Source organism: Camelimonas fluminis (genome assembly GCF_014656355.1).
In the GTDB taxonomy this organism is placed as follows: domain Bacteria; phylum Pseudomonadota; class Alphaproteobacteria; order Rhizobiales; family Beijerinckiaceae; genus Camelimonas; species Camelimonas fluminis.
The window spans coordinates 244427-301207 of record NZ_BNCG01000002.1 but is presented as its reverse complement, the minus strand read 5'-3'; the positions used below and the strand labels follow the sequence as shown (position 1 = coordinate 301207).

50 protein-coding genes and 1 riboswitch (2 of these 51 only partly in view) are annotated in these 56781 nt (G+C 68.2%); of the genes, 19 read left to right on the top strand and 31 right to left on the bottom strand.

The features are described from left to right. Window positions 1-893: the 3' portion of an alpha/beta fold hydrolase gene (locus IE243_RS04760; protein ID WP_210319795.1), read on the top strand. 415 nt of this gene lie to the left of the window's left edge; only the last 893 of its 1308 coding nucleotides appear in the window; its start codon lies beyond the left edge, outside the window; its stop codon occupies window positions 891-893. A gap of 167 nt (window positions 894-1060) precedes the next feature. Here IE243_RS04760 and tolA read toward each other — a convergent pair whose 3' ends face one another. The 6 genes from tolA to IE243_RS04730 all read right to left on the bottom strand — a co-directional run bounded on the left by tolA (window position 1061) and on the right by IE243_RS04730 (window position 7412). Next, a complete protein-coding gene (gene tolA / locus IE243_RS04755) occupies window positions 1061-1969 on the bottom strand; it encodes a cell envelope integrity protein TolA (RefSeq protein ID WP_244642783.1) in 909 nt (302 codons plus the stop codon). Next, window positions 1969-2442, bottom strand: a complete 474-nt coding sequence (exbD, locus tag IE243_RS04750) for a TonB system transport protein ExbD (RefSeq protein WP_191318195.1) — start codon at window positions 2440-2442, stop codon at window positions 1969-1971. The genes tolA and exbD overlap by 1 nt, the downstream gene beginning before the upstream one ends. Window positions 2443-2446: 4 nt before the next feature. Further along, window positions 2447-3625, bottom strand: a complete 1179-nt coding sequence (gene exbB / locus IE243_RS04745) for a tonB-system energizer ExbB (protein ID WP_244642749.1) — start codon at window positions 3623-3625, stop codon at window positions 2447-2449. A gap of 599 nt (window positions 3626-4224) precedes the next feature. Continuing rightward, window positions 4225-5205 carry an aldo/keto reductase gene (locus IE243_RS04740; RefSeq protein WP_191318194.1) on the bottom strand — a complete coding sequence of 327 codons (981 nt, stop codon included), beginning with the start codon at window positions 5203-5205 and terminating at the stop codon, window positions 4225-4227. 183 nt (window positions 5206-5388) lie between these two features. Next, the gene (locus IE243_RS04735; protein ID WP_191318193.1) at window positions 5389-6492 is read right to left on the bottom strand and encodes an NAD-dependent epimerase/dehydratase family protein; all 1104 of its coding nucleotides are present in this window, start codon (window positions 6490-6492) and stop codon (window positions 5389-5391) included. A gap of 95 nt (window positions 6493-6587) precedes the next feature. Next, a complete protein-coding gene (locus tag IE243_RS04730) occupies window positions 6588-7412 on the bottom strand; it encodes a TetR/AcrR family transcriptional regulator (protein WP_191318192.1) in 825 nt (274 codons plus the stop codon). 427 nt (window positions 7413-7839) lie between these two features. Between IE243_RS04730 and IE243_RS04725 the strand changes: the two genes are divergently transcribed. From IE243_RS04725 to IE243_RS04710, 4 genes are all read left to right on the top strand, one after another. After that, a complete protein-coding gene (locus tag IE243_RS04725) occupies window positions 7840-9111 on the top strand; it encodes an ABC transporter substrate-binding protein (protein WP_191318191.1) in 1272 nt (423 codons plus the stop codon). 62 nt (window positions 9112-9173) lie between these two features. After that, window positions 9174-12464 (top strand): carboxyl transferase domain-containing protein, encoded by a 3291-nt coding sequence (locus IE243_RS04720; protein ID WP_191318190.1) that lies wholly within the window; start codon window positions 9174-9176, stop codon window positions 12462-12464. Window positions 12465-12586: 122 nt separating this feature from the next. After that, window positions 12587-14200: an AMP-binding protein gene (locus IE243_RS04715; protein ID WP_191318189.1), complete on the top strand. Its 1614-nt coding sequence runs from the start codon at window positions 12587-12589 to the stop codon at window positions 14198-14200. Between the two features lie 363 nt (window positions 14201-14563). Next, window positions 14564-15085, top strand: coding sequence for an Lrp/AsnC family transcriptional regulator (locus IE243_RS04710; protein ID WP_191318188.1), 522 nt, complete (start codon window positions 14564-14566; stop codon window positions 15083-15085). 60 nt (window positions 15086-15145) lie between these two features. Here the strand turns inward: IE243_RS04710 and IE243_RS04705 are convergent, their stop codons facing one another. Next, window positions 15146-16186 (bottom strand): AraC family transcriptional regulator, encoded by a 1041-nt coding sequence (locus IE243_RS04705; protein ID WP_191318187.1) that lies wholly within the window; start codon window positions 16184-16186, stop codon window positions 15146-15148. A 751-nt stretch (window positions 16187-16937) separates the two neighbouring features. Here IE243_RS04705 and IE243_RS04700 point away from each other — a divergent pair. The 4 genes from IE243_RS04700 (at window position 16938) to IE243_RS04685 (ending at window position 20622) form a co-directional block, all read left to right on the top strand. Continuing rightward, the gene (locus IE243_RS04700) at window positions 16938-17339 is read left to right on the top strand and encodes a nuclear transport factor 2 family protein (protein WP_191318186.1); all 402 of its coding nucleotides are present in this window, start codon (window positions 16938-16940) and stop codon (window positions 17337-17339) included. Window positions 17340-17549: 210 nt separating this feature from the next. Next, complete coding sequence (locus IE243_RS04695) at window positions 17550-18434, top strand: SDR family oxidoreductase (RefSeq protein ID WP_191318185.1); 885 nt, start codon at window positions 17550-17552, stop codon at window positions 18432-18434. Between the two features lie 274 nt (window positions 18435-18708). Beyond that, on the top strand, window positions 18709-19251 hold the full coding sequence (locus IE243_RS04690; RefSeq protein WP_191318184.1) for an aspartate 1-decarboxylase: 543 nt from the start codon (window positions 18709-18711) through the stop codon (window positions 19249-19251). A gap of 261 nt (window positions 19252-19512) precedes the next feature. Further along, window positions 19513-20622, top strand: coding sequence for a glycerophosphodiester phosphodiesterase (locus IE243_RS04685; RefSeq protein ID WP_191318183.1), 1110 nt, complete (start codon window positions 19513-19515; stop codon window positions 20620-20622). 148 nt (window positions 20623-20770) lie between these two features. On the opposite strand, the gene gltS is transcribed toward IE243_RS04685, so the two are convergent. Next, on the bottom strand, window positions 20771-21979 hold the full coding sequence (gene gltS, locus IE243_RS04680) for a sodium/glutamate symporter (RefSeq protein ID WP_191318182.1): 1209 nt from the start codon (window positions 21977-21979) through the stop codon (window positions 20771-20773). A gap of 303 nt (window positions 21980-22282) precedes the next feature. On the opposite strand from gltS, the gene IE243_RS04675 reads away from it, so the two are divergent. Continuing rightward, the gene (locus tag IE243_RS04675; protein WP_191318181.1) at window positions 22283-22744 is read left to right on the top strand and encodes a GNAT family N-acetyltransferase; all 462 of its coding nucleotides are present in this window, start codon (window positions 22283-22285) and stop codon (window positions 22742-22744) included. A gap of 91 nt (window positions 22745-22835) precedes the next feature. Here the strand turns inward: IE243_RS04675 and IE243_RS04670 are convergent, their stop codons facing one another. Further along, window positions 22836-23228 (bottom strand): VOC family protein, encoded by a 393-nt coding sequence (locus IE243_RS04670; protein WP_191318180.1) that lies wholly within the window; start codon window positions 23226-23228, stop codon window positions 22836-22838. Between the two features lie 93 nt (window positions 23229-23321). Here IE243_RS04670 and IE243_RS04665 point away from each other — a divergent pair, with 93 nt between their 5' ends. Beyond that, on the top strand, window positions 23322-23735 hold the full coding sequence (locus IE243_RS04665) for a PaaI family thioesterase (RefSeq protein ID WP_191318179.1): 414 nt from the start codon (window positions 23322-23324) through the stop codon (window positions 23733-23735). Window positions 23736-23858: 123 nt separating this feature from the next. Here the strand turns inward: IE243_RS04665 and IE243_RS04660 are convergent, their stop codons facing one another. Together IE243_RS04660 and IE243_RS04655 are read right to left on the bottom strand one after the other, a co-directional pair. Further along, the gene (locus tag IE243_RS04660) at window positions 23859-24593 is read right to left on the bottom strand and encodes a CerR family C-terminal domain-containing protein (protein ID WP_191318178.1); all 735 of its coding nucleotides are present in this window, start codon (window positions 24591-24593) and stop codon (window positions 23859-23861) included. Window positions 24594-24643: 50 nt separating this feature from the next. Continuing rightward, window positions 24644-25975 carry an oxygenase MpaB family protein gene (locus tag IE243_RS04655; RefSeq protein WP_191318177.1) on the bottom strand — a complete coding sequence of 444 codons (1332 nt, stop codon included), beginning with the start codon at window positions 25973-25975 and terminating at the stop codon, window positions 24644-24646. Between the two features lie 225 nt (window positions 25976-26200). Between IE243_RS04655 and IE243_RS04650 the strand changes: the two genes are divergently transcribed. Then, window positions 26201-27670 (top strand): cobyric acid synthase, encoded by a 1470-nt coding sequence (locus IE243_RS04650; protein WP_191318176.1) that lies wholly within the window; start codon window positions 26201-26203, stop codon window positions 27668-27670. On the opposite strand, the gene cbiB is transcribed toward IE243_RS04650, so the two are convergent. Beyond that, complete coding sequence (gene cbiB, locus IE243_RS04645; RefSeq protein ID WP_191318175.1) at window positions 27654-28643, bottom strand: adenosylcobinamide-phosphate synthase CbiB; 990 nt, start codon at window positions 28641-28643, stop codon at window positions 27654-27656. The two genes, IE243_RS04650 and cbiB, sit on opposite strands and share 17 nt — an antisense overlap. Window positions 28644-28702: 59 nt before the next feature. On the opposite strand from cbiB, the gene cobD reads away from it, so the two are divergent. Continuing rightward, a complete protein-coding gene (cobD, locus tag IE243_RS04640; RefSeq protein WP_191318174.1) occupies window positions 28703-29818 on the top strand; it encodes a threonine-phosphate decarboxylase CobD in 1116 nt (371 codons plus the stop codon). A gap of 7 nt (window positions 29819-29825) precedes the next feature. On the opposite strand, the gene IE243_RS04635 is transcribed toward cobD, so the two are convergent. From IE243_RS04635 to cbiE, 7 genes are all read right to left on the bottom strand, one after another. Further along, window positions 29826-30626, bottom strand: coding sequence for a (2Fe-2S) ferredoxin domain-containing protein (locus IE243_RS04635; RefSeq protein WP_191318173.1), 801 nt, complete (start codon window positions 30624-30626; stop codon window positions 29826-29828). Between the two features lie 144 nt (window positions 30627-30770). Then, window positions 30771-31535, bottom strand: coding sequence for a precorrin-6A synthase (deacetylating) (gene cobF, locus IE243_RS04630; RefSeq protein WP_191318172.1), 765 nt, complete (start codon window positions 31533-31535; stop codon window positions 30771-30773). A 7-nt stretch (window positions 31536-31542) separates the two neighbouring features. Then, the gene (locus tag IE243_RS04625; protein ID WP_191318171.1) at window positions 31543-32910 is read right to left on the bottom strand and encodes a cobyrinic acid a,c-diamide synthase CobB; all 1368 of its coding nucleotides are present in this window, start codon (window positions 32908-32910) and stop codon (window positions 31543-31545) included. Continuing rightward, the gene (gene cobA / locus IE243_RS04620; RefSeq protein ID WP_373301561.1) at window positions 32907-33779 is read right to left on the bottom strand and encodes a uroporphyrinogen-III C-methyltransferase; all 873 of its coding nucleotides are present in this window, start codon (window positions 33777-33779) and stop codon (window positions 32907-32909) included. The genes IE243_RS04625 and cobA overlap by 4 nt, the downstream gene beginning before the upstream one ends. Next, window positions 33776-34585 (bottom strand): precorrin-4 C(11)-methyltransferase, encoded by an 810-nt coding sequence (cobM, locus tag IE243_RS04615; protein ID WP_191318170.1) that lies wholly within the window; start codon window positions 34583-34585, stop codon window positions 33776-33778. The genes cobA and cobM overlap by 4 nt, the downstream gene beginning before the upstream one ends. Continuing rightward, on the bottom strand, window positions 34582-35097 hold the full coding sequence (locus IE243_RS04610; protein WP_191318169.1) for a cobalamin biosynthesis protein: 516 nt from the start codon (window positions 35095-35097) through the stop codon (window positions 34582-34584). The genes cobM and IE243_RS04610 overlap by 4 nt, the downstream gene beginning before the upstream one ends. Beyond that, entirely contained in the window at window positions 35094-36380 is a 1287-nt protein-coding gene (gene cbiE / locus IE243_RS04605; RefSeq protein WP_191318316.1) for a precorrin-6y C5,15-methyltransferase (decarboxylating) subunit CbiE, read from the bottom strand. Before cbiE ends, IE243_RS04610 begins: the two co-directional genes overlap by 4 nt. Window positions 36381-36468: 88 nt before the next feature. Between cbiE and IE243_RS04600 the strand changes: the two genes are divergently transcribed. Further along, entirely contained in the window at window positions 36469-37368 is a 900-nt protein-coding gene (locus IE243_RS04600) for a cobalt-precorrin-6A reductase (RefSeq protein ID WP_191318168.1), read from the top strand. On the opposite strand, the gene IE243_RS04595 is transcribed toward IE243_RS04600, so the two are convergent. From IE243_RS04595 to IE243_RS04565, 7 genes are read right to left on the bottom strand one after another with little or no spacing between them, the layout of a single operon-like run. Then, window positions 37278-38129 carry a precorrin-3B C(17)-methyltransferase gene (locus tag IE243_RS04595; protein ID WP_191318167.1) on the bottom strand — a complete coding sequence of 284 codons (852 nt, stop codon included), beginning with the start codon at window positions 38127-38129 and terminating at the stop codon, window positions 37278-37280. The genes IE243_RS04600 and IE243_RS04595 overlap by 91 nt on opposite strands. Next, the gene (locus IE243_RS04590) at window positions 38126-38863 is read right to left on the bottom strand and encodes a precorrin-2 C(20)-methyltransferase (protein WP_191318315.1); all 738 of its coding nucleotides are present in this window, start codon (window positions 38861-38863) and stop codon (window positions 38126-38128) included. Before IE243_RS04590 ends, IE243_RS04595 begins: the two co-directional genes overlap by 4 nt. A gap of 11 nt (window positions 38864-38874) precedes the next feature. Further along, window positions 38875-39504, bottom strand: coding sequence for a precorrin-8X methylmutase (locus IE243_RS04585; protein WP_191318166.1), 630 nt, complete (start codon window positions 39502-39504; stop codon window positions 38875-38877). After that, the gene (gene cobG, locus IE243_RS04580; RefSeq protein ID WP_191318165.1) at window positions 39501-40859 is read right to left on the bottom strand and encodes a precorrin-3B synthase; all 1359 of its coding nucleotides are present in this window, start codon (window positions 40857-40859) and stop codon (window positions 39501-39503) included. Before cobG ends, IE243_RS04585 begins: the two co-directional genes overlap by 4 nt. Continuing rightward, window positions 40856-44242 (bottom strand): cobaltochelatase subunit CobN, encoded by a 3387-nt coding sequence (gene cobN, locus IE243_RS04575; protein WP_191318164.1) that lies wholly within the window; start codon window positions 44240-44242, stop codon window positions 40856-40858. Before cobN ends, cobG begins: the two co-directional genes overlap by 4 nt. A gap of 10 nt (window positions 44243-44252) precedes the next feature. Then, complete coding sequence (cobW, locus tag IE243_RS04570; protein WP_191318163.1) at window positions 44253-45320, bottom strand: cobalamin biosynthesis protein CobW; 1068 nt, start codon at window positions 45318-45320, stop codon at window positions 44253-44255. Next, window positions 45317-45703: a DUF1636 family protein gene (locus IE243_RS04565; RefSeq protein ID WP_373301567.1), complete on the bottom strand. Its 387-nt coding sequence runs from the start codon at window positions 45701-45703 to the stop codon at window positions 45317-45319. The genes cobW and IE243_RS04565 overlap by 4 nt, the downstream gene beginning before the upstream one ends. A 148-nt stretch (window positions 45704-45851) precedes the next feature. Next, a riboswitch (cobalamin riboswitch) is annotated at window positions 45852-46088 on the bottom strand. A gap of 197 nt (window positions 46089-46285) precedes the next feature. Here IE243_RS04565 and cobO point away from each other — a divergent pair. The 5 genes from cobO to IE243_RS04540 all read left to right on the top strand — a co-directional run bounded on the left by cobO (window position 46286) and on the right by IE243_RS04540 (window position 52839). Next, the gene (gene cobO / locus IE243_RS04560) at window positions 46286-46912 is read left to right on the top strand and encodes a cob(I)yrinic acid a,c-diamide adenosyltransferase (RefSeq protein WP_280514574.1); all 627 of its coding nucleotides are present in this window, start codon (window positions 46286-46288) and stop codon (window positions 46910-46912) included. Between the two features lie 232 nt (window positions 46913-47144). Next, the gene (locus IE243_RS04555) at window positions 47145-48614 is read left to right on the top strand and encodes an amidohydrolase (RefSeq protein ID WP_210319794.1); all 1470 of its coding nucleotides are present in this window, start codon (window positions 47145-47147) and stop codon (window positions 48612-48614) included. Window positions 48615-49082: 468 nt separating this feature from the next. Beyond that, entirely contained in the window at window positions 49083-50303 is a 1221-nt protein-coding gene (locus tag IE243_RS04550; RefSeq protein WP_191318161.1) for an ABC transporter substrate-binding protein, read from the top strand. A gap of 192 nt (window positions 50304-50495) precedes the next feature. Further along, window positions 50496-51707, top strand: a complete 1212-nt coding sequence (locus tag IE243_RS04545; protein ID WP_191318160.1) for an acyl-CoA dehydrogenase family protein — start codon at window positions 50496-50498, stop codon at window positions 51705-51707. Window positions 51708-51717: 10 nt separating this feature from the next. Further along, on the top strand, window positions 51718-52839 hold the full coding sequence (locus IE243_RS04540) for an acyl-CoA dehydrogenase family protein (RefSeq protein ID WP_191318159.1): 1122 nt from the start codon (window positions 51718-51720) through the stop codon (window positions 52837-52839). Between the two features lie 232 nt (window positions 52840-53071). On the opposite strand, the gene IE243_RS04535 is transcribed toward IE243_RS04540, so the two are convergent. The 5 genes from IE243_RS04535 to urtC all read right to left on the bottom strand — a co-directional run. Continuing rightward, on the bottom strand, window positions 53072-53434 hold the full coding sequence (locus tag IE243_RS04535) for an FmdB family zinc ribbon protein (RefSeq protein WP_191318158.1): 363 nt from the start codon (window positions 53432-53434) through the stop codon (window positions 53072-53074). A gap of 139 nt (window positions 53435-53573) precedes the next feature. After that, window positions 53574-54806: a formamidase gene (fmdA, locus tag IE243_RS04530; protein WP_191318157.1), complete on the bottom strand. Its 1233-nt coding sequence runs from the start codon at window positions 54804-54806 to the stop codon at window positions 53574-53576. Window positions 54807-54845: 39 nt separating this feature from the next. After that, window positions 54846-55535, bottom strand: a complete 690-nt coding sequence (gene urtE / locus IE243_RS04525) for an urea ABC transporter ATP-binding subunit UrtE (RefSeq protein ID WP_191318156.1) — start codon at window positions 55533-55535, stop codon at window positions 54846-54848. 136 nt (window positions 55536-55671) lie between these two features. Beyond that, window positions 55672-56421, bottom strand: coding sequence for an urea ABC transporter ATP-binding protein UrtD (gene urtD, locus IE243_RS04520; protein WP_191318155.1), 750 nt, complete (start codon window positions 56419-56421; stop codon window positions 55672-55674). Window positions 56422-56443: 22 nt separating this feature from the next. Then, on the bottom strand, window positions 56444-56781 hold the 3' end of the coding sequence (urtC, locus tag IE243_RS04515) for an urea ABC transporter permease subunit UrtC (RefSeq protein WP_191318154.1). 919 nt of this gene lie beyond the right edge of the window; the window shows 338 of its 1257 coding nt (coding positions 920-1257); its start codon lies off the right edge, out of view — the gene reads right to left on this strand; the stop codon is at window positions 56444-56446.

The following is a 56781-nucleotide window of genomic DNA, read 5'->3' as shown; positions in this document are numbered from 1 at the left end:
CCGGGCGCGGTCCGCTTCCCGCCGCGGCGCAAGACGCTCCAGGTTCTGTTGCTCCAGGCTCCGCGACGCCAAATCCTGCCGCGCCGGGGACCGCCGGGGCGGCTCCCGCCGCTGTGAAAGCAGAGATCTCCCCTACGGTCATCCTGGTTCATTCAGAGTTGCTGGATGCCTCCGCGTGGCGCGGCGTGATTCCGCTGTTGCAGCGCGCGGGCGTCAACGCCCTGGCGGTGCAACTGCCGCTCAACTCCATGTGGGCCGACGTCGCGGTGGTGCAGCGGGCGCTGGCCATCGTCAAGGGGCCGGTGATTCTCGTCGGACACTCGTGGGGCGGCGTCATCATCACCGAGGCGGGCGTCGACCGGAAGGTGGCGGCGCTGGTCTATGTGGCCGCCATGGCGCCCGACGTGGGCCAGTCATTCATCGACCGCCTGCGCAACGCGCCGCGCGGTCCGGGGCTGGCGAAGCTGCTGACCGATTCATCCGGCTTTGTCCGGCTTGCCGACGACGCCTTCGCCACCGACTTCGGCCAGGATCTCGACGCGGCGCAAAACAGGCTGCTCGCCGCCACCCAGGCCCCGGTTTTCGGCAAGGTGTTCGAGGAGCGCGTGAACAACGCTGCCTGGAAAAATCTGCCGGTCTGGTATGTGGTGGCCAGCAACGACCGGCTGCTGGACCCGGGCGCGCAGCAAACCGAGGCCGGACGCATCAAGGCCCGCACGGTGTCAACGCCCGCCAGCCATGCGGTGGTGCTGTCGCAGCCGGATGTGGTGGCCAGGGCCATCCTCGACGCGGTGGCGGCGGTGAAAGCCGGCGCCTCGGCCGGCCATGACGGCGCAGCCCAGCAATTGCAGCCGCTCTCGCCGCCGGTGCAGCCCGAAACGCCGAAAAAATAACGCACTGACGGCGCGACGTTCGCGGAGGCCCGCAGTGCGCGCCTGTCTGGAGCCCGCCTGACGCGCGACGCGCCGGGAAGGTCCCATGCCCCCAAAAGAAAATGCCCGCGATGAGCGCGGGCATTTTCACTTTCAGATCTCCACGGCGACGCTGCGGACCTGCGTCGTCAGCGGCTGTAGCGGATTGGCACCGACAGGGAAATCGAGCCGCCAGCGATGTGCGCCGGCGGCGCCGGCACCGGGCTGGCGCGCCGCACGGTCGATACGGCCTCGGCGTCGAGGGCGCTGTCGCCGGACGAGCGGGCCAGACGGGCGCTGGTGACGCCGCCGCTCCGGTTGATCGAGAACGACACCACCGCCGTGCCATTGTTGGACGAGGCGCCGCCAGGGAAGCGCTTGTGCCGGTTGAGGTGAGCCATCAGCGCGCCGCGCCAGCTCGACATCGCCGCGCTGTTGGCGCCCGCCGACGCGGAGGCGGCGGAAGGCGAACGCGGCCCCGGGGCGCCGGAGGGCGCGGAGGTGCGCTGCGCCGTGGCGGTGCGTTCTGCTTCAAGCGCCTTTGCCCGCGCCGCGCGCTTTTTCTCGCGCTCCAGCTCGCGTTTGCGTTCCTTCTCCCGCTCCCTTTCTCGCGCCAGCTCGATGCGCTTCTGGCGCTCGCGCTCCAGTTTGCGCTCTTTCTCGCGTTCTTTCTGCGGATCGACCCTGGGGGCGGCCGGAAGCACGACTTCGGCCTTCTGGGGAACTTCCGGCGCCTGGATTTCCTGGGGCTGCGGCTCGGGTTCAGGCTCGGGAGGCGGGGGCGGCGGCTCGTTCTGCGCCACCTCGGATTCAACTGGCTTCTCGGCCTGTTGCGCTTCCGCGACTTCGGGGCCGGGGGCCGCCTCGTTCTGGGGCGCGTTGTTGGCCGAGACCGGCAGCGGCGCCAGCTCGATCATGATCGCGGCCGGCGGATCGCCCGCCGGTTCGGCGTGCTTCCAGTTCAGCGCCATCCAGGCCCCGCCGAAATGGGCGGCGAGCACCACGGCGCCGGCGGCGCCCCAGCGGGCGAACGCCCAGCCATGCCCGGCGCCTCCCATCACTGGCCAGCTCCTGGGCTGGCGGCCGGCGCGGCCGGGGCCGGCTGCCCGGCCTGGCCGGTGTCTTCCAGGCCAACGAGGGCGATCTTCAGGTAACCGGCGCTGCGCAGCAGGTTCATCACCTTCATCAGCTCGCCATAGGCCACGCCCTGATCGGCGCGCAGGAACACCCGCTGCTCGCGGTCGCCATGGGTGCGCGCGTCAAGCGCGCCCTGCAGGCCATCGCGGGCGACGCCGTCGTCGCCAAGCGCCAGGGTGAGATCGTTCTTCACGGACAGGAACAGCGGCTTGTCCGGACGCGGCTGCTGCTGGGCGTTGGAGACCGGCAGATCGACCGGCACGTCCACTGTCGACAGCGGCGCCGCCACCATGAAGATGATGAGCAGAACCAGGATGACGTCGATGAACGGCGTCACGTTGATTTCGGAGACTTCCGCGAGGTCGTCGCCGCTTTCCTTCAGACTGACGGCCATCTGATCACTCCGCGGCGCGACGCAGCTGGGCCACGTTGGCGCTCATGTCCCGACGGTCCAGATCACGCGACAGATGCTGCAGGGCCAGGGCCGAGGCGTCGGACAGCAGCGCCCGGTAGCCGGTGATCGAACGGGAGAACACGTTGTAGATGATAACCGCCGGGATGGCCGCGACCAGACCGATGGCGGTGGCCAGCAGCGCCTCGGCGATGCCTGGGGCGACGACCGCCAGATTGGTGGTCTTGGCCACCGAGATGCCGATGAACGAATTCATGATGCCCCACACGGTGCCGAACAGGCCGACGAAGGGGGCGGTGGAGCCGATGGTGGCGAGCAGGCCGGTGCCGCGCGCCATGTTGCGGCCGGCGCGCGCCTCGATGCGCGACAGGGCGATGGCGACGCGCTCCTTGACGCCCTCGGCGGGCAGGCCAGCGGAGCGCTCTTCTTCTGATTCCGCCGCAGCGACGATTTCGCTGACAGGGCCGCCGGAGCGGATGGCGTTGTCGGCCAGCGCTTCAACCAGGCTGTCGGCCGCGTGCAGGCGCCGCACGGCGCGCAAGGCCCGGCGGCGGGCCGCCAGCAGTTCCAGCGATTTCGCCAGCCAGATGGTCCAGGTGACCAGCGAGGCGAAGGCGAGGCCGATCATCACCGCCTTCACGACCATGTCGGCCTGCATGAACATGCCCCACGGCGACAGGTCATGCGGGATGACGGCGGCAGCCGCCGGCGTTGCGACGGGCGCCGGGGCAGCGCCGGAGGGCGCGGCCTGCCGGGCTGGCGCGGCGCCTGCCGGAGCAGCGCCTGGCTGGCTGGCCGGAGACGAAACCGGCGCCGGAAATGCGGGCAGGGGCGGATGGCCCGCCGGCAGCGTCGAGGTCGGCGCGGCGTGATCCGGAGCCGGCATGACCGGTTTCGGCTGCTGCTGGGCCGGCGCGCCGGAAGGGGCGCCCCCTGGCGAAGCGGGGGCCTGCTGCGCTTGCGCCTGAGGCTGCGCTTGCGCCTGGGGCGGAGTTTGCGCCTGGGGCGGGGTTTGGGCGAGAGCGGCGGGGGCCAGCGCCTGGGCGAGCATCAGCACGGCGAGGGGCGCGGCGTAACGCTGACGGGGGCCAGGTTTGGCGTGTTCAAAGGCCTCGACGGCGCGCACGTTGCGCGAACGGGCGAAATGCTTCGAAAACGCGGACAAGTGACCAACTCCCATATTGCAACGACCGCCGGGATGCCTGGCGGAAGGCTGGCGTCTGCGGCGGGAACATGGATTCCACCGTTGCCAGCGCGCCGGCGGCCGGCGCATCAGCCAGAAGGCCCCGCAAGCAGCCAGTCCATCATTCTGTCCGGCGCCGCTGGCGGGCTTTCCGGATCTGGACCAGCATTCCAGACAGCTGGAACCTGCTGCCCCGGACCGGCATCCTGAAACTTGCGCTTCAGTAACGCCGTAAAAATTTGAACGCAATCTCAATGATTTGGAGGGATTCTAAGAAGCGGACGCCGCGGGCGTCCCGCCGGACGCCGCCGCCAGGCTGCTCCAGGGCGTCTGATCGAAAATATTTACATGGCGACAATCGTTTATTCTGCGCCATCCCGGATGGCGCCGGCCGGAGCATCATGCAACGGGCGCAATGGGCGCCTGTTAATTGTCGCGTGAAAATGATGACGCCATTGGCCCGCAGCCCCCGGCGTCCTGGCCGCCGCACGCGCGCCCAAAGGGCCATGCGCCAATGCCCTCAAACCCGCGCGCGCCTTTCAGGCGACGCGCGCATCCAGCAGCCCCCGACGGGGCGCCGCTCAGCTGAACCCGGCGACCTGATGGGGAACGTAAGGCGCCTCAAGGGCCGCGATCTCGCCGTCGTCGAGCACAAGGTCAACGGCCGCGAACGCGTCGTCCAGATGTTGCGGCTTGCTGGCGCCGACGATCGGCGTCGTCACGCCGTCCTTTTGCAGCAGCCACGCCATGGCGACCTGGGCGCGCGACACGCCGCGCGTCGCGGCGATGCGGGCGACCTCCGCCACGATTTGCCGGTCGCTGTCCTCGCTGGAGCGATATAAAGTGCCGCCGAACACGTCGGTTTCCTGACGCTGGCTGGTTTCGTCCCAGTCACGGGTGAGGCGGCCGCGCGCCAGCGGGCTCCATGGCATCACGGCGACGCCCTGATCACGGCATAGGGGCAGCATCTCGCGCTCCTCCTCCCGCATCAGCAGGTTGAGGTGGTTTTGCATTGAGACGAATTCCGTCCATCCGTTGAGGCGGGAGGTGTAAAGCGCCTTGGAGAATTGCCAGGCGAACATGGAGGAGGCGCCGATGTAGAGGGCCTTGCCGGCTTTCACCACATCGTGCAGCGCCTCGAGCGTCTCCTCCACCGGCGTGTCATAGTCCCAGCGATGGATCTGGTAGAGGTCCACGTATTCCACGCCGAGGCGTTTCAGGCTGGCGTCGATTTCCTGCATGATCGCCTTGCGCGACAGCCCGGCGCCGTTCGGCCCGCGGCGCGTGCGCATGAAGACTTTGGTGGCGATGACGGTTTCCTCGCGACGCGTGAAATCCTTCAGCGCCCGGCCGACGATTTCTTCCGACGTGCCGTCGGAGTAGGCGTTCGCCGTATCGAAGAAATTGACGCCTTTCTCCACCGCCTGGCGGATGAGCGGCCGGCTGGCCTCTTCGTTCAGCGTCCAGGGGTGCGCGCCGCGCTCCGGAACGCCGTAGGTCATGCAGCCAAGGCAGATGCGGGAAACGTCGAGGCCGGTCCGGCCGAATTTCACATATTTCACGAGCTGTACCTTTCGCTGCGGGTATGTGCTGCTGTGGGCGCGGTCAACGCGACGGACGCCATCTCGCGCAAAGCGTCGCGCGAAGTGGCCGTGGAAGGCGTCTCACAAGACGTCGCACAAGGTCCCCGGCCTGGCGGCATGGGCAAAATCCGGGACGCGCCGGCCGCGGTCATGTCCCGAGGCTCAATGCGCGCCGGCATGGCCCGGCAACAGCCGCGCCTCCCGAAAAGCGGTGAACCATTTCCTGAACATGGCTTCCGTATCCATGACCATGGAGAAGCCCGCCTCGTGCCTGCGGATGTCGGAAATGATCGAGACTTTGGGGCCGCCGCTGGCGTTTCGCGCCAGCAGGTAATCCATATACTGGGCGGAGGCGCCGACAAAGGCCGGCAGCTCGGGCGCGGCAAGGCCGTGCCGGCGGCACAGGGCGGCCCATTCCGCGCCGCTTCGCGCCAGATCATCGGCCAGGGAGGCGGGGCGGCGTTCGCCAGGACGCATGCCAAGGGCGTCAGCGATCGTTGGCCAGACATTGGCCCACACGAAGACATCGCCATTGGTGATGTTGAAAATGCGGTCGCGCGCCGTTTCAGCCTCACCGCCCCAGGCGATTGCCTGCGCCAGCAGGTCCGCATCCACCGCCTGCAGCACATTGCCGGTCTCGCCGCCGGGAAAATACAGCGGCTCGCCTTTCTCATGCAGCAGCGCCGCCCAGGCGCCGATGGCGGTGATGGGGTTCATGGCGCTGCCGAACGACAGGCCGAAGATGATCTGCGGACGCCAGATCGTCCAGCTCCAGGCCTTGCCGCGTCGCGCCGCCTTGAGCCAGTTCTCCTGCTCCCAGTAGAAATTCGGGATATCATGCGCCTCGTCGCGATCTTCACGCGGCGGCAGCGCCATGCGGCGCGCGTGGGCGCCATAGGCCTTGGCGCCCTGCAACAGGGTGACGTGGCGCAAGCCGCCGGCATGGGCGAGCAGCGGCTCCATCAGATTGCTGAACATGCGGGCGTTGACGGCGATCTGTTCCGGGTCCCGCCAGCCGTCGATCAGCTCCGGCTTTTCGTAGAGCGCCGCATAGACCACATGGGTCACATCGCCCAGGCTTGCGGCCGCGTCCGCGCAGGCGCCCTGATTGTCGAGGTCAAGGCTGAGGAAGCGGACGCCTCCATCCTGAAGCGGGCGCCGTCGCGACAGCGCTGTGACGCGCACGCCCGCCATGCCCTGGAAATGGCGCAACGCCGCCTGGCCAACGAGGCCCGAGGCCCCCGCCACAAGCACATGCCTGTTCATTCTCCCGTCCTCCCACACCCGCCGTCTTGTGTGGCGGCGGGTTCCGAGCCCGGGCATCCTGCCGCCGAAACGGGCGCTGGTCGAGGACAAATCCCTCAGTCGCCGGGCGGCTGGGCCTTGTCGTCCGGCCGGGCCAGCAATCCCTCGAACAGCATGGAGACGATGGTGTCGCTGTATATGGCGACCTGATTGGGCATATGAGGATCTTCGCCATGCATCGCCATCGTCACCGCCCCGATGCTGAAGGTCATCGAGGCGGCGGAGGTGATGATGCTGGACGTCTGATGGGGCGGCAGACGCCGGATAAGCCCCTGGGCCATGGCGTCGGCGATCGCCGCGTCAAAGGCGGCGATGCCTGGCTGCACGAACTTCTCCATCAACCAGTCGAACCGCTGCGTCCGGCCCATGGCCTCATGGGTCACGATGCGGATGTAATGCGGCTCAGCGGCGTTGGCCTCGACAAGGCGGCGGATCAGCAGTTTCAGGCGCGCGACGGGGTCAAGCCCATCGGTTTCCATGCGCCTGACGGGGAAAAACCGTCCGCGACGGCGCATCAGCCGGTCGATCGATTCGCGCCACAACTGCTCCTTGGAGCCGAAGTGGTAGTGAACCATCGATTGCGACAGGCCCGCGGCCCGCGCGACCGCCGCTGTGCTCACCGGTTCGTAACCCCAGTCAGCGAACAGGTCGATGGCGACGTCGAGCAACTTCTCCCGCGATGAATCTTCCCCGTCGCCGCCTTTCCGCGGAGGGCGGCCCGGACGTCGGGCGCGCGGGGGGCGGGAAAGTTCGGGTGGGGAACTCGCGGGTCTGGTCGCGGCTTCCATGGCGCCATTGTCGCTGGCGCCGCTGTCTGGACCAGGGGCGGGGGGCGTGGCGGCGTCCGCCCGCCTGTCGATGGGGTCACGTCCCGCGGCCATGGCGATGCTCCCGTACTGATCCCCGGATGGAAGGCGGAGGCGCCGCCCACGCGGAAATGGCGCGCGCCCGCGGAGGCGGAGCGTCTGGGGCGCAGCGAGTTTGTCGTTTCATTGGCCGGAAGTATTCGCGTGATGGTTGCAGGGCTGTCGGCCCTGCATGGCATCTGCTTCCGGGAAGTTCAAACGCTCAAGCCGCGCAGGAATCGGAAAAAACCGCTGCCGTGATCCGGAATCCCCGCTCGGCGCGGGGCCCGCGCGTCAACCGGGCGACGGCCAGGCCCATGCCCGACGCAATTGATGCGTGCATGGCCAATGCCCACACAATTTAATATGCCAACGACTTGATGTAAATAAATTGGTTATGCTAACAATTACGAAAGGGCGGCCGCATGACGGCGCCAACGATATAACATGAAGGGAGGGCCGGATGACCGGTCAGGGCAAGGCGGCCGCGAGCGGCCTCACGATGCGGCGCGTGCTGATGGCCGCGGCGTGGAGCGCCATGACCGGCGCCATGTTTGCCGCTGGCGGCGCCCAGGCGGCCAGTGACGCGGTGACCATCGGCGTCCTCACCGACAAGAACTCCATCTACGCCGAATTTGGCGGCGAGGGTTCGGTGGTGGCGGCGAAGCTGGCCATCGAGGACCATGGCGGCAAGGCCCTGGGCAAGCCGGTGACGCTGGTTTCCGCCGACCATCAGAACAAGGCCGACGTCGGTCTCGCCGCCGTGCGCAAATGGTATGACGTCGATGGCGTCAACGCCGTGTTTGACGTGCTGAACTCCGGCATGGCGCTGCCGATCCAGCTGCTGGCGGCCGAGAAGGACCGGCTGGTGTTCGTCTCCGGCGCCAACAACCGCGATCTTAACGGCAAATCCTGCTCGCCTCACGGCTACACCTGGGGCTACGACAGTTACTCATTGTCCAAGGCGGTGGTTTCCGGCCTGATGAAGCAATATGGCGACAAGGCCAGAAAGTGGTTCTTCATCACCCTGGACTACGCCGCCGGCCACAATATCGAGATCGATTCCTCCGATGTGGTGAAGGCCAATGGCGGCGAAGTCGTCGGCTCCGCCCGCTATTCGCTGGGCACGAATGATTTCGCCTCGATCCTGCTCAAGGCCCAGGCGTCCGGCGCCGATGTCATCGGGCTCGCCACCGGCGGCCGCGATCTGCAGAATATCATCAAGCAGGCGCGCGAGTTCGGCCTGCAGCAGAAGATCGCCACCATCTTCATGACCACCACCGACATCCAGGGCCTGGGCCTGGAGATGGCGAAGGGTCTGCCGATGACGGTGGACTATTACTGGGATCGCGACGACGGCAGCCGGCATTTCGCCGAGAGGTTCCGCAAGATCCACGGCAAGGTCCCCACCAACACGCAGGCGTCGGTCTATTCGGCGGTGAACCACTATCTGAAGGCCGTCGACAAGGCGGGGACCACCGAGACCAAAAAGGTCATCCCCGTGCTCAACGAGATGCTGGTCAACGACGCTTTCACCAAAGACGGCAAAATCCGCGCCGACGGCCGCATGATGCGGGACATGTATTACGCGGTCATCAAGACGCCGCAGGAATCGAAGGCCGCGGACGATTTCGCCAAAATCGTCACCGTCATTCCGGCCGACCAGGCGTTCCGGCCAGCGTCGCAGAGCGAGTGCCCGGCCCTCCAGGCAAAACCCGCGTCGCAGACCAGATAAAGCCTCTCGCGCCCGCCATGCGCCCTGGCGGGCGGCCTCCAGAACCTGTGAAAGACCTGTCCTTGTTCCGCAAGCTCCTGATCGCCAATCGCGGCGAGATCGCCATCCGCATTGCCCGCGCCTGCGCCGAAGCCGGCGTGGTTTCCATGGCCGTCGCCCCCCTGGATGACGCCAGCGCGCTGCATATGGCGAAGGCGGATGCGGCGGCCACGCTGCCGGGCGAGGGCGCCGCCGCCTACCTCGACGGCGCCGCCATCGTTCGCGCGGCGTTGGAAAACGGCTGCGACGCGGTTCATCCCGGCTACGGTTTCCTCAGTGAGAACGCGGACTTTGCCCGCCAGTGCGCCGCCGCCGGCCTCACCTTCATCGGGCCGCGGCCAGAGGCGCTGGAGCTGTTCGGCGACAAGGCCCGCGCTGTCGCCCTGGCGCGCGAAGCCGGCGCGCCCGTGGCCCGCAACACCAACGGTCCAGCCAGTCTGGCGCAGGTCGAGGCCTTCATGGAAAGCCTGGGGCCGGATGCGGCCGGCGTCATGCTCAAGGCCGTCTCCGGCGGCGGCGGCCGGGGCATGCGGATCGTTCGCGACGTCGCCGGACTTGCTGAGGCGTATGACCGTTGCGCCTCCGAGGCGCGCGCCGCTTTTGGCGGCGCCGACATCTACGCCGAGGAGCTGATTGGCCGCGCCCGCCACATCGAGGTGCAGGTGATCGGCGATCGCACCGGCGCCGTCTCGCATCTGTGGGAGCGGGAATGCTCGGTGCAGCGCCGCCACCAGAAGCTGGTCGAGATCGCCCCCAGCCCGTGGCTGGAAAACGACCTGCGCCAGCGCCTGTGCGAGGAGGCCACGCGCATCGCCGCGGCGGCGCGCTATGACGCGGTCGGCACCGTCGAATTTCTGGTGGAGACCGACGCCCAGGGAGGCGCTTCTGGCCGCTACGTCTTCATCGAAATGAACCCCCGGCTTCAGGTGGAGCACACCGTCACCGAAGAGGTGACCGGCGTCGACCTGGTGCAGACCCAGCTTGCCCTGGCCGCCGGCCGCACGCTGGAGGAGCTGGGACTGACCACGCCGCCGCCGGTGCGCGGCCACGCCATCCAGCTGCGCGTCAACATGGAGACGCTGACCGAAGACGGCGGGGCACTGCCGTCCGGCGGCGTGCTCAGCGTGTTCGAGCCGCCAGCCGGCGCCGGCGTCCGCGTCGAGAGCTTTGGCTACCGGGGTTATGAAACCCATTCCGGCTTCGACGCCTTGCTGGCCAAGCTGGTGGTGCACGCGCCTTCCCGCGATTTCAGCCAGACCCTGGCGCGGGCGCGCCGGGCGCTGGGCGAGTTCGGCGTCGATGGCGTCGCCACCACGATTCCGGCGCTTCAGGCCATTCTGGCCCATCCTGAATTCATCGCCGGCCAGGCTGACACCGGCTTCATCGGCCGCGCCGCGCCGCAACTGGTGGCCGCCGCCAGCCATCAGAAGTCATGGCTCGCGCCGCGCGTCGATGCGGGCGACAGCGCCGTGACGGATGTCGCCGCCGGCGATCTGGAAGACGCGACAGCGCTGCGCGCGCCCATGCGCGGCCGCCTGGTTGCGGTGAAGGTGGCGGCGGGCGACAGCGTCGCCGCCGGGCAGGCCGTGGCCATCGTCGAAGCCATGAAGATGGAGCACGTTGTCACCGCCGTCACGGCGGGGCAGGTGACGCGCGTCGACGCAGCTCCCGGCGAAACCCTGCGCGCCGATGCGCCAATCCTCTGGATCATTGGCGCCGATGGGCCGGTGGTCGAAGTGGAGCAGGAGCCGGAGCACGACCCCGAGGCGCTGGCCCACCGCGACGTCATCGAACGCGCCCGCGCCGAGGCCATGGACGCGGCGCGGCCCGACGCCGTGGCCCGTCTGCGCCAGCGCGACCGGCTAACGGCGCGCGAGCGCATCGAGCTGCTGGCGGATCCGGACAGTTTTGTCGAGATCGGCGGGCTGGTCGCCCATGAGGGGCTGGAGGAAACCGCTCCGGCCGAAGGCGTGGTGGTCGGTTCGGCGCGCATCGACGGGCGGCCGGTGATGGTCGTTTCCCAGGACTTCAGCGTCTTTGGCGGCAGCGTCGGCCATCTCGGCATCGAGAAGATGGACCGGGCCATCGCCATTGCCCTGAAGAGCGGCGTGCCGCTGGCCATGCTGCTCGACGGCGGCGGCCACCGCATCCAGGATGGCCAGAACTCCCGCTATTATGCGGCCGGCGCCACGTCGTTCCACGACCTCACCCGGCTCAACGGCTGGGTTCCGGTGGTGGGGGCCATCCTCGGCGCCGGCTTCGCCGCCAACACCAATTACACCGGCCTCGCTGATTTCGTCGTCATGGTGCGGGGCAAGTCCGCCATGGGCCTCGCCGGGCCGGCGCTGGTGAAGGCCGGCACGGGCGAGGACATCGGCATCGAGGCGCTGGGCGGCGCCGACTCCCAGGTTGGGCGTTACGGCCTCGCAGATCTGGCCGTCGCCACGGAAGAGGAGGCGATCGCCGCCCTGCGCCGGCATCTCTCTTATATGCCCACCAACGCCCGGGCGCCGCTGCCGGTGGTTCCGTCCAGCCTCAGCGCCGCCGAGGAAACGGAGCGCGCCGCGCCGCTGGCGGCCATGGTGCCGGCCAACACCCGCAAGGCCTATGACGTGCGCCATGTCATCGGCCGCATCGCCGACGCCGGCAGCGTCACGGAGTTCAAGCCGGCGTTCGCACGCAATGTGGTGACGGCGCTGGCGCGCATGGACGGGCGCCCGGTTGGCTTCATCGCCAACCAGGCCCTGACGCTCGGCGGCATGCTGGATTCGCCGGCCTGCGAGAAGGCCGCCCGTTTCATCGCCATGTGCGACGCCTTCGGCCTGCCGCTGATCTATCTGATCGACGTGCCCGGCTTCGCCATCGGCTCCGACGCCGAGCGCACCCAGCTTGGCCGGCGCAGCGCCAAGCTGATCGCCGAGCTGGGGCTGGCGACGGTGCCGCGCATCTCCGTGGTGCTGCGCAAGGGCTATGGGCTTGGCTATGTGGCGATGGCTGGCGGTCGCAGCTTTGACGCAGATCTCGCCGTCGCCTGGCCGAGCGCCGAGATCTGCGCCATGTCGATCGAAGGCGCCGTTGACGTGGCCTTCCGCAAGGAATACGCGGCCGCCGCCGATCCACAGGCCCGTCGCCAGCAACTGATCGACGACATGCGCGCCCATGTGACGCCGCTCGAAGCCGCCCGTGGTTTCGGCGTTGACGACGTCATCGATCCGCGCACCACCCGCTTCCGCATTATCGAGACGCTGCAGCGCACGCCCGCCCGCCGGGACAATCATGCGCCGCCGCGTTTCCGCACCATTCCACCGGTCTAATCCCTCAGGCTGGCGGAACGCGCAGCGCGCCAGTCCCCTCACTGGCGCGCTGCGCACCAGAAACCAGAAGCCCAGACCAAAGAAGCAATCACACCAGGCTTGCCTGCTTCAGGGAGACGTTCATGCCCAACCACACCGACCATGGCGTGACGCCGCGCGAATCCTGTGTGCTGCGCTATTTGCTGGACGCCCGCGCTGCGGCGTTTCCCGACAGGACCTACGTGGTCTTCGAAGACGGCGCCGGCTGGACCTATGCGGAGTTCCGCCAGCGGGTGCGCGCCGCCGCCGGCGGGCTGGAAAAGCTCGGCGTGAAGCGCGGCGACCATGTCATGGTCTGGCTGCCGAACGGACCGGAAATCCTCACCGTCTGGTTCGCCGTCAACTATCTCGGCGCGGTTTATGTGCCCTTCAACACCGCCTATCGCGGCGGCGTTCTTGAGCATGTGCTGAAGCTCTCCGACGCCCACATCGGCGTTGTGCATGGCGATCTGCTGCACCGCCTCGGCGACGTGGACCTGGCCGACCTGAGCGACGTGGTGGTGATCCACGACCGCGACGTGGTGGTGGAAGGGCTGACGCTGCATCCTGCCCGCGTGCTGGAGCAGGGCGCGGGAGACGTCAGCGACCTGGCCCAGCCGATCGAGCCCTGGGACACGCACGCCATCATCTTCACCTCCGGCACCACCGGGCCGTCCAAGGGCGTGCTGCAATCCTACATGCAACTGATGAGCTTCGGCGAAGGCTTCCCGCTCGCCACGGCCGATGACCGGCACATGGTGACCCTGCCGCTGTTTCACGCCGGCGGCACCATCCCGGTCTATTTCATGCTCGGCAAGGGCGGCTCCATCACCCTGGTCGAATCGTTCTCCACGGACCGGTTCTGGGAAACGGTGCATCGCACGCAGACCACCACGGTCATCCTGCTCGGGGTCATGGGCGGCTTCCTGATGAAGCAGCCCGATCCGCCGGCCGGCTACGCCGACAGCCTGAAATGGGTGACGGCGGTGCCGCTCGACGCCGACGCCATCGCTTTCGGCAAGCGCTTCGACGTCGACATCATCACCGTGTTCAACATGACCGAGGTGTCGTGCCCGCTGGTGTCGGAGACCAATCCGGACCGCGTCGGCGCCTGCGGCCGGCCCCGCCCCGGCGTCGAATGCCGCATCGTCGACAGCCATGATTGCGAGGTGGCGCCCGGCGAGGTTGGCGAGCTGATCGTGCGCACCGACCGGCCCTGGGCGATGAACCATGGCTATTACAAGAACCCGGAGGCCACCGCCGCCGCCTGGCGCAACGGCTGGTTCCATACCGGAGATGGCTTCCGGCGCGATGCGGAGGGGTATTTCTATTTCGTCGATCGCATGAAGGACGCCATCCGCAGGCGCGGCGAGAACATCTCATCCTTCGAGGTGGAGGCGGAAGTCATCAGCCATCCGGCCGTGCGCGAGGCGGCGGCGGTGGCGGTGAAAAGCGAGATTTCCGAGGACGAGGTGCTTGTCGCCGTGTCGCTGGCCCCCGGCGCCTCCCTCGATCCGGCTGAACTGATCGACTTCCTCGTTCCGCGCATGGCGCATTTCATGATCCCGCGCTACGTCCGCATCCTGCCTGATTTGCCAAAGACCCCGACGGCAAAGGTGCAGAAGCATGTCATCCGCGACGAAGGCGTCGCCGCCGACGTGTGGGACCGGGAGGCGGCGGGGATCCGCATCCGGCGTGAACGGCTCGGCGGGGCCTGAGTTTTTCGGGCCACGGATGCGCAGGTCGCCGATGCATCAGCATCCTTGCGACCTGGCATGAGCCGCCTGCATTCCATTCCGCACCGTTTTCGCTCGCCCGGCCGCCAACGCGGTCGGGCGATTGGTTTTGGATGCCTTTCAAGCTGGCCCTCGCGGCGGCGGCGTGAAGCGATCCCGTGCAACGGCGGCTCGCCGCGCATAAAAAACGCATCCCTCGGAAATTGGTTGCCTTTACGTCATAATTTTCTGTATTATTATTTTAAATATCGAATTTTAATGTGAATTAAGCCGCGACGGCGCCAGCCAGCCTGAAAATTGTCGGGCGGACGTGAGAGCGGCAGGCGCGGGGACAGGACATCGGGCATGGTTGAAGCTGCCGTTACACGCGACATTCCGCGCCCGGCCCCGCGTGGGCCGGCGCCAAGGCTGGACGCTATCGACAGGCGCATTCTGCGTGCGCTGCAGCGTGATGCGTCGCTGACCATCGCCGAGATCGCCGATGAGGCTGGCCTGTCGCCGACGCCATGCTGGAAGCGCATCCAGCGCCTGGAGGCCGCGGGGATCATCCGCAAGCGCGTGGCGCTGCTCGATCACGAGATGCTGGGTTATGGCGTGACGGTGTTCGTCTCGATGCAGATCGGCGAGCATTCCGAGGCGGAGATCCGCCGGTTCGCCGAAGCCCTGCGGCAGATGCCGGAAGTCCTGGCGTTTTATCGCATGGCTGGCGACGTGGATTATCTGGCGGTCATCGTCGTGCGCGACATGGCCGAGTATGACGAGGTTTACCGCCGCATCATCGCCGCCGGCAATCTCAAGAATGTGGTGTCGCGCTTCGCCCTTGAACGGCTGAAGTCGGAAACGGCGATTCCGGTGATCCAGCCCTAGCGGTCCGTTTCCAGACCGGCCCCGTTCATCGGACTGTTGTCTGGAACTGCGGGAGATGGCTCAAGCTGTCGACGCCTGGCCAATGCTCTTGCGCCAGGCCCGGGGGCTCATGCCGCAGGTCCGGCGGAAGCTGTGGTTGAACGCCGAGGTTTCCGTATAGCCAAGGCGCCAGGCGATCTCCGCCACCGGAAGGCTGGTTTCGCGCAGTAACCGCCGCGCGCCATTAATGCGCTCCTGGGCCTGCAACTGGCGATAGCTGACGCCGGCCTCGGTCAGTCTCCGTTGCAGCGTGCGCGCGCTCATGCCGAGCCGGGTCGCCGCGTCGGGCAGGCTCAGGCCCGGCTCGCCCGACTGCAGCAATCTGGATATGCGCGCCGCCAGGTCGTTGTCCTCATTCGTCGCCAGGGCGCGCTGCAGCAACTGGTCGGCCTGGCGCAACGACAGTTCATGAGAGCGCCGGTCCGCCGCCGGCAGCTTCTGGTCGAGCAATTCCGCCGGCCATGTCCAGGTCGAGCCCGGTTCGCCCACGCTCACCACCATTGCGTCCGGCTTCCGCACCTGGGTGAAGATCCGGTCGCGCGCTGTCAGTTCGATACCGAGAAATGGAAAGCGCCCGCCCCAGATCATGTTGAGCAGGTCCGTGGTGGCGGGGGCGTCGCGCAACGCCGTGAATTCGCGCAAATGCGGCGGCGTCTGGTCCAGCCGCATCCGCAGCGTGCAGACGCCATTTTCAATCCGGAGATCGTAGAGCGCCAGCGAATGGTGCAGCCACGCCAGCCGCCCCGCCGTTTCCATGGCGGAGCGCAGCGTCCGCGACGTCATTACCGCCACTCCGAACAGGCCCAGCATCAGAAAGCGGGAGCGCAATCCCAATTCCAGCCACACGTGCCGGCGGCCATCGGTGAGTTCGACAAACTTCTCCTGAAACGCCAGTTCGGCGGCGCCATTGACCGTCGCCAGCGGATTGCTGGCCTGATCGGCCGTCACGCCAGCGGCGGCGAAAGCTGGGGCAGGGTCGATGTCGTTCTCGCGCAGCAACTCCGCCATCACCGCCATATTCTGGGGCGATACCGGAACCTTGCGGTAAAGTGACAGCAGCATCGCCCCGTTTTCTCCCGCGCGGTCAGCCTCTTTCCAGAGAAAATGCGCGCCGGTTGCTCCGGGAAAACCGCGCAAGATCAGTCTGGTAAGGCATTATCCGTTTCTGCGTCGCCGAATCCCGTCCTCTCGGGGCGATGGCGACAGATGTCGCCGCATGGTGTCGCAGCTGGCGCAAAAACACAAGTTTATGGCGTGTCTGCGCCTTGCGAATCCGGCCTCAAACTGGCGATCTGTCAGGCAGGACGCGCTGACGCTGACGTTGGGCGGCGGCTTCCGGTGGGCGCATAGACCGGAAGCCGGGGGAGGCCCAATTTTCTACGGTGGCGCGTCCAGCCGACCCTGGCCCAAATTAGCCATGGCCAGAGTCACGATTGCGGTCCGTGGGAGACTGGCCTGCGCCCCAGGGCGGCTGCCAGATCAGCTTTCGCCTGATGACTCTCGATGGACCGGGCGTCGCCCGCCAGATGGGCGCCGTTCGCGAGCGGAACCCGCTCCAGTATGATTTTGCGTGATGCGGACAGTACGTCACGCCAGGAGCATCGCATCATTCAGCCTGACTGACTGGATTTGTCCGGGCGTGTCGTCGCGCCCGGCCAGGTTCCGCGCGAAGACTCGCGCCCAGGTGGGCGGCCAGAGCAAAATCTGTTCAGCTGAACCGGGTTTTCGTTTTATCTATTTGAAGTAAAGCGTTTTCTTCACGCGATCCCACCTCAACGTCGCTGGAGAGCGTTCTGACGCCAGGGAGAGCAGCATGAACGGAGTGGATCAGGCGGAGATCGCTGCGGATTTCATCAACCGCTGGCGCGCATGGGCCGCGACCCACGACCCGGCCGGCGCGGCGGCGATGTTCGCCGACAACCCAACGCTGATGTCGCCGGCGTTCTACAGCCCGAAGCAGTCAAAGGACTACGCCGTGGCGGTTGTCTGCAACGCCTTGGCTGTCTTCGAGAATTTTCGTTACGTCAGCGAGTGGATCAACGGCGATGGCGTGATCCTCGGCTTCGAGGCCAATGTCGGGTCGCACCAGCTACGCGGCGTCGACAGGTTCCGCCTCGACGATCAGGGCCGCGTTACTGAACTTGAAGTGATGATCCGGCCGCTGAACGCCCTGGCCGAGGTCGCGGAGCGCATGAAGGCGCGGTTCGCCGCCTGAGCCTTTTCGGAAAATGCGGCGCCCCGCTTTTGTGAAGACAATGCGCGCGATCATGGAAACAGGGCGGGGCCTGAGGCCCCGTGCGGTTCGCCATGCCTGGCCATTGCGCCGCCTGGCGGCCGCAACAAAGAAACACCGTCGCCAAACCTGACTGTCGCGGAAGCCGGCGGCGGGGACGGGATGCAAACCAACGCTCAACTGGAGAGTCACATGTTCAGCAAGGATCTGCTCAGCGGCAAGCGCATTCTGGTTACTGGCGGCGGCACGGGCCTCGGCAAGGCCATGTCGGAAGGCTTCATGTCGCTCGGCGCGGACGTTGTCATCTGCGGCCGCCGCAAGGGCGTGCTCGATGATACGGCGAAGGAGCTGATGGACCGCTATCCGGGTCGCAAGGTCGACGCGTTCGGCGTCGATATCCGCGACTTCAACGCGGTCGACGCCATGGTGGAGGAGGTGTTCCAGAGCGGCGCGCCGCTCACCGGCCTGATCAACAACGCCGCCGGCAACTTCATCTCCCGCACCGAGGATCTGACGCCGGGCGGCTTCAACGCCATCGCCAACATCGTCATGCACGGCACGTTCTACGTCACGCACTCGGTCGGCAAGCGCTGGATCGAAAAGCAATTGCCGGGCTCGGTGATTTCCATCCTCGCCACCTGGGTGCGCAATGGCGGCCCGTATGTGGTGCCGTCGGCCATGAGCAAGGCCGCCGTCAACGTCATGACCATGTCGCTGGCCGCCGAATGGGGCCACTACGGCATCCGCCTCAACTCCATCGCCCCGGGCGAAATTCCGACCGAAGGCATGAACGCCCGCCTCAGCCCCGGCCAGAAGCCTGGCGAGCGCGCCGCGAAGGCCAATCCGATGGGCCGCCACGGCACATTTGCTGATCTGCAGAACCTTGCGTCGTTCCTGCAGTCGGACGGCTCCACCTGGATCAACGGCGAAACCATCGCTCTCGACGGCGCCCAGGGCCTGGCGACCGGCGGCAATTTTTACAGCGTCATGCGGGACTGGAGCGACGCTGACTGGCAGAAGGCCCGCGACCTGATCAAGGGGCAGAACGACAAGGACCGCTCACAGCGCACCAGCTGACCGGTATTGTTTCAGCATCCAGACGTCCGTCAGCGCGATTGGCGGGCGTCTGGATTTGATCTGACAGGACGGAGCCGCAATCTGCGTGCGTCGGAATGGCGCCATGCGTGGATAAAGCTGGCGCCTGAACGCGTTTTTACGTATATGCGGGCCTCTGCGCGCCCTGCGGCGGGCTCCGGCGTCGGGTGCGTTGGACGTCCCGCCAGTTCTGCCGGGCGCAAGACTGGCGATACAGGCCTCACGGTCCTGCCGTGAACGCTGCGGAAGGTTAGCTATGATCCAGGTTGTCAGGGCCAAGCTGCATGGAATTCGCGTGACCGGCGCGGATCTTGACTATCACGGCTCCATTACCCTCGATCCCGACCAGTGCACCCAGGCAGGCATCCGCCCGCTGGAGTACGTTGACATCTTCAACAAGGCCAACGGCGCGCGCTTTTACACCTATGTGATCTTCGGCGAGCCGGGCAAGGGTGAGTGCGTGCTGAACGGCGCCGCCGCCCGCAATTGCCAGAAGGGCGACCAGCTCATTATCTGCGCGTCGGCTTTCGTGCAGGAAACCGAGCTGTACTCCATGCGCCCGAAGGTGCTGACCTACGGCGCCGGCAACAAGGTTGAAGACATCATCCATTACGAGGTCTTCGAGGGGCCGGAGCGCCCGTTCGATTTCCGCATGGTCACCGAGCCGCAGGTCGATCCGGCCGAGCGTCGCGTCGGCGAGTTCAACGTGCGCGCCTTCACCGAGGACCTGCGCGCCCGTGGCCTCGACGACCACGCCATCGCCGACGTGCTGTCGCGCCACCTGAAGTCGGTCGCCTGACCGGCGACGGGCGGACTGGATGATTTGATGGCCGGGATTTCCCGGCCATTTGCTTTTGGCGACGACATTCGGCTGCCGGCGTCCGCGCGCCCTGAAGTTCCTCCAGGCGTCTGCCCGCCGGCGCCGCGTCATGTTACGGTCGTGGGGTCGCATCAGCATGATCGCCCCGTCGTTTCGTTCATGGGAGGTTGCGTGGCGCGCGTTCTGACTGCGGTTTTCCTGCTCCTGTGCCTGATTGCGCCGGCTGGCGCGGAGACGCCCATGGCGACAACGCCTGACGCCGGCAAGGCTGGCCTGGCCGGCCGGAAGCCTCTGGTCATCGCCCATCGCGGCGCCTCCGGCTATCTGCCTGACCACACCATCGCCGCATACCGGCGCGCCATCGACATGGGCGCCGATTTCATCGAGCCGGACGTGGTTTCGACGCGCGATGGCGTGCTCGTGGTGCGTCATGAGCCGATGCTGTCGCAGACGACCAATGTCGCCGACCTCCCTGAATTCGCCGCCCGGCGCCGCACCATGCTGCTCGACGGCGTCGCCGTCACCGACTGGTTCACCACCGATTTCACCCTGGCTGAGCTGAAAACCTTGCGCGCGCGCCAGCCCATGGCGTGGCGCGACCAGGGCCATAACGATCGCTACGGCGTCGCCACCCTGCAGGAAGTCATCGATCTCGCCAAAACCGAAAGCGCGAGGCTGGGACGGGGGATCGGCCGGGAGATTGGCATTGCGCCGGAAACCAAGCATCCCACCTGGCACGCGGCGCAGGGCCTGCCGCTGGAAGACAGGCTGGTCGCGACCCTTGACGCCGCCGGCTGGAAGGACCGCGCCGCGCCGGTGATCATCCAGAGCTTCGAGACCGGCAATCTGCGTTACCTGCGGCGCCGCACCGGCGTGCGCCTGTTGCAACTGGTGGATGGCGGCGGGCCTGACGCCGCCGGCGCCATGACCTTGGCGCCTGACAATATGCGCCCCTACGACTGGACCGTCACCGGGGACAGCCGCACGTGGGCGGACCTGCTGACGCCGGCTGGCCTGGCTGACGTGAAGACATGGGCCGACTATGTGGCGCCATGGAAGCTATGGCTGATCCCGACCCGCGCCGCGACGGTCGGGGACGGCGTCGCCCCGGACGCTGCGGGCGAGGGCGCGCGGCTCACCCTGCCGCCCACCGGCATTGTGCGGGACGCCCATGCGGTGGGGCTCGGCGTCGTCACATGGACCTTGCGTAGCGAGCCGCGTTTTCTGGCGGCCAGTTATGGCGGCGATCCGGCGAAGGAAGTCCAGGCGTTCATCGATCTGGGCGTCGACGGCCTGTTCAGCGACTTCCCCGATGTGGCGGTGACGGCGCGGGACGCCGCCCGGCGCTGAGCGCGCCGCCTGGACGCTTCCAGGCGGGGCGGACGTCGCCTTGTGCAAGAAGGACGCGCCAAACCCGGGGAAGGCGCATCAAACCCAGGAACGGGCAAGGGGATCGCGCAAAACTTCGTTCAGGATTGCCGGAATTTTGCGCCAGGCATCAGCCCAACACGGCGATAAAGCTCGAGATGACGGCGGCGTTCACCAGGTCGATGAAGAAGCCGGCGACAAGCGGGACGATGATGAACGCCCGGTGCGCCGCGCCATGCTGCTGCGCCACGGCGGTGATGTTCGCCACGGCCGTGGCGGTGGAGCCGAGGGTGATGCCGCCAAAACCGGCGCAGACGACGGCGGCCTCGTAGTCCGATCCCATGGCGCGGAACACCACGAACATCGTCCAGGCGATGGTGAGCAGGATCTGCAGCGTCAGCACCGTGAAAATGAAGACAAGCGCGCCAGACAGCTCCCACAATTGCAGGCCCATCAGCGCCATGGTCAGGAAAACCCCAAGGGCGATGTCCGAGACCAGCGCCATGCCCTGGCGCACGCCGGGCCACATCCGGGCGAGGTTGCGCTTCATGGTCAGGGGCGTGGCGTTGCGGACGATGATGCCGGCGAGCAGGCAGCCGACGAACGCCGGCAGCGTCACGCCGGTTTCCGCGATCAGGGCGTGCAGGCCCATGCCCAGCATGATCGTGAGGTTGATCACGAGCAGCGCCCAGACGACGCTGAAATAATCGAGCGGCGGGGTGGGCCCCCGGGATCGCGAGCCGATGTCGAGCTGGCGCGCCGCCGGGCCATGCAGGCCATGCCGTTTGATCAGCCACGTGGCCATGGGGCCGCCAATAACGCAGGCGGCGATCAGACCCACGGTGTTCGCCGCGATGCCCAGCTCCATGGCGTTGCTGACGCCGTGCTGATGCACGAAGACCGGCGACCAGGCCAGGGTGGTGCCGACGCCGCCGGTGAGCGATATGGACCCGACCATCAGGCCCGCCAGGGGATTGAAGCCGAAGGCCTCCGCCAGCACGACGCCCAGGCCGTTCTGCATCAGCATGAACAGGGTCGCCAGCGCCGTCAGGATCACCAGCGGTTTCCCGCCGCGCAGCAGGGTCCGCAGGTCGGAGCCGAGCCCGATGGAAGCGAAAAACACCAGCAGCAGAAAATCCCGCGCGCCAAGGGTGAAGGTGACCTTCCTGCCGCTGAAGACATAAATCAGCCCGACCACCGCCGCGCACAACACGCCGCCAACCACGGGCTCCGGGATGCTGTAACGCCGGAGCAGCGGCGCGTTCATGGTGATGACCTTGCCGCCAAGCAGCAGCGACATGGCGATGGTGAAGGACAGGAAAGCGTCGATCTGGAGCATCGGGACCCCGGGCGGATGGGAACGTCGCCAGCGCAACTGGGGGCGTCTTCTGGCGAAGCTGACGCCACGTTGCGCATTACGGAAGGGCATGATCCGCGTGCAAAACGCGTCAAACCAAAGAGATAAAGCAAAACGTCGGTCCTGTGTGAGCGGATTTTCCCCTGTATGCGGCCCGGGCCGGATGTCGTGACCGCCGTTGGCCGGCCCGCGCGCGGATCGGCCGGGTTGGCCGAGGCTTCTGGCGCGCCGGCAATCGGGGTATCCTGCTGGCCCCTGGCCAGTCCTCGCCCAAGGGAGGTTCTGATGATGTTCCGTTTGGGGGTCTTTGATGATGCGCGCGTGATAGAGGCGTTGCGCGCCCATTTCGAAGCGGCTTACGCCAACACCGCGCCCGGCAGCGCCCATGCGCTGGAAATCGCCGCGCTACAGACGCCGCAGGTCCGCTTCTGGTCCGCGTGGGACCAGGGCGCGCTGCTGGCGATTGGCGCGCTGAAGCGCTTCGCGCCGCGTCACGCGGAAGTGAAATCCATGTATGTGGTGGAGGCCATGCGGCGGCGGGGCGTGGGCGGCGAGATGCTGCGCCATCTCATCGCCGACGCCCGGACAGGCGGCGTCCACCAGCTCTGGCTGGAAACCGGCTCCTGGGACTATTTTCGCCCGGCGATCGGGATGTATCTGCGCCACGGTTTCGCGGAAACCGGGCCCTTCAACGACTACGTCGCCGATCCCAACTCCATGTTCATGGTGCTGGATCTGCGGGACTGACCCGAAGCCCCAGGCGACGCGCGGACGCGGCGTCCCCGCAACGCCGCCGCCTCGCGCTCCGGGCCTCCGGTCCGTTGCTTTGCTCCGCTGCTCAGGCGCTCTTCATCTGCAACAGCTGGATGAGATTGCCGCAGGTATCGTCGAGCACCGCCACCCGCGCGGGGCCCGCGTCGGCTGGCTTGCGGGCGAACCGGACGCCCAGCGCCAGCAAGCGGTCATATTCAGCGTCGACGTCGTCCACCTGGAATGACATGGCCGGAATGCCATCGGCCACGAGCGCCGCCTTCCAGGGCTTGGCGGCGGGATGAACGTCCGGCTCAAGGAGCAGTTCGACGCCATCAGGCGCTTCGCGGGAGACCACCGTCAGCCAGCGATGGTCGCCAACGGCGACGTCGTGCTTTGGCGTGAACCCGAGAACCCTGGTGTAAAAATCAAGCGCCCGCGCCTGGTCGTCCACGAGGACGCTGGTAACATGGATGCGCATCTGCCTTCCTTCCGGTCCGTGGCGGAGCAAATTATAAATGGAAACGCTGGTTTCGCGCAGTTGGACCGGAAACCGAAACCACCGGAGGACATGATGTCAGATGGTATCGCCATGATCGCCGCCCGGCATGAGGGCACATTGCCGTGGCATCTGGGCATGCGCTGGATGCGCGCGGAACGCGGCCTGGTGGAGGGCGGGTTCACCATCGGGCAGCGCCATCTTGCCGGCAATGGTTTCCTGCACGCCGCCACGGTCATCGCCCTGGTGGATTCGGCCTGCGGTTACGGATGCATGCTGTCGTTGCCAGAGGGCGCGGAAAGTTTCACCACCATCGAGTTGAAGTCCAATTTCCTCGGCACGGCCAGGGAGGGCGACGTCACCTGCGTGGCGACAATGGCTCACGGCGGCCGCACCACCCAGGTATGGGACGCCGTGGCGCGCAGCGAGGCCAGCGGCAAAACCCTGGCGCTGTTCCGTTGCACGCAAATGGTGTTGTGGCCGCGCTAGAGCTTTTCGGGAGCAGTGGCGCCCGCTTTTCGTGAAAAAGTGCGTCAAATGAAAGCGACGGAGCATTTTTGGCGAACGGGTTTTCGCCGGACACGCTCCAAACCGGAACCGGAGGACGTCCTCTCAGGAATCCGCCCCGCCGCTGACGCCGTCGGCGAGCCGGTCAGCGGCGGCGAACAGCGCCTCCAGTTCGTTGTCGCCGATTTTGTCCCAGCCCAGGGTGCGCAGGGAAACCACGCGCCCGGTGTAGAAGGCCACCAGGCTCGAAATCAGCAACAGAGCGTCGATGGTGTCGGCGTCGCGCACGGTCGTCGCGCCGCGCACCCCGGCAATCAGCCGGGCCAGCAGGCGCGCCCCGGGCTCCCACAGGCGCTCGTACAGGATCGTGAAGGCGGGCCCCTGTTCGCGAAGCTCCCGCGCCACGAATGTCGTCCAGGTCAGGGCGTCGTCGGAGCCGGCGAGCAGTTGCACCAGATGTCGCAGCAACTGCTTGAGGTGATCGCGGCAGGCGGCGCTGTCGGCGCGCGCCAGGGCTCCGGTGAGATCGACAGCCGATATGGTGGCCATCTGGCGCACGTACCGGTCGACGATCTCGGTGGCGCAGGCGAGATACACCCCCTCCTTGTTGCCGAAATAGTACGCCAGCGACGGCAGCGTGACGCCGGCGGCCTGGGCGATGCGCCGCGTCGTGGCGTTGGCGAAGCCATGCTCGCCGAACTCCGCGAGGGCGGCGGCGAGGATGGCGCGCCGGGTTCCCTCGCCCTTGGCGTAGCCGGAACGGGTCTCGCGCGCGCCCCGCGCGGGCGCGGCCGGCTTGATGGATGGAGTGGACGGTGATGCCATGGTCTTATTGAGCATGGCTCCGGCCAGGGCGCAAATGGCGGCGCGGACTGCCGCGCCGCAAGGCGTCAGGCCTGAACCGGCCGGTAGTTCTCGCCGTCGGAGGCGAAATCAGCGTGACCATAGCGGTGCAGCAGCCGCTCCAGCTTGCTGACGAGGCGACGGTTGGCGATGTCGCGCACGCCGGGCGCGCGCATGGCGAGGTCATAGAGCTTCATGCGCGGGACGATGAACAGCGCCGTGGCCAGCGCGATGAGCCGGTCGCGCCCGGTATAGGAAACGCCCATCGCTTCGGCTCTGGAGGCGTCGCCCTCGAGAAAATTGCGCACCAGATAGGCCTTGGAGAAGCTGCGCTCCATGCCGCGACGCATGCGCCCGGTCAGGGTGTTGTCCTTCGACAGTTCCGCCGACATGGCGCCGCGCACCAGGGAGCCGCAGGTTTTGTCGTCGAAGCCGGCCCGCAATGTCGCCTGACGGGTCAACAGCAGGTCGACGATCTGCTGCGGCGTCTCGCCCAGCAGATCCTCGGGCAGGCCAAGCAGGAAGCAGCGGTAACGGGCAAGCTCGATGCGGGCCCGCTCTTCCTGGGTGAAATGGTTGCGACCCTGGCCCAGCACCTTGAACGACAGCAGGAAGGAACTGATGAGGCCCGCCGGCATCTGGTCCACCTGGGGAATCGGAACCCCAAACACGCCCGCGTCCCAGACGCCGGGCCGGCGCATGACGTTGAACCGCACCATCGAGTGCATCAGCCGGACCATGGCGGCGGCCCGGAAGCCCTCGCCATGGCGTTCCAGCCCGCCAGGCAGGACGGTGAGCGTGAAGAAGGTCGCCGTCTCGAACGCCCGCTTGGCGGCGAGGGAATCAGTCAGCGTCCCGGTCAGCGCCATGGGCAGCGCCGAATATTTGTTCATGAAGGTGGCGAGCAGGGCGCCGCGGATCACATAAGGCGCCAGATTGGCCATGCCGTTGCGTTCAAGCCGCGCGCCTTCGTTGACCAGATCCATGTCGACCCAGGCGGGCGTCCGCTCCATGTCGCGGATGAAGGCCACCAGCTCTGGCGGGGCGTCGGGCACGGCGTCCAGCCCCTTGCGGCATGCGGTTTCGAGCTGGGAGATCATGCCGCGAAACCCGAGTTGCGGCATCAGCGCCGCATAGGCGTCCGCCACCACGTCGCCGGTCATTGTGTAGCCGGCGATCATCGCCACCCGCTGGCGATCGGCCAGCAGCGCGGCGCGCTTGTCGCGGAAGGCGCCGCGCACGGCGCTGTCGCCTGCAATCTCGTTTGTGAAGCGCTCGGGCAGGTTGTCGAAATCAATGCGACTGTAAATGGCGGGAATCTGCTCCGCCTGCCGGCGGGCGCGCGCCCAGACGTCCGGGCTGTCTGCGTCAAAAGCCATGCGGGCTTCCTCCTGGGTGTTTGTTTCATGAAAATGTATCAATTGATATAAATGTCAAGAATGTCGCATGGGCGTCTGGCGCGGGCGATCTTTATGCCGGCCAGCCATCCGTGTAGTCAGACGCCTGCAACCAGAGCATTTTCACGAAAAGCGCCGTCGATTTTTCCTGAAGGGACGCGCGCGAACAGCGTGCGAAATGCCCCCGTCAAAGCTATGGAGCGCCAGATGCCGGCCAGATCGCTGATGTTTCAGGGGACCGGCTCCGACGTCGGCAAATCGCTGATGGTCGCCGGGCTTGCCCGCGCCCTGGTCAACCGCGGCCTGCGGGTGGCTCCGTTCAAGCCGCAGAACATGTCGAACAACGCCGCCGTCACTGTTGATGGTGGTGAGATCGGCCGCGCCCAAGCCCTGCAGGCGCGCGCCGCCCGCCTGGCTCCCACGGTGCATATGAATCCGGTGCTGCTGAAGCCCCAGGGCGGCCACGGCAGTCAGATCGTCGTCCAGGGCCGGGTGGCGGGCGCGTCAGGCGCCGCCGACTACCAGCGCGTCAAGGCTGGCCTGATGCCCGCGGTGCTGGAGAGTTTCAATCTGCTGCGTCAGGACGCCGACATCGTGCTGGTGGAGGGCGCCGGCAGCGCCTCCGAGGTCAACCTGCGCAGTCATGACATCGCCAACATGGGCTTCGCCCGCGCCGCCGACGTTCCGGTGGTGCTGATTGGCGATATCGACCGGGGCGGGGTGATCGCCAGCATCGTCGGCACGCAGGCAGTGATCGATCCGGCGGACGCAGCGATGATCGCGGGCTTCATCATCAACCGGTTTCGCGGCGATCCGGCGCTGTTCGCCGATGGCATGGCGATCATTCAGGCCCGCACCGGCTGGCGCGCCATCGGCCTTGTTCCGCATCTGGAGGCGGCCGGCCGGCTGCCGGCGGAGGACGGGCTCGGCCTTGCCGGGAAAGGCGGGCGACCGGCCCAAACAGCTGGCGCGCCCATCCGCATCGCGGTGCTGGTGCTGCCGCACATCTCCAATTTCGATGATCTCGACCCGCTGGAGGCCGAGCCGCAGGTGGAGATGATCCAGGTTCGCCCAGGCGAGGCGCTGCCCGGCGACATTGACCTGGTCATCCTGCCAGGCTCGAAGGCGACGATCCCGGCCCTGGCCGCCCTGCGCGCGGCCGGCTTCGACATCGACATCGCCGCCCATGTGCGGCGCGGCGGCCATGTGCTGGGCATTTGCGGCGGCTACCAGATGCTTGGCCGGAGCGTCAGCGACCCGGCGGGGCTGGAGGGCGCGACCGGAACCGTTCCCGGCCTCGGGCTGCTCGACGTGGACACGGTGCTGGCCGGCGACAAGACCTTGCGCGAGACCTCCGGCCGGACCGCCGATGACGCCACCTTCCATGGCTACGAGATGCATGTGGGCGTGACCACCGGGCCAGGCCTCGCCCGGCCGTTCGCCCACTTCGCCGACGGGCGCGTTGATGGCGCTGTTTCCGCCAGCGGCCGGGTCAGCGGCTGCTATGTGCACGGCCTGTTCGCCGATGACGCCCAGCGTGACGCCTGGCTGCGCCGGCTCGGCGGCGATGGCGTCGATCATGCCTATGAAGCCGGCGTCGAGGCGGCGCTGGACGCGCTGGCGGCGCACCTGGAAGCGCATCTTGACATCGACTGGCTTGTCAAAACATCCAGATAAGCAGTTGTAAAATCACAAAAGAGCAGCCGAGCGCGGCGATCAGCATGGCGTCAGCCAGATGATACAGCCGCAGGGCGCGGCGGATATCGGCTGGCGTCGCCGTGCGCCGTCCGCCAGCGCCCATTTCGGCGTCATCGACCGTCTGGCCGCCATAGACCCGGGGACCGGCCAGGGCGAGGCCGAGCGCGCCGGCCATCGCCGCCTCGGGCCACCCGGCATTGGGCGAGCGGTGCTTGCCGGCGTCGCGCCGCACCGCCCGCCAGGCGGCGCCGGCGTCGGCGCCCGGCGCCATAGCGGCGGCCCCCACCAGCGCCAGCCCGGTGAGCCGCGAGGCCGGCAGATTGATGAGATCGTCGCAACGGGCGGCGGCCCAGCCGAAGGCCTCGTGCCGCGCCGTGCGGTGGCCGATCATGCTGTCGGCGGTGTTCACCGCCTTGTAGATGGCGCAGCCTGGCAGTCCCGCCGCCGCCAGCCAGAACGCCGGCGCGGTGACGCCGTCGGAAAAATTCTCGGCCAGGCTCTCGATCGCAGCGCGGCAGACGGCGGCCTCGTCCAGCGTATCCGGGTCGCGACCGACGATCATCGACACCGCGTGGCGGCCGGCGGCGAGGCCGTCCCGCTCCAGCGCGTCGGCCACGGCGACGACATGCCCGGCAAGGCTGCGCTGCGCCAGCAGGGAACTCGCCAGCACAGCGACGGCCAGCCCACCGGCGATCAGGCCAAACGCCGCCAGCAACGTCTGCTGGATGGCAAGGCCGACGCCGCCGCAGACGACGATGAGAACGAGCAGGGTCAGTACGCCGAGGGTCCGCCGGGCGGCTGTGGAATAGCCCGGCCGGTTCAGCTTTTCATCCAGACATGCGATGAGACGGCCAATCCAGCTCACCGGGTGGCCGATGGTCGTGTATACCCGGCCTGGATAGCCGACGGCGCGTTCGATCAGCATGGCGGCGAAGGCGAGCAGAATGGTCATGGCGGCTTCATGCAGTGCGGGTTTATGGGCAGTGCGGGTTTATGGGCAGTGCGGGTTTGATGGACGCGAAATCAGTAGCGGGCGGGCGGAGCGCGCCGGATCAGGGCGTGATCGTGCATGGCGGCTCCCTTGTGCAGGCGGCGGCGCTGTTCCCGGATGCGCCAACGCCGTGGATCGACCTGTCGACGGGGGTCAATCCCCATCCCTATACCCGCCGGCCAACGCCGTCGGCGCTGCTGACGCGGCTGCCGGAACCGGCCCGGCACGCCCGTCTGTGCGCCGTGGCGGCGGAAACCTGGGGCGTGTCGCCCGGCGCGGCGGTTGTCGCCGCCCCGGGAACCCAGATCCTGCTGGCGCAGATCATGATGCTGGCGCGGCCAACCGCGGCCAGACCAGTCCGGACAATGATCCTGGCGCCGACCTACGCCGGCCACGCCGACGCCGCAAGGGTCGCTGGTCATGCGGTTCATGAGGTCGCCTGTCATCAGGCCAGCGCGTCCGCCAGCCTGGAGGCGCTGGCGGACGCCGACGTCGCCGTTGTCGTCAATCCCAACAATCCGGACGGGCGGGTGACCGGCCGCGCGGCGCTGCTGCGATTGGCTGAAGCGATGGCCCGCAAGGGCGGTCTGCTGGTGGTGGATGAGGCCTTCATCGACGCCTGTCCGGCGGCGGAAAGCCTCGCTGGCGACGTGGGGCTGCATGGTCTGGAAAACGCCCTGGTGGTGCTGCGCTCCTTCGGCAAATTCTATGGCCTCGCCGGCGTGCGGCTTGGCTTCGCCATAACCGCTCCGGCCCAGGCCGCCCGGCTCAACGCCATTCTTGGCCCCTGGTCGGTGTCTGGCCCGGCCCTGGAATATGGCGTGACGGCCCTGCAGGACGACGCCTGGCGGAACGCCATGATCAGGCGGCTGGCGGCTGAGGCGACGCGGCTGGACCAGCGGCTGGCGGCGGCGGGCCTCGCCGTGACCGGCGACGTCAGCCTGTTCCGGCTCGTGCGCCATCCGCGCGCCCGCGACCTGTTCACGGCGCTGGGGCGGCGCGGCCTCTGGGTGCGCCGCTTTGAAATTGCCTCCGGCGTTGGCGCAGACGCCATCCGCATCGGCTTGCCGCCGGACAAAGCCGCGACCCACAGACTTGATCAGGCGCTTCAGGAGTTTTCATCAAGTATCGGATAAAATTATATTATATGTCGATCAATCCAAGGTCTTCCCGCTGCGTCTTCTGGCGGTGAATGACCGCCTCAGCCACGGGCCGGCCTTCCAGAAGATGCTCCCGCACAATGCGGTCGATCATTGCTTCGTCGAGATTGCCGTACCAGACGCCGTCCGGCTGGACGACTAACAGCGGCCCCTGGTTGCAGGGATAAAGGCAGCCGGCGCGCACGCACATGGCCCGCTGCGGACCGCTGTTGAGCGAGCGGATGCTCTTCATGATCGTGCGCATGTGCTGATACAGCGGCAGCGCCTTGCGATGGGCGCAACGGGCGCCCAGACAGAAGAATGCCTGACGCGCATGCTCCGGCACATCGGTCCAGCCGGGTTTGCCCATGCTCGGCTTCACGTCGGCGACGGGCCGGATCCGCTCCGGCTCCGCCGCCAGAGCCGCCGTCACCGCCGCCGTTACGTCAAGAAACTGCTCGACCGGCGGGCAGATCCGCAGGTCGAAGTCGGCGTTGGCGTGCTCAAGTCGCCAGGCGGCCAGCGCCCCGGGCAACCAGGCGGTCAACGACGGATCAGCTGGAAACGCGGCCGGAATCACCAGCGCCTGGCGCACGCCGCGTTGCAGCAGCTCTTCCAGGACGTCGGGAATCGACGGCCCGGTGAGATCCTCATAGGCCGGAATGAACGTGCGCCCGCCCGCCGCGTTCAGCCGCGCGGCGATCTGGGCGACGTTCTGCTGCCGGTCGAATGAAGCGCGGCCATACAGGATGACGACAGGGGCGTCCGCTGCCGAGGCGTTGGCCGGCTGTCCACTGTCTGGCATGGCTGTTCTCCGTATGCTGGTTCCACGCTGGACAAGGCGTCGCTCCTGGCCGCTCCGCTGTTCCGGGAATGGACGGGGCAAGCCTGGCGTGACGGTTTGGCGCCGGGGCCACGTTGATGGGCTGATGCGGCAGGCGTCAGGGCGTCAGACGTCGCCGCGCCGCCGCAGCATGTAGGTGTCCATGATCCAGCCGTGACGGGCGCGGGCTTCGGCGCGCGTGCGCACGATCCGTTCGCCCACCTCGGCCAGCGACCCACTGATGAGGATTTCGTCGGGCATGCCGAGATAGGCGCCCCACCAGATGTCGTATTGCGCCGCCGGCAGGGTGGTGAAGGCGCAGGCGCCATCCAGCATCACCACGATGGTCTCCGCGTCGGCGGGGACGCCCTGGCGCAACCGGCGGCCGGTGGTGAGCAGCACCGGGCCGCCGATGGTGTTGAGCGGCATACGGTGACTGGCCGCCAGCGTCTGGACGCTGGTGACGCCGGGGATCACCTCGATCGCCAGCGCCGCCTCCGGCAGGGCGCGCAGCCGCTCCAGAATGCGCAGGGTGCTGTCGTAGAGCGACGGGTCGCCCCAGACCAGCAGGCCCACTGTTCCGGTGGGCCCGCATTCCCTGTCCAGCAGGCTGGCGTAGGCGCCGGCAATGGCGTCGTGCCAGTCGTCGACGGTCTGATGGTAGGCGTCGTCCTGCTGCGCCCGCACCGGCAGGTCAAATTCGATCTGCCGCGTGTGCGGATTGGTCAGGAAGCGCCGGCAGATGTCGCGGCGGACCTCTGCCAGATCATCCTTCTGCCCCGGTTTGCGGGGGATCAGGATCAGATCCAGCCGGTTCAGCGCGGCGATGGCCTGCACGGTCATGTGGTCCGGGTTGCCGGCGCCGATGCCGATGACAATGATCTTGCGCATGGCAGTCTCAAACACTGTGGCGGGCGATGGCGTGGAAGTAGCAGCCGGTGACATGGCCGCGCCGCCCGCCGGAGGGGCCAAGATCGCGCCCCTGGGAGTCAGCCAGCTGCGCCAGCGGCGCGTCGTCGCCGGCGCTCACCAGGCGGGAATAGTGGAACTCGTGGCCGCGAATGACGTCGCCCGCCGCGCCGACGGGACTGTCGGCGAGCAGCCGCGCCTCGCGATAGCCCAGGTTCATCCGCCGCCTGGCGTAGCTGGTGACGTGGCCGAGCAGGCCGGCCATCGGGTGGGTGACGCCCCCGGCGTCCTCCAGCGCCGCGCCCAGCACCATGTAGCCGCCGCACTCGCCATGCACCGGTCGGGTTTCGGCGAAGCGGCGCAGCCCGTCCATGAAACGGCTCGCGGCGGCCAGCCGGCCGGCGTGCAGCTCTGGATAGCCGCCGGGCAGCCAGCAGACGTCGCTGGCGGCGTCTGGCGCCTCGTCGGCCAGCGGCGAGAACAGCGCGATGTCCGCGCCGGCGTCGCGCCAGCCCTGCAACACATGCGGGTAGATGAAGGAGAAGGCGGCGTCACGGGCGATGGCGATGCGTTGGCCAGGCGGCGGCAGCGAGGAGGCAGCCTGCGGCAGCCAGGAGGGGGGCGCTTCCCTATCTCCGGTGGCGATGGGCCCCGCCAGCGCCAGCACCGCGTCCAGATCGACGGAAGCCTCGATCACGTCGGCCATCTGGTCGATGAAGGCTTCCAGAGCGGTGTGCTCGCCCGCCTGCACCAGGCCCAGATGCCGTTCCGGCAGGCTGATCTCCGGGTTGCGACGGATGACGCCGACCACCGGCAGGCCCAGCCGCTCGATGGCCGGGCGAACCACGGCTTCGTGCCGCTCGCTGGCGACCTGGTTGAGCACGACGCCGCCGATGCGCACGGCGGGATCATGGGTGGCGAAACCATGGGCGATGGCGCCGGCGGTCTGCGACTGGCCGGAAATGTCCAGCACCAGCAGGGTCGGCAGGCCGTAGATGCGGGCCAGATCGGCCGCCGCGCCGCTGCGGCCGGGGGCAGCGTCGACGCCGTCGAATAGGCCCATGGCGCTTTCCACGATCACCAGATCGGCGCCGTCGCCCTGGCGGGCCAGCAGGTCGCGCAGCAGCACGGGCTCCATGGCCCAGCTGTCCAGATTGACGCCGGGGTGGCCGGTGGCGGCGCGATGGAATTCCGGATCGATATAATCCGGTCCCGATTTGGCGGCGCGCACGTTCAGGCCACGCCGTTTCAGGGCGCGCAACAGGCCGATGGCGACGCTGGTCTTGCCGGAGCCGGAGCGGGCTGCGCCGACGATGAGGCCGCGCGGCTGGCCAGGGGGACGCACACCCTGCCTCATGGGGCTGCTCCGGCGGGCGTCGCGCCATTTCGCCAGGCGACGATCTCGCCGATGACGATCAGCGCCGGCGATTTGATGTTGTCGCGCCGCGTCGCCTCGACGATGCCCGCCACGTCCGAAACCAGCACCTTCTCCTCAGGCGTCGAGGCGGCGTGGATCACCGCCGCCGGAGTACGCGCCGGCAGGCCGCCGGCCAGCAACTGGTCGCGGATCAGCGGCAGATTGCCCAGCCCCATATAGATGACAATGGGCTGGCCGGTCTTCGCCAGCGCCGCCCAGTCCGGGCCCTCGCCAGGAACCGGCGGCTCGGCCGCATGGCCTGTTGCCAGGGTGATCGCCTGGCTGACGCCGCGCAGCGTCGCCGGAATGCCGGCGCCGGCCAGAGCCGCCAGCCCGGAGGTGAGGCCAGGCAGGAACCGGAACGGCACGCCCGCGCCAGCCAGGGCCCGCGCTTCCTCGCCGCCGCGGCCGAATACGTTGGGATCGCCGCCCTTGAGCCGCAGCACCCGTTTGCCTTCGCCGGCAAGGCGGATGAGCAGGGCGTTGATGTCAGTCTGCGCCGCCGAGCGCACGCCGGCGCGCTTGCCGACGTAGTGCTTCTCGGCCTCCGGCGCCGCCAGCAGCAGGTCCGGGTTGACCAAAGCGTCGTAAACCACGGCGTCGGCCTTCGCCAGCGCCGCAATGACGCCCAGCGTCAGGCATTCCAGCGAGCCGGGGCCGGCGCCGGCCAGCCACACCTCGCCAGGAGCGAAGCCGCTGGCTTCGGCCATTGGCAACGGCGCATGAGCCAGGCGCATCAGGGCTTCCGCCGCCAGGGCGGGGAGGCTTTCGCCGGTTTGACCGGGCGACATGGGACGGTCAGCGCTCATGACGGCTCACCGCTTTCCACCTCGCGCCGCGCCAGCGGCTGGTTATGGGCGTCCCGGCCGCGAAAACGGCGCTGGTAATCCACGTCATACAGGGCGCTTTCCTGAAAACCGACGGCGGCGAGGCCGGGGCCGACGAACACCAGCGCGGTGCGCTCCGCCGGCGCCTCGGCCATCCGTCCGGCGATATCGGCCAGGGTTCCGCGAATGACGCGCTCATCCGGGCAGGTGGCCCGCACCACCACAGCGACCGGGCACGTCGGCCCGTACAGCGGCGTCAGTTCGGCGATGATCTGGTCGAGGGCGTGGATGGCCAGATGAATCGCCAGGGTGGCCCCGGTCTGGCCGAAGCCAGTCAGGGTTTCGCCCGCCGGCATCGGCGAGGCGCGGCCGGAAACCCGGGTCAGCACCAGCGACTGGGCGATGGCCGGAATGGTCAGCTCGCGCCCCAGGGCGGCGGCGGCCCCGGCAAAGGCCGGCACCCCCGGCGTCATCGTCCAGGCGATGCCCAGCCGGTCGAGCCGGCGCGTCTGCTCGGCCACGGCGCTCCAGATCGACAGATCGCCGGAATGCAGCCGGGCCACATCCTGGCCGTGCGCCGTGGCGGCGATGTATTCTTCCTCAATCTCATCCAGCGACAGTGGCGCCGTGTCGACCAGCCGCGCCTCCGGCGGGCAATATTGCAGCAGTTCCGCCGGCACGATGGAGCCGGCGTACAGGCAAACCTGGCAGCGCCCCAGCAGGTCGCGTCCGCGAACGGTGATGAGATCGGCGGCGCCAGGCCCGGCGCCAATGAAGTGGACGGTCATTGCTGATCCAGATGGTCAAATGTTTTTAGAATCAATGATGTGTTGCTGAACTGCACGCGCACTGCCGGTGCGCCCTGTGATTTCGCGTCATTCACGGCGATGGCGCAGGTGGCCGTGGGGCTGGCGCTGCGCGGGCCGAGCAGACGGGCGCCGTCTGGCCCGGCGACGGCGAGGGCCGCCGCCTCGCTGGCCGAGGGCAGGCCAGTGGCGGCCAGCGACGCGCCCGAGCGGGTGAGGCAGGCGCCGGCCATCGCCGCCAGCGCGGCCGGGTCGGCGACGACAAGCGGCAGTCCGAGCCGGGTCGCCGCCGCCTGGATGGCCGGATGGTCCGCCCTGGCCGGGATGCAGGCGAGGGCGCTGAGATCCGCTGCTTGCAGGCTGTCGCGCGTCAGCGCCTGACCGATCACAGCCAGAATATCGTCGACGCTGGCCGAGGCGCGGCAGCCCAGGCCCGCAATACAGACGCTGGCGATGCAGGCGACGTTATGCTCCGTGGGTTCACGCGCGCTCATGGCTTGCTCCAGCGCCATTGCACGATTGGCATGGCGACGCGCCAGCCGGTCAGGCCGCCAACCGGCGCGGCGCGAGCCACCGCCAGCGAGATCAGGTCGCCGCCATGGCGCTGGCGCATGGTCGTGAGCAGCGCCTGGGTTTCCAGCGTCACCGCATTGATCACCAGCCGACCACCGGGCTTCAGCGCGGCGCGGGCGGCGTCCACGACGGCTTCACGGGCGCCGCCGCCAATGAAAATGGCGTCCGGCTGCGGCAGACCAGCGAAAGCCTCCGGGGCCGCGCCGGCGCGCAGGTCGAGGCGGGGGACGCCGAGACGCGCCGCATTGGCGCGGGCGCGTTCGGCCCGCGCGGCGTCCTGCTCGATGGCGATGGCGCGCATGGCTGGCGACAGCCGCAGCCATTCGATGCCGATCGAACCGGAGCCGGCGCCGACGTCCCACAGCAGTTGCCCTGGCAGCGGCGCCAGGGCGGCCAAAGTGACGGCGCGCACCTCGCGCTTGGTGATCTGGCCGTCGTGATCGAAGAAACTGTCATCGAGCCCGGAGCCCAGCGGCGCGGGCTGTGCTTCCGACGTCTTTGGCGAGGCGTGCTGTTCAGCTGAAACGCCGTCCGCTGCGCCGGAACGTTCCGTCGCGCGCAACTCCAGCGCCAGCACGTTCAGCGGATCGAACAGCGCGTCGCCCATGGCCCCGGCTGTGGTCGCCGTGGCCCGCTCTCGGGAACCGCCCAGCGCTTCCAGCACCCACGCGCCGGAAGCTCCGAAGCCTGAATCATCCAGCATCCGCGCCAGCCGGGCCGGCGCCGCGCCGTCGCTGGTCAGAACCAGCAGCCGCATTCCTGGAAACAGATGGGCGCGCAGCGCGTCTTCGTCGCGGCCATGCAGCGAGAGCAGGGTCACGTCCTGCAGCGCCCAGCCAAGTCGCGCGGCGGCGAGGCTGAACGACGACGGCGCTGGCCACACCTTCATTTCGGCGATGGGCACGTGGCGGGCGAGGGTGACGCCAACGCCGTAATGCATGGGGTCGCCGGAGGCGAGCACGCACACCGGCGCGCCGCGTCGCGCCATCACGGCGGCGAGGCCCGCGTCGAATGGCGTCGGCCATGGGCAGGCTTCGCCGGTGATCGCCGCCGCCGCCAGCTCCAGATGGCGGTGGCCGCCGAACACCGCCTGGGCGTCGCTGATGGCCCGGCGGGCGCCGGCGCCGAGGCCATCCAGCCCATCCTCGCCAAGCCCGACCACATGCAGCCAGGGGCGGGGGGCGTGCTGACCTGACGCGTCCATGATGCTTGCGACGCTGACGATGCTTGCGCCGCTGATGGCGCCGGCGGCGCTTGCAACTTCTGCCCGCCCGTCGTTACTGGACGCCATCATGACCTCCAGCCAGCCCGACGCCCCGATGCATGTTCTGATATTGGGCGGCGCCGCCGACGCTCGCGCCCTGATGCGCGCCTTGCAGACACAGACGGATCTGCCGCTCAGCGTGACGCTGTCGCTCGCCGGCCGCACCCGCAACCCGCCGCCGCCGCTGGCCGGCCCCGTCGCCGTGAACCAGCGCGTCGGTGGTTTCGGCGGGGTCGGCGGGCTGGCGGCGTTCATCCGCGATCAGCGCGTCGCCTGTATCGTCAACGCCACCCATCCCTTCGCCGCGCGCATGGCGGCCAACGCCGTCGAGGCCGCAGCGTTGACCGGAACGCCGCTGTTGCGGCTGGTCCGCCCGGCCTGGGCCCCCGGGCCCGGCGATGACTGGCGCCATGTGGCCGACATCACAGCAGCCGTCGCGGCCCTTGGCGAAGTCCCGCGCCGGGTGTTCCTCACCATCGGCCGGCAGAACCTCGCCGCCTTCATGGCCGCGCCGCAACACGCCTATCTGGCCCGCACCATCGAGGCGGCCGACGCCGGCGTGCGCCTGCCCCATGTCGCCTGGCTGCAGGCGCGCGGTCCGTTCAGTCTGGACGACGAAAAGCAATTGCTCATCGACCATCGCATCGACCTGCTGGTGACCAAGAACAGTGGCGGCGACGACGCCGCAGCCAAGCTGGCGGCGGCGCGGGCGCTCGGCGTGCCGGTTGTCATGGTCGACCGTCCAGCGTCGCCCGGCGGCGGTCTCACGACGCCGTCCTCCGCTGAAGCTCTGGCATGGCTGCGGCAGATCTGGCTGGGGCGCATGGCCGGCCATGCTCATGACGGCGAGCCCTGCGGCAGCGAACCTTCTGACAGCGAACCTTGGGTGACATCCGGGCCTGCGCCCGTCGCAGAGCGCGGCGCATAGACCAGCGGCGCCCGGCCGTCGCGGGTGATCAACCGCGTTTCGGGCGAGCCGATGATGATGCAGGTGGCCATGTCGGCCATGTCGGACCGGGCCTCGGCCAGCGGGACGATCGCCACCCGCTCGTCGGGCCGGCCGGCGGCGCGGCCGAACACGACGGGCGTCCGCGCCGGCAGGATGTCGCGCAGGATGTCGAAAGCCTGGCCCAGTTGCCACGGGCGCGCCTTGCTCACCGGGTTGTACAGGGCGATGACCAGGCCGGCGCCGGCCACGGCGCGCAGCCGGGCCGCGATCAGCTCCCACGGCTTCAGATTGTCCGACAGGGAGATGGCGCAGAAATCATGGCCGAGCGGCGCGCCGACGCAGGCGGCCATCGCCAGCATGGCGGCGACGCCGGGCACGATGGCGATGTCCAACGCCCGCCATTCCGCCGGGCCGTGATCGATGGCCTCACAGATCGCAGCCGCCATGGCGAACACGCCAGCGTCGCCGCCGGAGACCACCGCCACCTCGCGGCCGTCCATGGCCAAGGCCAGCGCTGCTTTGGCGCGGGCCAGCTCCTCGCGATTGTCAGAGGCGTGGCGGCGCTGGTGCGGGCCGAGCGTCAACCGCTCCACATAAGGAAAATAGCCGAAGAAATCCGTCGCCCGCTCCACCGCGTTGCGCGCCTCAGGTGTCATCTGCTCCGGACTGCCCGGGCCGAGGCCGATGACGGTGAGGCGGCCGGTGAAAGCAACGCCGTTACGGGAAGCGTCGCCGCTCATGGCCGGGCGCTCCAGCCTGGCGTCAGCACCAGCGACAGATAGGGCGCGGCGTCGCCGGCAACCTCGCACAGCGGCAGGGTGCGGCCGGCGTCCATGGTGCCGCGCTCCACATAAATCGCGCCCTCCAGCCGCCCGGCCTGGGCCAGCGCGCGGCGGATGCGGCCGAGGTTGCGGCCAACCTTCATGATCACCGCCGCGTCGGCGTCGGCGAGGCGGCGCGCCAGCTCCGCTTCCTCCATGGTGCCAGGCAGCACCATCAGCACGTCCTCGCCCTGGGCCAGCGGCAGGCCCACCGCCGACCAGCAGCCAGACATGGCGGTAATGCCGGGAATGACCTCGGTGGGGTAGCGCGTCGCCAGCCGCACATGCAGGTGCATGTAGGAGCCGTAGAACAGCGGGTCGCCCTCGCTCAGCACGCAGACCGAACGGCCGGCGTCGAGGTGCGCCGCCACGGCCGCGGCGGATTCCTCGTAGAAACCGGTGATGGCGTCCCGGTAAGCGTCGCTGCGGTGCGGCAGCTCGGTGGTGACCGGATAGAGCAGCGGCAGCTCGATCACCTCCGGGCGCAGATGCGCCTGGGCGATGGCGCGGGCGTTGCTGGCGGCCCCGCGCTTGGCGAAATGCGCCACCACGTCGGCGGCGGCAAGGGCGCGCACCGCCTTCAGGGTCATCAGCTCCGGGTCGCCGGGGCCGGTGCCAACGCCGGTGAGGCGGCCGCTCGCCGTTCCGTTCATGGTTCCCGCTTTCATATTCCGATCCTCGCCAGAGCGTTGATGGCGGCGGCGGTCATGGCGCTGCCGCCCATGCGCCCGGCCACGGTGGCGAAGGCCAGATCGGCGCGCTGCGCCAGCGCCGCTTTCGATTCCACCGCGCCGACGAAGCCCACCGGCATGCCGATGACCGCCGCCGGGCGCGGCGCGCCGGCGTCGATCATGTCCAGCAGATAAAACAGCGCCGTCGGCGCATTGCCGATGGCGACCACCGCCCCCTCCAGCCGGTCGCGCCACAGCTCAAGCGCCGCCGCCGAGCGGGTGTTGCCAAGCTTTTGCGCCAGCTCAGGCGTGCGCGGATCGCGCAGGGTGCAGATCACCTCGTTCCTTGCCGGCAGGCGGGCGCGGGTGACGCCGTGCGCTACCATTTCCGCGTCGCACAGGATGGGCGCGCCGTTCTGCAGCGCGGCCCGGGCCGCCGTCTCGAAGCCGGGGGAGAAGATGAAATGCCGCGCCGCGTCGACCACGCCGCAGGCGTGGATCATCCGCACCGCGACGTCGGCCTCGCCGCCGCTGAAACGGGTGAGGTCCGCTTCGCGCCGGATAATGGCGAACGACTGTTCGTAGATGGCGGCGCCATCCTTGATATAGGTCTGGGTGGTCATGGCCGGTTTTTCAGAGCGTCGGGCGTCGGATCGGGTGCGTCGCCACGGGTGTGGCGCGCGCCCAGGATATGAAGCACCCGGGACAATTGTGAAAGATGTGCGGAGGCAGTTTCCAGGGTGAGAGCCCTGTCCCGCTCCGCGTGCGGATGACTGGCGAATACGCCTGTCACGACGGCTGCGCCCACGGGCATGTCGAGCGGCGTGACGTTGCGCGATGGCGCGCCGCACCGCTTGCCGCAGCCGGAGACGTGCAATTGCTGGCCAGGCGCTACGGCTGCGTCCAGCGTCGCCCTATGGTCGCGCGCCAGGTCCGCCGCCAGCGGGCGGGTGGCGACAGCGGCGGAGGCGCAAAGCGGCGCGCCGGCGCAGACTGAAATCCGCAACCGCAGATCGTCGGCCCGGCGGATGAAGCCGAGATCGTCGGCGATTTGCCGCAAACGCGTCTGCGCGGCTGCATCGAGGCCCATCAACAACAGGCCGCGCTCCGGCGCGAAGCGGACCGGCGCCTGCGGAAACGCCGCCGCGAGTTGCCTGAGGGCGACGCTGTCGGTGGCGCCGAACGGCGGCGTCAGGCCGATGGCGGGGCCATGAACTGTCGGAAAAATGCCGACCGGAATAATGGCGGGTTGCGCCGGAACCGGATCGACGGGAACCAGCCCGGCGCAAACCCCGTCGGCGATCTCCGCCGCCACGTCGCGCATGCGGGCGTCTGGCCCCAGCGCCGCGATCGCCGCCAGCATGTCCAGCGCCGCGCTGGCGATCGCCGTTTCATCGCCGCGGAACGCCCGACGCGTCCCGGTGGCCAGGCTCAGCATCATCGCCCAGCGCGACGCATCGACCGCCAGCAGACGGATATCGGCTTTCAGCGCCGAGAGGCCGAACTGGCCGCCGCTGTCCACGGTCACCGAGACTTTCGGACCGAGCAGCGGCGCGAGCGCCGAGCCGTTCACCGCGCCAGCAATCCGCGCCGCCAGCGGCCGTGGATCACAGCGCTCCAGCGGGTCGACGCCCGCCAGCGCGTTGACGTCCACGGCGAGGCCCTGGCGGGCCATGACGCCGCTGGCGGCTGCGTCCATCGCCAGCGCTTCGGCGCTCGCCGTCGTCAGGCCGCGAATCTGCACCGCGCCGCGCATGGTGATTTCGATCAGGCCGTTGCCATGACGCGCCGCGGCTTCCGCCAGCGCGGCCAGTTGCGCCATGCTGAGGTCGCCGTCGCGCGGCGTCAGCCGGGCCAGCAGGCCATCGCCGGTCTGCATCGGCGTCGCCAGGCTGGGGCAGGCGCCCCGTCGCCAGCCGCCGTTCTGGCAGCCGTCGTCTGGCCTGGCGTCTGTTGGCAGGCGTGAGCCGCCGGTCACGACGCCGCCTCCGTCATGGGCTGGGTTTCCGCCATCAGCGCCGCCAGATCGCCGTCGATGGAATTGCGACGCGGATGCCACAGGCCGCGCCGGCGCGCGTCAGCGAAACGGCGGGCGATCACCCGCACGGCGGCGGGGTTGTTGTGGCGCAGAAAATCCAGCACGGCCTCGTCGCCCAGATACGCGTCGTGCACCGCATCCAGCAGCGAGCCGGGCACGCAGCCGGTCGTCTCGGCGAACGCCACCAGCCGGTCGACGGTTTCGACCAGCTCCGAGGCGCCGCGTGGCCCGTGCCGCATCTGGCCGGCGATAAACGCCGGGTTCACGGCCCGGGCCCGCACCACGCGGGCGATGGCCGCCGCCAGCGAACGGGCGCGGGGGCTGGCCGGGTCGGTCGTGTCCAGCACCACGATGTCGGCGGGGCGAGCCTCGCCCGCATCGCGCGCCTGCAATGCCCGCGCCGCGGCGAAGCCGCCGATGAAGGCGACGTCGGCGGAGCCTTCCAGCAGGTCGCGGCCGGGATCGTCCTGGGGGTGCACGTGCACGTCAGCCGCCGCAACCCGCGCGGCGAAGGCGCCAGGAACAGCGACGCCGTCGCCGGCAAGGCCGCCATAGGCGTGCGACGCCGTTTCCAGATAGCGCTGGCCCAGCTCCGCGCGCGTCTCCCACTGGCTGCTGGCCAGCGCCTGCTCGACGCCGGCGCCATAGACGCCCGGCGCCGCGCCAAACACCCGCGCGGGCGCGCCGCCGGCCCGCACGCTGGCGGCCAGCGGGTTGTCTTCGTTGCTTTCCTCGCGCGTCGCCACCGCCGTCGTCGCGGCGTCGAGCAGGGCGATCTGGCCCGGGAACATGTCGCGGAACAGGCCGGAAATCCGCCATGACACGTCGACGCGCGGCCGGCCGAAACTGGCCGGCGGCAACACCTCGACGCCGGTGACTCGGCCGGTGGCGTGGTCCCAGTCCGGCCGGCAACCCATCAGCGCCAGCCCCATGGAGATTTCCTCGCCGCCGGTGCGCAGGCTGGCGCTGCCCCACAGGTCGATCACCAGGGCGCGCGGCCAGTCGCCGTGGCGCTGCAGATAGTCCAGCACCAGCTGTTCCGCCGCCGCCTTGCCCAGGCTGTAAGCCGTCGACGTCGGCATGGCGCGCGGGTCGACGGCGAACAGGTTGCGGCCGGTGGGCAACACGTCGGCGCGGCCGCGCGCCGGCGCTCCGGCCGGGCCGGGCGGGACGAAACGGCCGTCCAGCGCCGTGAGCAGCGCCGCGCTTTCTGCAAAAGCGCTGCCTGCGCGCTCCGGCGTCGCCCCATCGCTGGCGCGGCCGTAAACGTGCAGCCCGTTCTTGACCGGAAAATCCTTCAGGTCGCACAGCCAGGCGTCGATGCGCTGCAACGCTTCCACGGCGTCGCCGTCCACGTTGACTCCGGCTTCGCGCGCAAGGCCGCTGTCGCGGGCGGCGGCGACGATCTGCCCGGCCAGCAGGTCGCGGCGGCGCGGATCGAGGCTTTCGGCGCTGGCGTATTCGTCCACCAGCCGCTCAAGCTCCTGCATGGCCGGGGTGGTCCCGGCCGCGATCAGCGGCGGCGTCAGATGACCAAGGGTGAGGGCGCCGATGCGCCGCTTGGCTTGCGCCGCCTCGCCGGGATTGCTGACGATGAACGGATAGATCACCGGCAGCGAACCGAACACGATCTGAGGCCAGCAGGCGCCGGTGAGGGCGACGGTCTTGCCTGGCAGCCATTCCACCGCGCCATGGGCCCCCACATGCACCACGGCGTCCGCCTTGAGGGTGTGTTGCAGCCAGAAACCGAAGGCCAGCAGATTGTGGTGCGGCGGCAGGGCGCCGTCGTGATAGTCGGCGCGGCGGCTGTCGGCGTCGCCGCGATCAGGCGCCAGCGTCACCGTCGCCGCGCCGCACTGCACGGCGCGAAAGCCGAAATCTGGCGCATCCACGGCGGGCGGCGGGCCCCAGCGGTCGATGACCGCGGCGCGCGCGGCTTCCGGCAGGTCGCTGAAATGACCGAGGTAGTCGGCGGCGCTGAACGCTGGCTGCGGCCGCTCCAGCGCCAGCATCAGCGCGCGAGCGTCGGCGGGAATATCCGCGACCGCGTAACCGGCGCCGGCGAGGTCGGCCAGGATCGCGAGCGCGCTTTCCGGAGCGTCAAGGCCGACGGCGTAGCCGCTGCGGGCTTCGACGCCGGGGTAATCGGGAACCATCACCGCCACGCGCCGCGCCGCCGCTGGCATGCGTTGCAGGCGAATATGGGCGCAGATCCGGTCCGCTACGGCGGCGACCCGATCTGGCTCTGGAATGTTGCGCAGGGCTTCGCCGGCGCCATCGGACGCCGCGTCTCCGGGCGGGAGCGTGCCTTTAAAGGAAAGCACTCCCGCCAGCACCCGGCCATCCACCTCCGGCAGGGCCACGTGCATGGCGGTGTCGGCGGGCGTCAGCCCACGCTGGCCGTCGGCCCAGGCGCTGCGGCGGGTCGTCGCCACAATGGCCTGGAATACCGGAACGCCCAACTCCGCGAACAGGCTGGGGCCGTCGTCGGCGCCTGTGGCGGCGAAGGCGGTGGCGGTGACCAGCGCCGCCGGCCGCAATCGGGCGCAGGCGTCGCGCGCCGCCGCGCGTCCGGCGCTGTCGCGCAGGGAGGGCGCGAAAATCGGGGCCGGCTGCACGCCGCGCGCCTGCAACGCCGCCGCCAGCGCATCGATTGGCGCCGTGTCTTCCGCCAGCAGCATCGAGCGGTAGAACAATATGGCGACGCGCGGCTGCTCCAGGCCGGCTTCCGCGCAGAGGGCGTCGAGGGAGACGGCGCCGCGTCCGGGCAGATAACCGCCGGTCTGCGGCGTTACCCGCGCTTCGGCCACATCGATGGCGCGACCGGCGAGCCGCGCCATGTGGCGTGCGACGAGGCGCAGATTGTCGGGGCCGCCGGCGCGAAAGCAGTCCAGGATGGCGCGTCGCGTCGCGCTGTCGACGGTGGAAAGCTCCGCCAGCCGGTTGTCGTCGTCGCGATCCTCGCCCGGCAACAGCGCCAGGGCGACGCCGTGGCGACGCGCCGCCGCCGCGAGTTGCTCGCAGCCATAGCGCCACCAGTCGAGGCCGCCGAGAATCCGGGCGACCACGACCCGCGCCTTCGATCCCACCGCGTCGATCCACAGATCCACCGACATGGGATGGCGCAGATCGCGCAGGGGGACCAGCCGCAGGTCTGGCGTCAGTTCCGGCGTGGCGTCGCGCTCGGCCCGCCACGCGCGCTCCACCCCCGCCAGATCGCTGTCGCTGAACGACAGCACGGCCATCTCCGCCGGGCTCTGGCCCAGATCGACGGGAACCGCGAGGTCATCAAGTGATGACGATGTGCTGGCGAGGATGTGCATGCCGTGCGCTTTACGCCTTCAGGGCGGCCTCGACGGCGGTGCGGTCGAGGCCGTTCAGACCAATGACCACGAGGCGGGTGGCGGCGGCTTCGTCGGCCCGCCATGGCCGGTCGAAATAATGGCTGACGCGCGGGCCAGCCGCCTGCACCACCAGGCGCATCGGTTTGCCGGCGACGCGGGCAAAGCCCTTGATGCGCAGCACATTGTCAACGCCGGTCGCCGCCTGCACCCGCGCCGCCAGGTCTTCCGGCGACTGCGGATCGGCCAGATCGACGACGAAGCTGTCGAAATCGTCGTGCTCGTGGTCCAGTTCGTCGTCGTGATGGGTCTTGCGGCCTTCGATCTGGTCTTCCGCCGCATGGCCGAGGCCAATCAGCGCCACCGGGTCGACGTCGCCATTGGCGGCGGCGATGGTCTTCACGCCGGCCGCCACATGGGCGGCCACATGGGCGCGGGCCTTTTCAAGGCCGGCGGCGTCGATCAGGTCGGTGCGGGTCAGCACCACCAGGTCGGCGCAGGCGAGCTGGTCCTCGAATACTTCCTCCACCGGGTCGTCGTGGTCGAGCGATTCATCGGCGGCGCGCTGGGCGGCGAGCGCCTCCATGTCGTGCGCCACCTGGCCTTCCGCCAGCGCCGCCGCGTCGGCCACGGCGATCACCGCGTCGACGGTGACGCGGTTGCGGATTTCCGGCCAGTTGAACGCCTGCACCAGCGGCTTCGGCAGCGCCAGGCCAGACGTCTCGATCAGGATGTGATCGACCCCCTGGGGCAGGGCGAGGATGCGGTCGAGCGCCGGGGCGAAATCGTCGGCCACGGTGCAGCAGATGCAACCATTGGCCAGCTCGACGATGTTCTCGCCGGGGCACGAGGCGACGCCGCAGCTCTTCAGCAGTTCGCCGTCGATGCCCACGTCGCCGAATTCGTTGACGATCACCGCGAAGCGGCGGCCGTCCGCCTTCTCCAGCAGCGCGCGGATCAGCGTCGTCTTGCCGGCGCCGAGAAAGCCGGTGATGACGGTGCAGGGGACGCGCGTCTGGCCAGGACGGGCGGCGGAGGCGGCGCTCAGCGGAGCGTTCATGACATATCCTTTGCGGGAGAAGACAGCAGCGTCTGCATGTTGGGGATGCGGGCGATCATGCCGCGTTTCAGCGTTTCCGGTCGGGGGCGGAACGGCATCAGCCCGTCCACGGAGCCGGCCAGCAATTCGGCGCCGCGCAGCAGGTCGGGGCCGCTGTCGGGCTTCAGGTCGCCGAACACGTAGGTCCAGGCCGCGTCGCTGACGATGGCGGCGCTGAGGCCGCGCTTGCAATTGGAGAGGCAGGACACCCGGCGCACCGTAAAGCCCGAACCGCTGGCCGCCGCTTCCGCGCTGGCGCAAAGCGCCGCGCCGGGGCGCGGTTCGGCCGTGGGGTCCCCGGGCTGGCGGCAGGTTTCGCACACCACGATGACCACGCCATGCAGTGCGGCGACGGGTGGCGCGTCGACTGGCGGCGAACCGGAGGCGAGGTGGTCTTCGCTGGCGATGGAGCCTGGGGCCGCTGGCGAGGCCAGCGACGGAACGTGTTTGCTCACGCTGTTCTCCCTGCCCGGTAAACCCGCCGGACGACATGGTGAATCTGTGGCGAGGGCAGGTCTCCTGGCTCGCGGATCAAACGCCGGTCGCGTCGCCTTCCCAGGTTGCCCCAGTGGCCATGTGACGCCGGCTGTCCGCTTACAGTTGCGGGTACAGCAGCGGAATTGCGCGCAAAACCCGCATCGCCGGCCGGGCCGGCTTTGGGGGAGCGGCGCACCGCTTTCCCTTTTACTTCTTCCTGTGGGGAAGAAGACCATCGCTGCCGGCATCTAGTGTGGGCGGGCTTATTTTGTCAATGTGAGGGCTTTGGCCGGTGACGCGGTCCGGAGCGTTTTCCGACCATACGGAAACGTCTGGTCGATCAGAACGCGTTCAACACAGAAAGCTGGCGCGGTTTCCGGATCATGTTGACCGGAAACCGCCTGGATGGTCGCGCTCTGGCGCGGCAAGACCGGAACGGGAACACGCACGTGGAAAACGACGACGGGGCCAGGCCCGATAACGAGGCGCAGCGTCACAAGGACAAGATGGTTCGCCGCAAGGCGGTTCAGGACGCGGAGGTGGCCAGCAAGACCATTGAGAAGGGCCTGCTCATCGTCAACACCGGGCCAGGCAAGGGCAAATCCACCGCCGCCTTTGGCCTTGCCCTGCGCATGCTGGGGCATGGGCGCAAGGTGGGCGTGGTGCAGTTCATCAAGGGGGCGTGGAGCACCGGCGAGCAGACGGCGTTGCAGCGCTTCGGCGAGCTGGTGACCTGGCGCTCCATGGGCGAGGGCTTCACCTGGGAGACCCAGGATCGCGATCGCGACGTGGCGGCGGCGACCCGGGCCTGGGAGGCGGCCTGCGCCATGATGGACGATCCGGACAACAGCCTGGTCATCCTCGATGAGCTGAACATCGCCCTGCGCTACGACTACCTCGATCTGGCCGGCGTGGTCGCCCGCCTGCAGGCGCGGCGGCCCGACCTGCACGTGGTCGTCACCGGCCGCAACGCCAAACCGGAGCTGCTGGCCGCCGCCGATCTGGTGACGGAAATGGGCGCGGTGAAGCATCATTTCGCCGCCGGCGTGAAGGCGCAGCAGGGGGTGGAGTTCTGACTGGAGGGCGAATCCGGCCAAAGCCGCCGGACAGCCTAAAATTGCAGCGCCGCGCCCACGCCGTCGCTACCATGGGCGGATAACAGACGAAAAACGCCGGCGTGATGGCGATGAGCATTTTCCCGCACAGTGGACGCCGCCTTGGGGGAAATGCGGAAAATCAAAAAACTGGAGCAAATTCCGCGTCAGCGTGAGCGGATTTTGCGCCAGCCGGCTCAGGAGGGGGAAAGCCATGTCCAGAAACAGCATCATTCGCAGCGTGTTGTCAGCAGCCCTGTTCAGCGTCGCGCTGCCGCCGCTGGTCCAAGCGGCGCCCGCGCAGAATCCAGCGGCGCCCGCGCAGAATCCAGCGGCGCCCGCGCAACCCCAGGCTGCATCCGGGAAAACCCAGGCGTCAGCAGCGGATTTCAACAGTCGGGTGACGAAGCTGGTGGAGGACGATACGGCGCGCCTCACCGATATGTTCAAGGACATTCACCAGCATCCCGAACTGGGTTTCCAGGAGACGCGCACCGCCGCCATCGTGGCCAGGGAACTGAAGGCGCTGGGCTTTGAGGTGAAGGAGGGGATCGGCCAGACCGGCGTTGTCGGCATCCTGAAGAATGGCCCTGGTCCCATCGTCATGTACCGGGCCGACATGGACGCCAACGCGGTGAAGGAGGAAACCGGCCTGCCTTACGCCAGCAAGGTGACGGTGAAGCGCGGCGACGGCTCGGAGGCGCCGGCGGCGCACATGTGCGGCCACGACGCCCACGTCGCCTGGATGCTGGGCATGGCGAAGAACATGGTCGCCATGAAGGCGGACTGGAGCGGAACCCTGGTGCTGGTCGCCCAGCCGGCCGAGGAGCCGATCACCGGCGCCAAGGCGATGGTGGCGGACGGCATGTATGGCAAACATGGCGTGCCGAAGCCGGATTATTTCATCGGCCTGCACACCGCGCCGATCCCGGTCGGGGCCATCGCCAACGCGCCGGGGCCGCGCATGGCCGGCACGGACCAGCTCGACGTGGTGTTCAAGGGCGTCGGCGGCCACGGCTCGATGCCGCAGATGGCCCGCGATCCGGTGGTGATGGCCTCGATGGCGGTGCTGGGTTATCAGACCGTGGTCAGCCGCATGATCAATCCGCAGGAAATGGCGGTGATCACCGTCGGCTCCGTGCAGGCGGGCGCCGACAATAACGTCATTCCCGAAACCGCGCTGCTGAAGGCCAATCTGCGCTGGTACGATCCCGACGTGCGCGAGCAGTTGCTGAAGGGCATCAAGGCGGTGAACGCCGGCGTCGCCGCCACATACGCCGCGCCAGGCGCTGATCCGACCATCACCATGAAGGGTGGGGCGACGCCGCTGATCAATGACAAGAAACTCTCGGAGCGTCTCGCCGCCGCGCTCAGGCCGGCCATCGGCGAAAAAGCCGTGATCACCAACATGCCGCGCGCCAACGGCTCGGAAGACTTCCACCACCTGCTCGGTGAGTTCACCGACGTGCCGCTGAACTACACCTTCGTCGGCGTCGCCGACCCCGGCGTGTTCACCAGGGCGGTGAAGGAGGGCAAGAAGTTCCCCTACATGAACCATAATCCGAATTTCATCGTCGACCTGAAGGCGATCCCGTTCGGAACCCGCGTGGCGACGCTGTCGGCGCTTGAGTTGCTGGCAAAGCCGTCTGGCCAGAAAGCCGCCGCAGGCAGGCCAGCTGAATGATACGGGCGGCGGATCTGTGGGGCGGCGGCCGACCGCCGCCAGCCATTCTGGCCGGGCGCCGCGCATGACGCCGGCAACGGATAAATCACTGTAACTGTTTGGGAGATAATCCCTTAGTCGCGCCATGGACAAAGGCTGGCGGCGACGGGCGGCGGCGATTGGTTCTGAATGCAACGATTTATGCGTCCAGACCTCTTGCGGACGCCCGCAAACTGCGCTCCATATCCGCTGGCGCTGCCCGTGGGAGGCCAGCCGGACGTTTCTGACGACGGTGTGGAGGGAGGGCGACGCGCATCGCCAGGGATCGGGACGCAGACGCCCGGCCATGGCGCCATCTGGCGGAACCGTCGCCATTCAGGTTGCGACCGGGCCGCGGGCCTGGAAATCCGTTTCGCACGGATTTGTCCAGGCAGACCAGGCAGAATACGGGCGCCCAGCCGGCGCCATCAGTTGTTGAGAGGGGACACCATGGACAGACGGACATTCCTGCTTGCCGGCGCGGGCGCGCTTGGCGCTGGCTTCACGCTGCGCGGCGCGCCGGCGATCGCTGCTGGAGCCAAGAAATATGACAAGGGCGCCAGCGACACCGAGATCCGTCTCGGCCAGACCATCCCCTACAGCGGCGCCGGCTCGGTCTATGGCGCCGTGGGCCTCGCCCAGGCGGCCTATTTCAATGAGCTGAACGAGAAGGGCGGCGTTAACGGCCGCAAGATCAAGTTCATCTCGCTTGACGACGCCTACAGCCCGCCGAAGACCATGGAGGCGACCCGCCGCCTGGTGGAGCAGGAAGAAGTGCTCGGCCTGTTCGGCTCGCTTGGCACCGCGACCCAGGCGTCGGTGCAGAAATATCTGAACAGCAAGAAGATTCCGCAGCTGCTGCTGAACGCCGGCGCGCCGCGCTGGAATGACCCGAAGAACTTCCCGTGGACCACGCCGGGCCTGCCGCTCTACAATATCGAAGCGGCCATTCTGGCCAACTACACGGTGAAGGTGAAGCCGGGCGCCAAGGTCGCCGCCCTTTACCAGAACGACGAATTTGGCCGTGACTATTTCCGCCTGTTCAAGGAAGCGCTGGGCAATCGCGGAACCATCGTCGCCGAAGCTCACTACGATCTGACCGACCCGACGGTCGATTCGCAGATGCTGAAGCTGGCGCAATCGGGCGCTGACGTGTTCTACAACTGCGCCTCCGGCAAGTTCGCCTCGCTGGCCATCCGCAAGGCGCACGAGCTGAAGTGGAATGTGCTGCAGCTGCTGATCAGCACCTCCAACGCCACCTCAATCCTCAACGCCGCCGGCAAGGACGCCATCCAGGGCATTGTCTCGCCGCAATACGTCAAGGACATCGGCGGCAAGCGCTGGGCGCAGGATCCTGACGTTGTGGCTTACCAGGCGCTGCGGGCCAGGCGCCTGCCCAACATCACCCCGGACAACAACACCGCCTTCCTCGGCTACGGCGTGGCGGTGCTGATGCACAAGGTGCTGGAGCGTTGCGGCGACGAGCTGACCCACGAGAACCTGCTGCGTCAGGCCACCAACCTGAAGGGCATGACGACGCCGGCCCTGCTGCCGGGCATCACCTACGGCATCACGCCCGAGGATTACTCGCCCTTCAATGAGTTGATCATGGGCACCTACAAGGGCGACGAGTGGGACCTGGCCGACAAGCCCACGTCCGCCAGGGGCTGAGCGCTGGCGGGTCAACCCTGACTGAAACCACCTGGACGGGACAGTTTGTGTCCCGTCCGCGCGGGCGCGCCTGGGCGCGTTCAGCAATGTGGGCGCCAGACAATGCGTCCAGTCTGAAAGTTGGCGCGCCAGACATCCGGCGCCGGCGTTTTCGCCGGCGCCTTGCGACATCACAAGGGCAGGAAACTGCAAATGAATATCGAGTTCGGACCGGAGCTTGAGAGCTTCCGGCAGGAAGTCGCGGCGTTTCTCGACGTCGCGCCGACCCCGGCCATTCGCGAAGCCGGCAAAAAGACCACCAGCGTGTTCGCCCCCTTCGAGCAGGTGATGGCGTGGCATAAAATTCTGCACGCCAAGGGCTGGGCGGCGCCGGCGTGGCCGAAGCAATACGGCGGCACCGGCTGGAGCGTCGAGCAGCGCTACATCTTTGCTGAGGAATGCCGCAAGCGCGAGCTGCCGCCGCTGCTGCCGAACGGCTTGCAGATGGTCGGCCCGATGCTGATCGAGCTTGGCTCCGAGGAGCAGAAGCGCAAGCACCTGCCGGGCATCCTCGCTGGCGAGGACTACTGGACCCAGGGCTATTCCGAGCCCAACGCCGGCTCCGATCTGGCCTCGCTGCAGTGCTCCGCCGTTTCGGACGGCGACGACTACATCATCAATGGCTCCAAGATCTGGACCACCCTGGCGCACCATTCCAACCGCATGTTCATGCTGGTGCGCACCAGCAAGACCGGCAAGAAGCAGGAGGGCATCACCTTCCTTCTGCTTGAGCGCACCGACTATCCGGGCATGGAAATCCGCCCGATCATCGGCCTCGACGGCTTCCCGGAGCAGTGCGAAGTGTTCTTCGACAACGTGCGCGTGCCGAAATCCGGCCGCGTCGGCGCGGAGAACGACGGCTGGTCCGTGGCCAAGCACCTGCTGAAGCACGAGCGCGGTGGTTCGGCCGCCAGCCCGGCCATGCTGCACGCCATCGACCGCATCCGCCATACGGCGCAGCAGACGCCATCGCCGTTCGGCGGCGTGCTGGCCGACGATCCGGTGTTCCAGCGCGATCTCGGCGAGCTTGAAGCTGACGTGATGTCCTGCCGCCATTTCGAGCAGCTGGCCATCAGCGGTCACCCGATGGCCCGCGACGCGGCTTATCCGTCGGTGAACAAGACGATGAACTCGGAGCTGTCGCAGCGCATCTCGATCATGATGACCCGCGTCTCCGGCATCGAAACCGTCCCGCAGCAGCTTGAGGCGCTGGTGGTCGGCTCGAACGTGGCGCCGCTGGGCGACGACTTCGACCTGATCGCCATGCCGTATTATCTCAACACCCGCGCGACCTCGATCTACGCCGGCTCCAATGAAGTGCAGCGCGACCTGATCGCCCGCACGGTGCTGGCCGCCAATCGGTGAGGACTGGAACATGGATTTCAATTTCACCGAAGAGCAGGTGATGCTGCGCGACGGCGTCGCGCGCTATCTCGACCGCAACTATGACTTCGACGCCCGCCAGGGCCTGCTGCGCTCGGGCGCGGCTTGGTCGAAGGAAACGTGGAGCCAGTTTGCCGAACTCGGCGTTCTGGCCCTGCCGTTTCCGGAGGAGGTCGGCGGCCTCGGCGGCTCGGCCGCCACGCTGGTTCCGGTCGCTGAAACCTGCGGCGAGCATCTGACCGTCGAACCGCTGGCCTTCGCCCTGGCGCTCGCCGGCGGCGCCCTGGTTGCGGCTGGCGACAACGCGGGCGCCCGCGCCCGCCTGGCGGATCTCGCCAGCGGCGCCAGCATCGGCGCCTTCGCTTATGACGAGGGTCGCGGTCTCGCCGCTCCGGCTCAGATCGCCTTGGCGGCCACGGCGTCTGGAGACGGCGTGACGCTGAATGGCGAGAAGCGGCTGGTGTTTGGGGCGGCGCAGGCCGATTTCCTTGTCGTCGCCGCCCGCGTCGCCGGCAAGGCGGGTGACGCAACCGGGCTGGCGCTGTTGCTGGTCGACCCGAAGACCGATGGCGTGACCTTTACGCCGTTCCGCACCCAGGACGGCCGCAGCGCCGCTCACGTGCGGTTCGACAATGTGAAGGTGGCCGGCGCCGACGTCCTCGTGCGCGACGCCCATGACGTGATCGTCCGGCTGGTCGCCGACGCCATCCTGTTGCTGGCGGCGGAGGCCGTGGGCGCGATGAGCGCGATGATGCGCATCACCGGCGCCTACGCCACCACCCGCAAGCAGTTCGGCGTCGCCATTGGCACGTTCCAGGCTGTGGCCCACCGTCTGGCCGACATGAAAATCGCGCTCGCCAGGGCCCACGCCACGCTGACGTATTCGACGGCGCTGGCTGAAGCCGGCCGCCTGACGGCGCGCGATGTTTCTGTGCTGAAGGCCCAGGTCGGCAAGCTCGGCCGCGCCATCGCCGAGGCGGCGGTGCAGACTCACGGCGGCGTCGGCATGACCGACGAACTGTCGGTCGGCCATTATATGAAGCGCGTGCTGGCGTTCGAGTCGATGTTCGGCGCCGCCGACTATCACTTCCGCATGATCGGCAAGGCGGCGTGAGAGCGTTCGCCGCCTGACAGGCGGCAGCGCAGCTCCCGGCGCACCACGGCGACAGGCAGGGGCTGGGTCAGCGGACTCCCGCCCCTGTTTTTTCGACCCTTCCGCGAAAAGCGCCGGGCCCGCGTCTGGTTCAGGTCGATCCGGGTCGGGCTCTACAACTGGGCTGAGGCAGTCATGACGCCGGTCGCCCGCCTTGCCACAGACGAAGCCGCGGCTATTTTTGACGAAGGCTTCAGTGCGAGATCATCCACGGCCGCGCGGTTGGGAAGCTTTTGGAGCCATCCGGGCGATGCAGGGTCTTGCGCGGCGCGAGCGTCTTGCCGCTGCAGCAGGAGCAACCGGCGCCGTGCTTGCGGGCGCCCGCTCCGGTCGGTCCGTCCTTTGACAGGCGGCGCGGCGCGTGGGCGCTGCGTTCGTTGGTCTCGCAGGCGAAGCGGCGCTCGCCGCTCATGCCAGAGAGCATTGGCGTGCTGATGAAGGCGCGCGGGCTTTCAGCGCCGCAATCCGGGCAGGCGCTTGGGTCGGCGTAACGGGCCATGCTGGTGAAGGCCACGAACGGGCCGCAGGCGGCGCATTCATAATCATAGGACGGCATGGCGGTCTCCGGATGACAGGCTCTGGACGTCATGGCGTCCGGTCGGGTTGGTTTTCTGCGCGGCTCCGACGGCAGGCGCCGCGCCATTGTTCAGTGTGAGGGCGGAAGCACGACCTCCGCCCCCTGGCCAAGCCGGCGGTTACAGGTCTGGCGCCAGCGGCACGTCCACCGAGCCGTCCACCAGCTTCCGCGGGCCATCGGGGCCGGGCATCAGGTCGCCCTCGAAGATGTCGGTCGGCAGCCACAGGGTGGCGCAGGCGTTGGGCACATCGACCACGCCGGAGATGTGGCCCTGCACCGGCGCGGTTCCGAGAATGGCGTAGGCCTGGGCGCCCGAGTAACCGAACTTCTTCAGATATTCGATGGCGTTGAGGCAGGCCTGGCGATAGGCGACGTTGACGTCGAGGTAATATTGCGCGCCGGCGTCATCCACCGAGATGCCCTCGAAGATCAGGTAGTCATCATACTTCGGCGCGATCGGCGAGGGGCGGAAGATCGGGTTGCGGACGCCATACCTGCTCATGCCGTCCTTGATCAGCGACACCTTGATGTGCAGCCAGCCGGCCATCTCGATGGCGCCGCAGAAGGTGATTTCGCCGTCGCCCTGGGAGAAGTGCAGGTCGCCCATGGAGAGGCCGGCGCCGGGCACATAGACCGGGAAATAGATCTTCGAGCCGCGCGACAGGTCCTTGATGTCGCAATTGCCGCCATGTTCGCGCGGCGGCACGGTGCGGGCGCCTTCCGCCGCCGCCCGGTCGCGCGCTTCGCCCTTCAGCGCCCCCATGTGGGCGGTCGGGCCGCCATCCGGCAGATTGACGAGGCCGGGCACGCGATCAGGGTTGGTGTCGAACAGGGCCTTCTCGCGGGTATTCCACGCATCCAGCATCTTGCGGTCCGGCAGGCAGCCGATCAGGCCCGGGTGGATCAGCCCGGCGTAGCGCACCCCCGGCACGTGGCGGGACTTCGTGAACATGCCCTCGAAGTCCCAGATCGACTTCTGCGCCTCGGGGAAATAGTCGGTGAGGAAGCCGCCGCCGTTCTTCTTCGAGAAGAAGCCGTTGAAGCCCCACTGCATCTCTTCCTTGGCGCCGATATCGAGAATATCAACCACCAGCAAATCGCCGGGCTCGGCGCCCTTCACGCCAATGGGACCGGAGAGATAGTGCACCTGCGGCAGCTCCACGTCGCGCACGTCCGCCGCGTCGTCGTTGTTCCGGATCTGGCCGCCGGTCCAGTCATAACACTCGATCTTGAAGTCATCGCCGGGCGCGACCCAGACATTGATCGGAATGTCCGGGTGCCAGCGGTTGTGCACGTTGGCGTTGCTGTGCGGGTTTGCCGACAGGTCTACGGAAATCAGGGTCTCGGCCATGGCGTCCTCGCTGTTGAAAAACAAGATAAAGGGAAGAATTCAGACGGACAGGAACCGCTCCACGGCGGCGGCGTCGACGTCGGCGCGCTGCGCTTCATGGACGAAGCGGCCGTTGTCGATGACGACGATGCGGTCGGCCACGTCGAGGGCGAACGACAGCACCTGTTCGGAAACCAGGATCGACAGGCCGCGCGCGTCGCGTAGCTGCTTCAGCGTGCGGGCCATGTCCTTGATGATCGACGGCTGGATGCCTTCGGTTGGCTCATCCAGCAGCAGGGTTTGCGGATTGGAGGCCAGCGCCCGGGCGATGGCGAGCTGCTGTTGCTGGCCGCCGGAGAGATTGCCGCCGCGCCGGCCGCGCATCTCCCACAGCACCGGGAACATGCTGTAGAGGTCCTGGGGAACGTCGCGGCGGCCGGTGACGGTCAGGCCGGTTTCGATGTTCTCCTGCACCGTAAGGGCGGAGAAGATCATCCGCCCCTGCGGTACATAGGCGACGCCGGCGGCGACGCGCCTGTGCGGCTTCAGCCCGTTGAGCGGCGCATCGGCCACCCGCATGTCGCCGTCCATGGCGGGGATGATGCCCATCAGCGTCTTCATCAGGGTCGACTTGCCCATGCCGTTGCGGCCCATCACCGCGACGATCTCGCCGGGCGCCAGTTCGAGGTCGAGCCCGTGCAGCACCTCCGACGCGCCGTAGCCGGATCTGAGGTTGGCGATCTTCAGCATGGCTGGCTCCTTTCCTGCGGCGATCCCTCGGGGACCCTGGCCGCGGCCTGCGGACGCAATTCGGGCGTCGGTTCGTTGCAGGTTCAATAAAATCAGATACTTGCCGTGGGATTCGTCGGCGGGCCCGGCGCGCCCGTCAGTGCCCCAGATAGACCTCGGCGACCTTGGGGTCGGCCTGAACGTGGGCCAGCGAACCTTCGGACAGCAGCTTGCCCTGATGCAGGACGGTGACGCGGGTGGCGATGTCCTCGACGAAGCTCATGTCGTGCTCGATGACGATGACGCTGCGGTCCTGGATGATGCGGTTGAGCAATTCGGCGGTCTTGCGTCGCTCCGCCACTGACATGCCGGCCACCGGCTCGTCCAGCATCAGCAGTTGCGGGTCCTGGATCAGCAGCATGCCGATCTCCAGCCACTGCTTCTGGCCGTGCGACAGCAACCCCGCCTTCTTCTCCAGCGCGCCGTCCAGGAAGATCTGCTCGGCGATCTCCCTGATGCGCGCCTTCACCGCCTCGTCTCGGCGGAAGGCGAGGGCGCCAAACACGCTCTGCCCCCTGGGGTAGCTGATCTCCAGGTTCTCGAACACGGTCAGATCCTCGTAGACGCTGGGCGTCTGGAACTTGCGGCCGACGCCGGCGTGGACGATCTGGTCCTCGCGCATCCGGCGCAGCTCCAGGCCCTTGAACTGGATGGAGCCGCCGGTGGCCTTCGTGCGCCCGCAGATCAGGTCGAGCACCGTGGTCTTGCCGGCGCCGTTGGGGCCGATGATCACCCGGCATTCGTTGGGGGCGATGTAGAGGTTGAGCCCGTCAACCGCCTTGAACCCGTCGAACGACACCGTCAGGCCCTCGACCGTGAGGATGAAGTGGGATGGCTCTTCAAACATGATGCGATCCTCCGGTCAGGGTTCACAGTGCGGCGCGGGCGGCGTCTGTCATGGGGGTTGCGGGCAAAGGATTTGCAGACAGGGCGTTCAGGGATGGGGCGCCCGGGCGGCGCCCTGCGGCGGGGTCGCGGGCCAGGGGGGCGGGCTCTGGCGCGCCGGGGGCGTTCGGGCTTGCCGGCGTCGTCGTCTTGCGGCGCAGCAGGCGGGCCAGCAGCGGTTCGATGCGGTCGACCCAGACCCCGGCGAGGCCGGACGGAAAGGCCATCACCACGGCGATGAACAGGGCGCCGAGGCCGAACAGCCACAGTTCGGGGAAGCTTTCAGAGAAGCTGGTGCGGGCCAGGTTGACCAGAAGCGCCC

Excerpts from the sequence above, each read along its gene's own strand:
- tolA (WP_244642783.1), bottom strand. The coding sequence starts at position 1,969 with ATGGGAGGCGCCGGGCATGGCTGGGCGTTCGCCCGCTGGGGCGCCGCC.
- exbD (WP_191318195.1), bottom strand. The coding sequence starts at position 2,442 with ATGGCCGTCAGTCTGAAGGAAAGCGGCGACGACCTCGCGGAAGTCTCC.
- IE243_RS04735 (WP_191318193.1), bottom strand. The coding sequence starts at position 6,492 with ATGAACAGGCATGTGCTTGTGGCGGGGGCCTCGGGCCTCGTTGGCCAG.
- IE243_RS04730 (WP_191318192.1), bottom strand. The coding sequence starts at position 7,412 with ATGGCCGCGGGACGTGACCCCATCGACAGGCGGGCGGACGCCGCCACG.
- IE243_RS04725 (WP_191318191.1), top strand. The coding sequence starts at position 7,840 with ATGACCGGTCAGGGCAAGGCGGCCGCGAGCGGCCTCACGATGCGGCGC.
- IE243_RS04715 (WP_191318189.1), top strand. The coding sequence starts at position 12,587 with ATGCCCAACCACACCGACCATGGCGTGACGCCGCGCGAATCCTGTGTG.
- IE243_RS04710 (WP_191318188.1), top strand. The coding sequence starts at position 14,564 with ATGGTTGAAGCTGCCGTTACACGCGACATTCCGCGCCCGGCCCCGCGT.
- IE243_RS04705 (WP_191318187.1), bottom strand. The coding sequence starts at position 16,186 with ATGCTGCTGTCACTTTACCGCAAGGTTCCGGTATCGCCCCAGAATATG.
- IE243_RS04700 (WP_191318186.1), top strand. The coding sequence starts at position 16,938 with ATGAACGGAGTGGATCAGGCGGAGATCGCTGCGGATTTCATCAACCGC.
- IE243_RS04695 (WP_191318185.1), top strand. The coding sequence starts at position 17,550 with ATGTTCAGCAAGGATCTGCTCAGCGGCAAGCGCATTCTGGTTACTGGC.
- IE243_RS04690 (WP_191318184.1), top strand. The coding sequence starts at position 18,709 with ATGATCCAGGTTGTCAGGGCCAAGCTGCATGGAATTCGCGTGACCGGC.
- IE243_RS04685 (WP_191318183.1), top strand. The coding sequence starts at position 19,513 with ATGGCGACAACGCCTGACGCCGGCAAGGCTGGCCTGGCCGGCCGGAAG.
- gltS (WP_191318182.1), bottom strand. The coding sequence starts at position 21,979 with ATGCTCCAGATCGACGCTTTCCTGTCCTTCACCATCGCCATGTCGCTG.
- IE243_RS04675 (WP_191318181.1), top strand. The coding sequence starts at position 22,283 with ATGATGTTCCGTTTGGGGGTCTTTGATGATGCGCGCGTGATAGAGGCG.
- IE243_RS04670 (WP_191318180.1), bottom strand. The coding sequence starts at position 23,228 with ATGCGCATCCATGTTACCAGCGTCCTCGTGGACGACCAGGCGCGGGCG.
- IE243_RS04665 (WP_191318179.1), top strand. The coding sequence starts at position 23,322 with ATGTCAGATGGTATCGCCATGATCGCCGCCCGGCATGAGGGCACATTG.
- IE243_RS04660 (WP_191318178.1), bottom strand. The coding sequence starts at position 24,593 with ATGCTCAATAAGACCATGGCATCACCGTCCACTCCATCCATCAAGCCG.
- IE243_RS04655 (WP_191318177.1), bottom strand. The coding sequence starts at position 25,975 with ATGGCTTTTGACGCAGACAGCCCGGACGTCTGGGCGCGCGCCCGCCGG.
- IE243_RS04650 (WP_191318176.1), top strand. The coding sequence starts at position 26,201 with ATGCCGGCCAGATCGCTGATGTTTCAGGGGACCGGCTCCGACGTCGGC.
- cbiB (WP_191318175.1), bottom strand. The coding sequence starts at position 28,643 with ATGACCATTCTGCTCGCCTTCGCCGCCATGCTGATCGAACGCGCCGTC.
- cobD (WP_191318174.1), top strand. The coding sequence starts at position 28,703 with ATGGACGCGAAATCAGTAGCGGGCGGGCGGAGCGCGCCGGATCAGGGC.
- IE243_RS04635 (WP_191318173.1), bottom strand. The coding sequence starts at position 30,626 with ATGCCAGACAGTGGACAGCCGGCCAACGCCTCGGCAGCGGACGCCCCT.
- cobF (WP_191318172.1), bottom strand. The coding sequence starts at position 31,535 with ATGCGCAAGATCATTGTCATCGGCATCGGCGCCGGCAACCCGGACCAC.
- IE243_RS04625 (WP_191318171.1), bottom strand. The coding sequence starts at position 32,910 with ATGAGGCAGGGTGTGCGTCCCCCTGGCCAGCCGCGCGGCCTCATCGTC.
- cobA (WP_373301561.1), bottom strand. The coding sequence starts at position 33,779 with ATGAGCGCTGACCGTCCCATGTCGCCCGGTCAAACCGGCGAAAGCCTC.
- cobM (WP_191318170.1), bottom strand. The coding sequence starts at position 34,585 with ATGACCGTCCACTTCATTGGCGCCGGGCCTGGCGCCGCCGATCTCATC.
- IE243_RS04610 (WP_191318169.1), bottom strand. The coding sequence starts at position 35,097 with ATGAGCGCGCGTGAACCCACGGAGCATAACGTCGCCTGCATCGCCAGC.
- cbiE (WP_191318316.1), bottom strand. The coding sequence starts at position 36,380 with ATGGACGCGTCAGGTCAGCACGCCCCCCGCCCCTGGCTGCATGTGGTC.
- IE243_RS04600 (WP_191318168.1), top strand. The coding sequence starts at position 36,469 with ATGACCTCCAGCCAGCCCGACGCCCCGATGCATGTTCTGATATTGGGC.
- IE243_RS04595 (WP_191318167.1), bottom strand. The coding sequence starts at position 38,129 with ATGAGCGGCGACGCTTCCCGTAACGGCGTTGCTTTCACCGGCCGCCTC.
- IE243_RS04590 (WP_191318315.1), bottom strand. The coding sequence starts at position 38,863 with ATGAACGGAACGGCGAGCGGCCGCCTCACCGGCGTTGGCACCGGCCCC.
- IE243_RS04585 (WP_191318166.1), bottom strand. The coding sequence starts at position 39,504 with ATGACCACCCAGACCTATATCAAGGATGGCGCCGCCATCTACGAACAG.
- cobN (WP_191318164.1), bottom strand. The coding sequence starts at position 44,242 with ATGCACATCCTCGCCAGCACATCGTCATCACTTGATGACCTCGCGGTT.
- cobW (WP_191318163.1), bottom strand. The coding sequence starts at position 45,320 with ATGAACGCTCCGCTGAGCGCCGCCTCCGCCGCCCGTCCTGGCCAGACG.
- IE243_RS04555 (WP_210319794.1), top strand. The coding sequence starts at position 47,145 with ATGTCCAGAAACAGCATCATTCGCAGCGTGTTGTCAGCAGCCCTGTTC.
- IE243_RS04550 (WP_191318161.1), top strand. The coding sequence starts at position 49,083 with ATGGACAGACGGACATTCCTGCTTGCCGGCGCGGGCGCGCTTGGCGCT.
- IE243_RS04545 (WP_191318160.1), top strand. The coding sequence starts at position 50,496 with ATGAATATCGAGTTCGGACCGGAGCTTGAGAGCTTCCGGCAGGAAGTC.
- IE243_RS04540 (WP_191318159.1), top strand. The coding sequence starts at position 51,718 with ATGGATTTCAATTTCACCGAAGAGCAGGTGATGCTGCGCGACGGCGTC.
- IE243_RS04535 (WP_191318158.1), bottom strand. The coding sequence starts at position 53,434 with ATGCCGTCCTATGATTATGAATGCGCCGCCTGCGGCCCGTTCGTGGCC.
- fmdA (WP_191318157.1), bottom strand. The coding sequence starts at position 54,806 with ATGGCCGAGACCCTGATTTCCGTAGACCTGTCGGCAAACCCGCACAGC.
- urtE (WP_191318156.1), bottom strand. The coding sequence starts at position 55,535 with ATGCTGAAGATCGCCAACCTCAGATCCGGCTACGGCGCGTCGGAGGTG.
- urtD (WP_191318155.1), bottom strand. The coding sequence starts at position 56,421 with ATGTTTGAAGAGCCATCCCACTTCATCCTCACGGTCGAGGGCCTGACG.